This is a genomic window from Rothia nasimurium, assembly GCF_928391935.1.
Taxonomy (GTDB): Bacteria; Actinomycetota; Actinomycetes; order Actinomycetales; family Micrococcaceae; genus Rothia; species Rothia nasimurium_D.
In genome coordinates this window covers 173,014-230,684 of sequence record NZ_CAKMTD010000003.1, presented here as the reverse complement: position 1 = coordinate 230,684, position 57,671 = coordinate 173,014, and the positions used below count along the sequence as shown (strand labels likewise).

General features: G+C 62.7%; 48 protein-coding genes and 1 tRNA gene (2 of these 49 only partly in view). 22 read left to right on the top strand and 27 right to left on the bottom strand.

Annotated features, from left to right (window positions below):
* Positions 1–925: the 3' portion of a class II fructose-bisphosphatase gene (gene glpX, locus L7A15_RS05560; protein ID WP_237189785.1), read on the top strand. 71 nt of this gene lie to the left of the window's left edge; the window shows 925 of its 996 coding nt (coding positions 72–996); its start codon lies beyond the left edge, outside the window; it ends in the stop codon at positions 923–925.
* Positions 926–1,067: 142 nt separating this feature from the next.
* Here glpX and L7A15_RS05555 read toward each other — a convergent pair whose 3' ends face one another.
* From L7A15_RS05555 to L7A15_RS05540, 4 genes are all read right to left on the bottom strand, one after another.
* A complete protein-coding gene (locus L7A15_RS05555; protein WP_237208184.1) occupies positions 1,068–2,087 on the bottom strand; it encodes a lipid II:glycine glycyltransferase FemX in 1,020 nt (339 codons plus the stop codon).
* A gap of 82 nt (positions 2,088–2,169) precedes the next feature.
* Positions 2,170–3,765, bottom strand: a complete 1,596-nt coding sequence (locus tag L7A15_RS05550; protein ID WP_237212360.1) for an LCP family protein — start codon at positions 3,763–3,765, stop codon at positions 2,170–2,172.
* Positions 3,766–3,906: 141 nt separating this feature from the next.
* Positions 3,907–4,551, bottom strand: a complete 645-nt coding sequence (gene purE / locus L7A15_RS05545) for a 5-(carboxyamino)imidazole ribonucleotide mutase (RefSeq protein WP_237200520.1) — start codon at positions 4,549–4,551, stop codon at positions 3,907–3,909.
* A gap of 35 nt (positions 4,552–4,586) precedes the next feature.
* A complete protein-coding gene (locus tag L7A15_RS05540) occupies positions 4,587–5,768 on the bottom strand; it encodes a 5-(carboxyamino)imidazole ribonucleotide synthase (protein ID WP_237212359.1) in 1,182 nt (393 codons plus the stop codon).
* A gap of 223 nt (positions 5,769–5,991) precedes the next feature.
* On the opposite strand from L7A15_RS05540, the gene L7A15_RS05535 reads away from it, so the two are divergent.
* Complete coding sequence (locus tag L7A15_RS05535) at positions 5,992–6,567, top strand: GtrA family protein (RefSeq protein ID WP_237212358.1); 576 nt, start codon at positions 5,992–5,994, stop codon at positions 6,565–6,567.
* On the opposite strand, the gene L7A15_RS05530 is transcribed toward L7A15_RS05535, so the two are convergent.
* Positions 6,515–7,252, bottom strand: a complete 738-nt coding sequence (locus L7A15_RS05530; RefSeq protein ID WP_237212357.1) for a TIGR03089 family protein — start codon at positions 7,250–7,252, stop codon at positions 6,515–6,517. The two genes, L7A15_RS05535 and L7A15_RS05530, sit on opposite strands and share 53 nt — an antisense overlap.
* A gap of 305 nt (positions 7,253–7,557) precedes the next feature.
* On the opposite strand from L7A15_RS05530, the gene L7A15_RS10670 reads away from it, so the two are divergent.
* The 4 genes from L7A15_RS10670 (at position 7,558) to L7A15_RS05510 (ending at position 11,040) form a co-directional block, all read left to right on the top strand.
* Complete coding sequence (locus L7A15_RS10670) at positions 7,558–8,028, top strand: WhiB family transcriptional regulator (RefSeq protein WP_272878626.1); 471 nt, start codon at positions 7,558–7,560, stop codon at positions 8,026–8,028.
* Positions 8,029–8,047: 19 nt separating this feature from the next.
* Positions 8,048–8,326: a DUF3499 family protein gene (locus L7A15_RS05520; protein ID WP_272878625.1), complete on the top strand. Its 279-nt coding sequence runs from the start codon at positions 8,048–8,050 to the stop codon at positions 8,324–8,326.
* 233 nt (positions 8,327–8,559) lie between these two features.
* The gene (locus L7A15_RS05515; protein WP_237212356.1) at positions 8,560–9,807 is read left to right on the top strand and encodes a L,D-transpeptidase; all 1,248 of its coding nucleotides are present in this window, start codon (positions 8,560–8,562) and stop codon (positions 9,805–9,807) included.
* A gap of 135 nt (positions 9,808–9,942) precedes the next feature.
* Positions 9,943–11,040, top strand: coding sequence for a TIGR01906 family membrane protein (locus tag L7A15_RS05510; protein WP_237208186.1), 1,098 nt, complete (start codon positions 9,943–9,945; stop codon positions 11,038–11,040).
* A gap of 74 nt (positions 11,041–11,114) precedes the next feature.
* Here the strand turns inward: L7A15_RS05510 and L7A15_RS05505 are convergent, their stop codons facing one another.
* Positions 11,115–12,752, bottom strand: a complete 1,638-nt coding sequence (locus L7A15_RS05505) for a dolichyl-phosphate-mannose--protein mannosyltransferase (RefSeq protein ID WP_237208187.1) — start codon at positions 12,750–12,752, stop codon at positions 11,115–11,117.
* A 67-nt stretch (positions 12,753–12,819) separates the two neighbouring features.
* Between L7A15_RS05505 and rsmI the strand changes: the two genes are divergently transcribed.
* Both rsmI and L7A15_RS05495 read left to right on the top strand, forming a co-directional pair.
* Positions 12,820–13,731, top strand: coding sequence for a 16S rRNA (cytidine(1402)-2'-O)-methyltransferase (gene rsmI / locus L7A15_RS05500; RefSeq protein ID WP_237189096.1), 912 nt, complete (start codon positions 12,820–12,822; stop codon positions 13,729–13,731).
* A 4-nt stretch (positions 13,732–13,735) separates the two neighbouring features.
* The gene (locus L7A15_RS05495) at positions 13,736–14,812 is read left to right on the top strand and encodes a TatD family hydrolase (protein WP_237208188.1); all 1,077 of its coding nucleotides are present in this window, start codon (positions 13,736–13,738) and stop codon (positions 14,810–14,812) included.
* Here L7A15_RS05495 and L7A15_RS05490 read toward each other — a convergent pair.
* Positions 14,766–16,010, bottom strand: a complete 1,245-nt coding sequence (locus L7A15_RS05490) for a glycosyltransferase 87 family protein (protein ID WP_237208189.1) — start codon at positions 16,008–16,010, stop codon at positions 14,766–14,768. The two genes, L7A15_RS05495 and L7A15_RS05490, sit on opposite strands and share 47 nt — an antisense overlap.
* Before the next feature lie 104 nt (positions 16,011–16,114).
* Between L7A15_RS05490 and rsmA the strand changes: the two genes are divergently transcribed.
* Both rsmA and L7A15_RS05480 read left to right on the top strand, forming a co-directional pair.
* Entirely contained in the window at positions 16,115–17,011 is an 897-nt protein-coding gene (gene rsmA / locus L7A15_RS05485) for a 16S rRNA (adenine(1518)-N(6)/adenine(1519)-N(6))-dimethyltransferase RsmA (RefSeq protein WP_237208190.1), read from the top strand.
* A gap of 3 nt (positions 17,012–17,014) precedes the next feature.
* A complete protein-coding gene (locus tag L7A15_RS05480; RefSeq protein WP_237208191.1) occupies positions 17,015–17,923 on the top strand; it encodes a 4-diphosphocytidyl-2C-methyl-D-erythritol kinase in 909 nt (302 codons plus the stop codon).
* 162 nt (positions 17,924–18,085) lie between these two features.
* Here L7A15_RS05480 and L7A15_RS05475 read toward each other — a convergent pair whose 3' ends face one another.
* A complete protein-coding gene (locus L7A15_RS05475; protein WP_237212355.1) occupies positions 18,086–19,912 on the bottom strand; it encodes an ABC-F family ATP-binding cassette domain-containing protein in 1,827 nt (608 codons plus the stop codon).
* 201 nt (positions 19,913–20,113) lie between these two features.
* On the opposite strand from L7A15_RS05475, the gene L7A15_RS05470 reads away from it, so the two are divergent.
* From L7A15_RS05470 to L7A15_RS05430, 9 genes are all read left to right on the top strand, one after another.
* Positions 20,114–20,701: a hypothetical protein gene (locus L7A15_RS05470; RefSeq protein WP_237189102.1), complete on the top strand. Its 588-nt coding sequence runs from the start codon at positions 20,114–20,116 to the stop codon at positions 20,699–20,701.
* Between the two features lie 142 nt (positions 20,702–20,843).
* Positions 20,844–20,915 (top strand) — tRNA-Gln (locus L7A15_RS05465).
* A gap of 61 nt (positions 20,916–20,976) precedes the next feature.
* A complete protein-coding gene (glmU, locus tag L7A15_RS05460) occupies positions 20,977–22,422 on the top strand; it encodes a bifunctional UDP-N-acetylglucosamine diphosphorylase/glucosamine-1-phosphate N-acetyltransferase GlmU (RefSeq protein WP_272878623.1) in 1,446 nt (481 codons plus the stop codon).
* A 38-nt stretch (positions 22,423–22,460) separates the two neighbouring features.
* Positions 22,461–23,444: a ribose-phosphate diphosphokinase gene (locus L7A15_RS05455; protein ID WP_237208193.1), complete on the top strand. Its 984-nt coding sequence runs from the start codon at positions 22,461–22,463 to the stop codon at positions 23,442–23,444.
* 367 nt (positions 23,445–23,811) lie between these two features.
* Positions 23,812–24,405 carry a 50S ribosomal protein L25/general stress protein Ctc gene (locus tag L7A15_RS05450; RefSeq protein ID WP_237189104.1) on the top strand — a complete coding sequence of 198 codons (594 nt, stop codon included), beginning with the start codon at positions 23,812–23,814 and terminating at the stop codon, positions 24,403–24,405.
* A gap of 128 nt (positions 24,406–24,533) precedes the next feature.
* The gene (pth, locus tag L7A15_RS05445) at positions 24,534–25,118 is read left to right on the top strand and encodes an aminoacyl-tRNA hydrolase (protein ID WP_237208305.1); all 585 of its coding nucleotides are present in this window, start codon (positions 24,534–24,536) and stop codon (positions 25,116–25,118) included.
* A gap of 115 nt (positions 25,119–25,233) precedes the next feature.
* The gene (locus tag L7A15_RS05440) at positions 25,234–26,541 is read left to right on the top strand and encodes a SufS family cysteine desulfurase (RefSeq protein ID WP_237189105.1); all 1,308 of its coding nucleotides are present in this window, start codon (positions 25,234–25,236) and stop codon (positions 26,539–26,541) included.
* 21 nt (positions 26,542–26,562) lie between these two features.
* The gene (sufU, locus tag L7A15_RS05435) at positions 26,563–27,018 is read left to right on the top strand and encodes a Fe-S cluster assembly sulfur transfer protein SufU (protein ID WP_237212354.1); all 456 of its coding nucleotides are present in this window, start codon (positions 26,563–26,565) and stop codon (positions 27,016–27,018) included.
* A 207-nt stretch (positions 27,019–27,225) separates the two neighbouring features.
* Positions 27,226–27,651 carry an adenylyltransferase/cytidyltransferase family protein gene (locus L7A15_RS05430; protein ID WP_237208194.1) on the top strand — a complete coding sequence of 142 codons (426 nt, stop codon included), beginning with the start codon at positions 27,226–27,228 and terminating at the stop codon, positions 27,649–27,651.
* Between the two features lie 116 nt (positions 27,652–27,767).
* On the opposite strand, the gene L7A15_RS05425 is transcribed toward L7A15_RS05430, so the two are convergent.
* From L7A15_RS05425 to L7A15_RS05380, 10 genes are all read right to left on the bottom strand, one after another.
* Positions 27,768–28,274: a DUF2505 domain-containing protein gene (locus tag L7A15_RS05425; protein WP_237212353.1), complete on the bottom strand. Its 507-nt coding sequence runs from the start codon at positions 28,272–28,274 to the stop codon at positions 27,768–27,770.
* 111 nt (positions 28,275–28,385) lie between these two features.
* Positions 28,386–28,961 (bottom strand): glycosyltransferase, encoded by a 576-nt coding sequence (locus L7A15_RS05420; RefSeq protein WP_237212352.1) that lies wholly within the window; start codon positions 28,959–28,961, stop codon positions 28,386–28,388.
* A gap of 12 nt (positions 28,962–28,973) precedes the next feature.
* Positions 28,974–29,423 (bottom strand): PssD/Cps14F family polysaccharide biosynthesis glycosyltransferase, encoded by a 450-nt coding sequence (pssD, locus tag L7A15_RS05415; RefSeq protein WP_237189110.1) that lies wholly within the window; start codon positions 29,421–29,423, stop codon positions 28,974–28,976.
* 80 nt (positions 29,424–29,503) lie between these two features.
* The gene (locus L7A15_RS05410) at positions 29,504–30,760 is read right to left on the bottom strand and encodes a Wzz/FepE/Etk N-terminal domain-containing protein (RefSeq protein WP_237212351.1); all 1,257 of its coding nucleotides are present in this window, start codon (positions 30,758–30,760) and stop codon (positions 29,504–29,506) included.
* A 29-nt stretch (positions 30,761–30,789) separates the two neighbouring features.
* On the bottom strand, positions 30,790–32,304 hold the full coding sequence (locus tag L7A15_RS05405; protein WP_237212350.1) for a lipopolysaccharide biosynthesis protein: 1,515 nt from the start codon (positions 32,302–32,304) through the stop codon (positions 30,790–30,792).
* Positions 32,304–33,593 carry an O-antigen ligase domain-containing protein gene (locus L7A15_RS05400; protein ID WP_237212349.1) on the bottom strand — a complete coding sequence of 430 codons (1,290 nt, stop codon included), beginning with the start codon at positions 33,591–33,593 and terminating at the stop codon, positions 32,304–32,306. The genes L7A15_RS05405 and L7A15_RS05400 overlap by 1 nt, the downstream gene beginning before the upstream one ends.
* Positions 33,594–33,597: 4 nt before the next feature.
* On the bottom strand, positions 33,598–34,509 hold the full coding sequence (locus L7A15_RS05395) for a glycosyltransferase family 2 protein (protein WP_237212348.1): 912 nt from the start codon (positions 34,507–34,509) through the stop codon (positions 33,598–33,600).
* Complete coding sequence (locus L7A15_RS05390; RefSeq protein ID WP_237212347.1) at positions 34,509–35,249, bottom strand: CDP-alcohol phosphatidyltransferase family protein; 741 nt, start codon at positions 35,247–35,249, stop codon at positions 34,509–34,511. The genes L7A15_RS05395 and L7A15_RS05390 overlap by 1 nt, the downstream gene beginning before the upstream one ends.
* Positions 35,250–35,504: 255 nt before the next feature.
* Entirely contained in the window at positions 35,505–38,591 is a 3,087-nt protein-coding gene (locus L7A15_RS05385; RefSeq protein WP_237212346.1) for a fibrinogen-like YCDxxxxGGGW domain-containing protein, read from the bottom strand.
* 8 nt (positions 38,592–38,599) lie between these two features.
* Positions 38,600–39,454: a hypothetical protein gene (locus L7A15_RS05380; RefSeq protein WP_237208203.1), complete on the bottom strand. Its 855-nt coding sequence runs from the start codon at positions 39,452–39,454 to the stop codon at positions 38,600–38,602.
* Positions 39,455–39,803: 349 nt separating this feature from the next.
* On the opposite strand from L7A15_RS05380, the gene mfd reads away from it, so the two are divergent.
* Positions 39,804–43,451, top strand: coding sequence for a transcription-repair coupling factor (gene mfd / locus L7A15_RS05375; RefSeq protein ID WP_237208204.1), 3,648 nt, complete (start codon positions 39,804–39,806; stop codon positions 43,449–43,451).
* Positions 43,452–43,590: 139 nt separating this feature from the next.
* On the opposite strand, the gene L7A15_RS05370 is transcribed toward mfd, so the two are convergent.
* From L7A15_RS05370 to L7A15_RS05355, 4 genes are all read right to left on the bottom strand, one after another.
* On the bottom strand, positions 43,591–43,872 hold the full coding sequence (locus L7A15_RS05370; protein ID WP_237189213.1) for a hypothetical protein: 282 nt from the start codon (positions 43,870–43,872) through the stop codon (positions 43,591–43,593).
* A 98-nt stretch (positions 43,873–43,970) separates the two neighbouring features.
* Entirely contained in the window at positions 43,971–44,663 is a 693-nt protein-coding gene (gene deoC / locus L7A15_RS05365) for a deoxyribose-phosphate aldolase (RefSeq protein WP_237189214.1), read from the bottom strand.
* Positions 44,664–44,690: 27 nt separating this feature from the next.
* Positions 44,691–46,370, bottom strand: a complete 1,680-nt coding sequence (locus L7A15_RS05360; RefSeq protein ID WP_237208205.1) for a phospho-sugar mutase — start codon at positions 46,368–46,370, stop codon at positions 44,691–44,693.
* Positions 46,371–46,456: 86 nt separating this feature from the next.
* Complete coding sequence (locus L7A15_RS05355; protein WP_237189216.1) at positions 46,457–47,296, bottom strand: purine-nucleoside phosphorylase; 840 nt, start codon at positions 47,294–47,296, stop codon at positions 46,457–46,459.
* A 528-nt stretch (positions 47,297–47,824) separates the two neighbouring features.
* On the opposite strand from L7A15_RS05355, the gene L7A15_RS05350 reads away from it, so the two are divergent.
* A complete protein-coding gene (locus L7A15_RS05350; RefSeq protein WP_237208206.1) occupies positions 47,825–49,243 on the top strand; it encodes an NAD(P)H-quinone dehydrogenase in 1,419 nt (472 codons plus the stop codon).
* A gap of 226 nt (positions 49,244–49,469) precedes the next feature.
* Here L7A15_RS05350 and L7A15_RS05345 read toward each other — a convergent pair whose 3' ends face one another.
* The 4 genes from L7A15_RS05345 to exaC all read right to left on the bottom strand — a co-directional run bounded on the left by L7A15_RS05345 (position 49,470) and on the right by exaC (position 55,389).
* The gene (locus L7A15_RS05345) at positions 49,470–50,870 is read right to left on the bottom strand and encodes an MFS transporter (protein ID WP_237208207.1); all 1,401 of its coding nucleotides are present in this window, start codon (positions 50,868–50,870) and stop codon (positions 49,470–49,472) included.
* Between the two features lie 205 nt (positions 50,871–51,075).
* The gene (locus tag L7A15_RS05340) at positions 51,076–52,887 is read right to left on the bottom strand and encodes an acetyl/propionyl/methylcrotonyl-CoA carboxylase subunit alpha (RefSeq protein WP_237212345.1); all 1,812 of its coding nucleotides are present in this window, start codon (positions 52,885–52,887) and stop codon (positions 51,076–51,078) included.
* A gap of 93 nt (positions 52,888–52,980) precedes the next feature.
* Positions 52,981–53,676: a Maf family protein gene (locus tag L7A15_RS05335; RefSeq protein ID WP_237212344.1), complete on the bottom strand. Its 696-nt coding sequence runs from the start codon at positions 53,674–53,676 to the stop codon at positions 52,981–52,983.
* 189 nt (positions 53,677–53,865) lie between these two features.
* Positions 53,866–55,389 (bottom strand): acetaldehyde dehydrogenase ExaC, encoded by a 1,524-nt coding sequence (gene exaC, locus L7A15_RS05330; RefSeq protein WP_237208209.1) that lies wholly within the window; start codon positions 55,387–55,389, stop codon positions 53,866–53,868.
* A gap of 239 nt (positions 55,390–55,628) precedes the next feature.
* On the opposite strand from exaC, the gene L7A15_RS05325 reads away from it, so the two are divergent.
* Positions 55,629–57,050, top strand: a complete 1,422-nt coding sequence (locus L7A15_RS05325; RefSeq protein WP_237208210.1) for a dicarboxylate/amino acid:cation symporter — start codon at positions 55,629–55,631, stop codon at positions 57,048–57,050.
* An 89-nt stretch (positions 57,051–57,139) separates the two neighbouring features.
* On the opposite strand, the gene L7A15_RS05320 is transcribed toward L7A15_RS05325, so the two are convergent.
* On the bottom strand, positions 57,140–57,671 hold the end of the coding sequence (locus L7A15_RS05320) for a DUF885 domain-containing protein (protein ID WP_237212343.1). Its footprint extends 1,172 nt past the window's final position; 532 of the gene's 1,704 nt are visible here — the last part of the coding sequence; its start codon lies beyond the right edge, outside the window — the gene reads right to left on this strand; its stop codon occupies positions 57,140–57,142.

Here is a 57,671-nt window from a genome sequence, read left to right as displayed (position 1 = left end):
TGCGTCCGGCCCGCTGGTAGGCGCTGGCGATAAGAATATGGCGGACGGGGCTGCAGTTGATGCTATGCGGGCCCGCCTCAAGACCGTCCAGTTCAACGGTACTGTGGTCATCGGTGAGGGCGAGAAGGATGAGGCCCCCATGCTGTTCAACGGGGAACAGGTTGGCGACGGCACCGGTGCCCGATTCGATGTTGCAGTTGACCCCATCGACGGCACCCGCCTGACCGCCCTGGGCATGGACAACGCCCTGTCCGTCATTGCGGTGGCTGAAGGCGGCACCATGTTCGACCCCTCAGCTGTTTTCTACATGGAAAAGCTGGTGACTGGCCCCGAAGCAGCAGACCTGGTAGACCTGCGCCTGCCCGTCAAGCAGAACCTGCACCTGGTGGCCAAGGCCAAGGGAACTAACATCAACCAGCTGACTGTTTGCGTGCTTGACCGCCCCCGCCACGCCAAGCTGGTGGAGGAGATTCGCGCAACCGGTGCCCGCACCCGCATGATTCTTGACGGCGACGTCGCTGGCGCTATTGCCGCCTGCCGCGAGGGTACCGGCGTGGACCTGATGATGGGTACCGGAGGTACCCCCGAGGGTATCGTCGCTGCTTGTGCCATTAAGGCTACCGGCGGTGTGATCCAGGGGCGTTTGGCCCCCATTGATGACGCTGAGCGCCAGAAGGCCCTGGACGCCGGCCATGACCTGGATGCGGTGCTGACCACCGATGACCTGGTCACCACCGATAACTGCTTCTTCGCAGCCACCGGCATTACCGACGGTAAGCTCCTGCGCGGGGTGCGCTACGGCCGAGACACCGTCACCACCCAGTCCCTGGTCATGCGTTCTAAGTCAGGCACCGTGCGTCTGATTGAGGCAGAGCACAAGCTCTCCCGCTACTCAGCCCTGATTGCCGGAACCCTGAACCGCTAGAACTCTAGAGCAGATGTAGGGTCGGATACTAGAGATTGAGCAGGTCTTCCCGAAAGCCGACTGGCTGGGGCTGGCATGAATTGGGCGAGCGCCCAGCGCGAGCCCAAGAAGGTTAGTCGGCGGAGGGAAGACCTGCTCGATTTTATTTACCGATACGAGCGCGAACCTGGCCGACGGCGTCCTTAACCTTGGGGAGCAGGGTGCCGGTGGCGAACTTCTTGCCAGAGGCTAGGGCTTCACGGCCGGAGCGGATACCCTGGTAGGCCTTGTAACCGGCGGCAGAGACAGGTAGATCCCAGGTGCCGGGGTAGGTTACTGATTCGCCGCCGAAGGACTTCTTGAACTTGGTGAAGCCCGCCCACTCATGGTTGGGGTCGTCGTCGGGGGCGATGCCGAAGAGGTCCATGGTGGTCAGGCCCTTGGCCTTGGCGTCGAGGATGAGGGTGGACAGCAGGGGGTTGCCGACCTGCAGCTTGCGGTGCTCGAAGGAGGTGGCGGCGTGGGCGTAGACGCGGGTGTCGTCAGAGTCGTAGACGAGAGAGGCGCCGATGGGTTCTCCGTCAACGCGGGCGATGAAGAGGGTGGCGGCGTCCGCTGGCATGAGTACTTCAGCGACGCGGGTGAGGTAGGCGTCCTGTTGGCGGTTAAAACCTGCGCGGCCTGCGGTTTCATCCAGGTATTTGAGCAGGATCGAGATGTCTGCCGGGTTCTGGGACTTCTCGAAGGTGACGCCCTTCTTGTGGATGTTGCGGTGCAGGTTGCGGTTGGTGGACTTCATATCCGCCAGGATGTCTTCTTCGCTCTGGGTGAGGTCAATGATCTGGGTGTGGGAGGGCTGTACCTGGCGGGGGGAGAGGGTGAAGCCGCGGGCGGCCAGGAAGGCCTCGCCGGACTGGCTGCCCCAGATACGTGAGTCGGTGGGTTCTACCCGGATAAACCAGCACTTGTTTTCGGCGGCGACGCGCTTGAGGTCTGCGATGGCTGCGTCAAAAGCTGCTGCGGAGTCAGCTTCAGGCCCGTAGGGGGCGTAGAGGTAGCGGCCGGTTGCCCCGCCTTCGAGGGTGGCCATGTAGCGCCAGCCCTGGCCCTCACCGCGGAATACCTGGTGGCCGTTGGCCTCTTGGAACCGGGCCCAAATGTCTGATTGCAGGATGTTACTCATGCCTATCAGCTTACCGGTTCCCGACGCACCTGGGGCGGTTCTTGGCGTGAGAGGGGCACCTCAGGACGGGCTGGCGGGTGCTTTAGGGGACGGAGCAGGTGCCGTTTTCGCTCAGGCCGGTGGCAGGGTCAGTTTCGGCGGCGAGTAGGGTTTTCTGGCTGACGGTGACGATGATGACGCCACCGGCGGGTTGCTGCTGGCCGGTGGAGGAGGCGAGAGGGGTAGCTTCTGGCTGGATGCCCTGGGCTGAGTCAGCGATGACCTGCTGGACCCGCTGGTGGAGGAGGTCGAAATCCGGGTAGGTAGGGAACATATCTCCAAAGTAGGGGGGCCCTGCTGCGAACTGGATGAGGGCGTAGTTTTTGGATTTGAGGGCAACGTTGCCAAGGGAGGCTAGGCCACCTTGGGGGATATTGGTTTCGATAACCTGCTCGCCGGCGGCTGTGATGTCGGCGAACTTGGTGAGGACGTTGGCGGGGTCGAGTTGCTTGAGCATGGCGGCTTGGACGCACCGCTGGCGGGCTTGGCGGTCGTAGTCTGTGGCCCCTTCGCGGGAGCGGGCGTACCAGAGGGCGTGGAAGCCGTCGAGGTGCTGGCGGCCGGGCTCAATGTAGCCGTCGATGGGGTTGGGCAGGCCGGTGAATTCGTTGGTGCCGCCGCCGATGGGAACCCGTCCGCCGACGTCGATGGTGATGCCGCCGAGGGCGTCGATGAGCTGCTCGAAGCCGCTCATATCAATCAGGATGTAGTTTTCAACGGTGATGCCCAAGACGCCTGAGACTGCATCCATGGTTGCTTCTGCGCCGGGGTCGTCGGCCTCGGGGTAGAGGTCAGGGTAGTCGCGGGATACGGTGGGGTAGAGGGCGTTGAGGATGCATTCGTCCCCGCAGTTGAAGCCTTCTGGGTAGATGCTCCAGAGGGGGGATCCGGTCTCAAAGATGGCGTTTTGGAGGTTGCGGGGTACGGAGATGGTGATGGCCTGGCCGGTGGTGGCGTCGATGGAGACGACGGTCATGGAGTCGGGGCGTCGGCCGACGCGGTCTTCACCGGCGTCCCCGCCCATGAGCAGGATGTTGTAGCGACCGTCCTGTTCTTGCAGGGGGGTGCCGCCGGCAAAGATGGAGCTGAGGGCCCCGCGTCCGAGCCAGGTGATGTAGGCGGCGTAGCCGAGTCCGCCGCCGGTGATGAAGAGGGCGGCGATGAGGGCCAGGGAGACGAGGGGCTTGGAGCGCCCGGTGAGTAGGCCTGGCTTCATGAGCCGGTAGGTGTCAAGGAGGATGAAGACCCAGCCGAGGGCTAGGGCCGCAAAAGCTAGGGTTGCGATCCAGAGGGACCAGGAGTGGGTGGCTAGGGTTAGAACCCAGGAGCGGTTGAGGAACCACAGGGCCAGCAGGGTGAGGACGAGGGCCCATACCAGGCCTGTGACGGCTAGGGCCCGGCGGCCCAGGGTGCGGTTGCCTTGCACCAGTTGGGCTGACCCTGGAAGGAGCAGGCTGAGAGCTAGGAGGCTCCAGGCCCGGCGGGCCCGCAGACGTGGGGAGGCAGATTCGGGGTGGTTGAGGGGGTCCGTGAGGACGGGGGGATGAACCGTTTCACCCCTGGCCCGACGGCCGACGATGGGCTGTTCAGAGGCTGCGGGGGCGGACGTCCCCTGGGGGGAAGAAGAATCACGGTGCACTGGTGCCTCCTGCCATCGAAAAGATTGCTGCTCTCAACGCAATGTGGTTGAGCAGTTACCTACTCAACCACATTAGGCCATAAAACTGGGGACTTCCCGGGTGGTGGTGTTCGATACCCTGGGTAAGCCCACCCCGCTGCATTAGGGGGCGTAGGGGGTTTTCTGGTCGGTGTCCTGGTGGGCTGCAGCCTTTGCTGCGGCCGGGGCTTCGTTGAGGACCGTGTGGGTGTCTTCTTCACCGGCTGCTTCGGCCTTGAATTCTTCTACCTTGGTGCGGAGGGCGGCTCCCTTGTCCATGGCGGTCTGGCGCAGGGAGGTGGCGAAGTCAACGAGGTCGGAACGGACCTGGCGGGCGAAGCTGTCGTCACCGGAACCCAGGATGCGCAGGGCCAGGAGGCCGGCGTTGCGGGCCCCATTGATGGAGACAGTTGCGACGGGGACGCCTGCGGGCATCTGCACGATGGAGAGCAGGGAGTCCATGCCGTCGAGGGACTTGAGCTTGACCGGGACCCCAATGACGGGCAGGGGGGTAACGGAGGCCAGCATGCCGGGTAGGTGGGCGGCCCCGCCTGCACCGGCGATAATGACGCGGATGCCCCGCTCGGCTGCCGAACGGCCGTAGGCAATCATGTCTTCGGGCATACGGTGGGCTGAGACAACATCAACTTCGTAGGAGATGCCGAACTCCTGCAGGGCCTCAGCTGCGGCTTCCATGACCGGCCAGTCTGAGTCTGAGCCCATGACAATGCCGACGATAGGGTTGTTGGAATCGTAGGGGGAGGTCATTGATGCTCCTAGGGTAGGGGGTGGGTGTGGGGTGCTTATGCTGAGGCGGGGCCGTCGGTGAGCAAGGATGCGGCCCCGGTGGCCTGGGCCCGCAGCTGGTCGAGGTCGGCGGCAGAACCGGTCATATTGATATGCCCGATCTTACGGCCGGGTTTGACGGCTTTGCCGTAGTAGTGGACTTTGGCGGCCGGGTAGGTTTCCATGAGGGTGGGGTAGACCCCAAAAATGTCGTCGTTGGAGCCGCCCAGGAAGTTCTTCATGAGGGCGACCTCCCCCTTAAGGTCGGTTGTTCCAAGGGGGTAGTTGGCGACGGCCCGCAGGTGCTGTTCGAACTGGCTGGTGACGGAGCCGTCCTGGGTCCAGTGCCCTGAATTGTGGGGGCGCATGGCGAACTCGTTGATGAGGAAGCCTGCCTCAGAGCCGGGGACCTCAAAAAGCTCAGCAGCCATGACGCCGGTGACACCTAACTCGGTAGCTACCTTCACAGCAGCAGCCTGGGCAGCTTCAGCCACCTGGGGAGAAATACCGGGAGCTGGGGCAATAACCTCGTCACACACAGAATTTTTCTGAATGGATTCGGCGACGGGCCAGGCTTTTACCTCACCGGAATCGCGGCGGGCTACCAGGGCGGAGAGCTCCCGGCTGAAGGGGACCTTCTCTTCAGCGAGTAGGGCGGAAAAGTCGGTGCGGGAGGGGAGCTGGTCAAACCAGGCGGCAGACTCGACCCGGGCCTCGTCCGCAGAATCAAGGACCATGACGCCCTTGCCGTCGTATCCTCCTCGCGGGGTTTTCAGGACGAGGGGCCACCCGGCGTCGTCGCCAAAGGCCAGGAGCTCATCCAGGGTAGTAACTTCAGCCCAGCGGGGGTTGGGTAGGCCCAGTCGATCCACAGCCTTGCGCATTTCAATTTTGTCCTGGGCATAGACCAGGGCCTGGGGGCGGGGCTGGACGTTCACGCCCTCCTCCATGAGGCGGTGCAAGAAATCGGTGGGAACGTGCTCGTGGTCGAAGGTGAGTACATCAACCTCACGGGCGAAAGCTGCCAGGGTCTCATAGTTCTGATAATCACCGACCGGCGCATAGGGCACAGCACGACGGGCACACACCCCCTCGTCTTCCGCCAAGATACGCAGATCAAAGCCAAGTTCGGTTGCCGCCGGCGCCATCATACGCGCCAGCTGCCCACCACCAACAACACCAATTTTCGGACCAGTCATAGGGTAATTCACATTACATAAGGCTACCTGCGCCACCGGTGCTTGTAAAAGAGGTTCCAGCTAGCAGACACCGGGGGCGGAGAAGAACTCCCGGGAAGCTGTGAGCAAAGCCCAGCCTGTCCATGCCTGCCAGGGGAAGTGCCGGGCGGTATATTGGCAAGAGTCCATACCTCACACCCCGACAGCAGAGCAACGTATCGGGCTTGGCAGATAGAGGAACCACATGAGCTCACTCAAGGAACGAGTCGCCCTGCTGTATCAGAGCCACGGGCGGGAAGTCTTGCAGTTCCTGTCAGTTGGCGGAATGGCCTTCGCCATTAACTCTGCTGTGAGCTGGACCCTCATGCACTCCATCTTCGCTGATGGACACGCCAAGGCGAAGGTGGTCGCCGGTATTGTTGCCACCATCTTCTCCTGGATCGCCAACCGCCTGTGGACCTTCCGGGAGAAGCGCACCGGCAACAAGGTACGCGAAGCTGTTGAATTCGGTATCGTCAACGCCATCGGTATCGGGGTTGAAGCAGCCTGCGTGCTCTTTAGCCTCTACGTCCTGCACCTGACCAGCCCTACCGCCTCCTATATCTCAGGCACTATCATCGGCACCATCTTGGGCACCATCGTGCGCTACTTCCTCTACAAGTTCTGGGTCTTCTCACAGAGCAAGAGCCACAGCGACGATAAGACCACCGAGGAGAAGCGGGCCGAGCTCATCGAAGAAGCCACCAAGATTATGACCGGCTCCCTGCCTATTGTTGAGAAGGCAGAGACAGGGCCCGTTCGTCGGCCAAAACTCGACTAAGACGCTCCTGCTCCCAGGTAACTTCCGGGTCAAGAATCAAAGCCGCGCGGCCTGAGGCTATCACCGCTAGAGCTTGCTCTAGGGAAGTGGCGTCGAAGCGCTCGCCCGCTACCTGGAGGGCAGCTACCTCCCGGTCATACCCAGAAGACAGGACTGAAACCTGGTGGGCCAGCCGCTCCATCAGCTGGGTATTGCTGGTACCCTCCCAGGCCAGTCCTTCAGAGTCAGGTTCTGCCCACCCCATGTAAACATCGGGGTGGGACCTGACCTCAGCCGCGTAATCAATCATTCCCGCAGGTAGCTGCCCCATAAAGCGCGGAGCTAGCGGTTCAGAGGCCACAGCCAGCAGGTACTCTTCCGCTGCACCTTCTAGCTCTGCCGTATCAAAGGCGGCGCGGACGTCCGCCCCCGCCTGCTGCCCCCAAGCCAGGGTCGCCCCTACCCGCAGACCAGCTGCTGCCAGAACCAGCGAACGCCAGTGCAGGCGCTCGGGCAAAGCCAGCAGGGAGCCGGGTTCCAGCTCGCACTCGTCCACCAAAAAGTTAGCGGTCTTAGCAACCCAGTTATCAAAAACCCTGCCCGATAGTTCAATACGTTCGCCGGGAACCGAATACCACAGCAGGGCAGGGGACTGGCGGGCAGCTAACTGCTGCATGAAGACAGAAAAAGAAGCAGAAGAAGTCATATATTCACTCTAGCCCCTTCCGAGGTCAAGGGGATCGAGAGTCTTGGTATGCATATACCACACAGAAACGCAAATTTTTGTATAACAATCTGGTCACGACGCAAAAATTTTTATTCTCAGCTTGACGGGAGGGGCCTTACACACGTGTAATTAGGTCAGGTAAATTTTTTTCCACCGGCAGGTCAGGTGCCTTCACCGGCCCGACTTTCGCGCTGTCGGCAGAAAAATCTTCTGGCCGGCATGCACCCACCAGGGAGTATCCTGCCACGCAGATGTCCTCATCTCTAGGGATATGAAAGGGAACCATGGGCCACAATAGCTTCCCCCTGAGCGGATCCACTCCCCGCGGGGCGGCACGGGCCCCTCACCACACCATGCACTCTGCCCACTACTTAGAAGACCAGGCCACCGCTTTGATCAATGCCGCAACACCCCGCGCCCGGGGACGCGCCACCGCATCCAACGCTGCAAGCACCGAGAACCTCGCATCCGACGCTGAAACCCTCTCCCTGTGGCAGCAGGCAGCCGGCATTTACAGTACCGACGGCGACGATGGTGAACTCTCATGGCAGGCAGATGCCCTCTGTGCCCAGACCGACCCTGAAGCCTTCTTCCCTGAAAAGGGTGGTTCAACCCGCGACGCTAAGCGGGTCTGTAACGAGTGCCCCGTGCGTGAAGCCTGTCTCGAATATGCCATGGAAAATGACGAACGCTTCGGCATCTGGGGTGGACTCTCAGAACGCGAACGTCGTCGTCTCCGCAAGCAAACCATCTAAGAAAGTAAGGCTCAGCCCCATGGCAACCACCCGCCAGTGCTCCCGCCAGACCTGCCAGCGCGAAGCAATCTACACCCTGACCTACGCCTACGCAGACTCAACAGCGGTCATCGGCCCCCTCTCCACCCACCGAGAACCCCATGCCTATGACCTCTGCGAATTCCACGCAGACCGCCTCACCGCCCCCCAGGGGTGGGAGGTCGTCCGCGTCGGCACCGCATCCGCCCCCACCAGCCTCGCCCAGGCACCTACCGGAGCTGCTCCTACCGGCCGGCCGCACCTCCGTCCGCTCTCCTAAAGCCTGATAGAGAACCACCCACCCCATCCCTGCCCGGAGCTTCCTGACCTCACCTACTGCCCTACACTGGGCCAGTATCCTGTGGCCTAGCTACACCACCACTGTGTACTACACAGCACAAAAAAGACCCAAAATGGGAGCTGGACCATATCATCAGTACCCTGAATTCGATAAGATTTCTGAGACCCAATTTTTCGCTCGTTCCCGTCACTCACACCAAGGAAGAACTGCCCGTGGCTCTACCCCTCGATCCCGCCCACCGGGACGCCCTCACCCGCCGCTCCTTCGTCACCATAGGCGCCCTGGGAACCATGGCCCTTGCTGCTTGTTCAGCCAACAACACGGCCTCAGAAACCCAAGCAACAGAAACCACAGCATCCGCTTCTGCCAGCCCTAGCCCCACCCCCACCTTTGGCGGCACCATCAACGTTGTTCCTGCCCTCGATCAGGTTGAGATCAACCCCCTTGAAACCGTCACCGTTTCAACCGAGGACTCCAAGCTCACCAAGGTTACCGTCACCACCGAAAAGGGCGAAGAGCTCCCCGGCGAACTGGCAGCGGACGGCAAGAGCTGGGCCTCCACCGACCGCATGGTCTTCAACCGCACTTACACCGTCGCCTGGGAAGCTGACGACGCCGAGGGCATCAGCGGTAAGGGCAAGAGCACCTTCGCAACCGTCTCAGCCCCTTACGAAGCCGACGCCCGCATCAACATCGTCGACGGGGAAACCGTTGGTATCGGCCGCATCATCCAGCTCAACTTCTCCGAGCCCGTCATCAACAAGGCCGAGGTTGAAGAACGCATCAAAATCACCGGCGGCGGCGACCACCCCGGCAAGTTCCGCTGGTACAACGACCAGATGGTGCGGTACCGTCCTGAAAAGAAGTGGGACACCAACTCCACCATCACCATCGAACTCGACATCTTCGGCCTAGATATCGGCAACGGCATGATCGGCAACCACGAGCTCAAGCGCACCTTCCACACCTGGAACAAGCGCTACGCCCTGGCCGATAACAACACCAAGACCATCAAAATGTGGGTTGACGACAAGCTCATCCACGAAGCCCCCATTACCCTGGGTAACACCGACTGGCCCTCCGTTGTGGGTGAACTCGTCATTATCGAAAAGGCAGAAAGCTACTTCTTCAACCCCGGCTCCCTGGATCTAGCAGAAGGCGACCCCCACTACTATGAGCCCTTCTGGGCCTCCTGGACCTCCCGCCTGACCTCCAGCGGTGTCTTCGTCCACCAGGCCCTCCCCAGCGCCTGGCCCAGCGTAGGCTACGCCAACCTCTCCCACGGCTGCATCGGTATGCTGCCGGAGGACGTCAAGATTTTCTACAACAACTTTGGCGTGGGCGACGTCGTAGAGACCATCAACACCGGTTACCCCCAGGCGGACCCCGACGACGGCTACGGCGACTGGAACATCCCCTTCGAGAATTACAGCGACGCAAGCTGGAAGGGCAACTGGTAAAACCCAGCCCGGGTCCCATAACCCCTGAGAAGCTCCCGCACCACCGGACGGTGGGGCGGGAGTTTTCTATGCTCCGGGGAATGAACCGCGTAAGATACAAGGGCAAGAGAAACCAGACACAAGGACTTTCTACCCGTGGCCCAGAACCCGACCAACCCCGCAGATGCCCCCAACGGCAAGGAATGGGAGAAGCTCAGCCCAGCCATTAACCCTGCAGCAGATTCCTTGCTTTCTGCCCGACGCGCTGAGAAGGGCCTCGCTACCCCGGCTCCACTGGGCAGTCAGGAGGCGGCCCCCTGGACGTCCCCCGTCCCCCTGGTTGACGGGCCAGTTCCGTCTGATCCGGTAGATGAGGGTACCTACGTCCCTGGAACCCTCAGCAGCCCCCAGGACGATCAGGCCCCCGCCAGAGCGGCCTCCCTGACCGGTTCTGCCGGGACGGATTCAGCTGCCACCGACCCGGCAGCTACCCGGGCTGGTGCCCGAGAAGAAGCGGTAGCCGATCGCCCCAGGCTCCTGGGGCTACGCCGCACCCTGCTTGCCCTGAGCGTCCCCGTAGTCATCATCATGGTTGCCTTGCGGGCAATCGCCAGTAACGCCTTCCTGTGGCTGGAGTACCACCGCCCCGGCTTCCCCTCCGACAGCTACGGGTTTGATACCCAAGAAAGGCTCCGCCTGGGCTCCTACGGCTTGGACTACGTGCTGAACCTGGCCCCCCACACCTTCCTGTCTGAGATCACCACCGGCGGTAAGGCCGCCTTCCTCACCTCTGAGGTAGAGCACATGACCGACGTCAAACGCGTCATGCTGTGGGCTACCGTCTTTGCCCTGGTCATGCTGGTAGCCGCCCTGTTCGCTGGCCGTACCCTGCGCCTTCGCGCCCCCGGTGTGATCCGCTCCAGCCTTTTCGCAGGCGCCTGGGCAACCCTCATCCTCATCACCGGCCTTGCTGTGGCTGGCGTCCTGGGCTGGGAAGCCTTCTTCACCCGGTTCCACGAAGTATTCTTCCCCCAGGGCAACTGGCAGTTCGCCCTGGATGACACCCTGATCCGTCTCTACCCGCCCCAGTTCTGGGTGGACGCTGCCATCGCCGCCGGTTCCATCATCATCCTGATGACTATCCTCCTCCTTGCCGCAACCTGGCCCACCCGCTACCGTCGGGCCCTCGCCGCCAAACGTCAGGCAGAACGTCAGGAGCTACAGGCAAAACTGAGCGCCTCAAAACTTAACTAGCCCGAGAGACAAAAGGCATCAGGCCCCGGAACCAAACGGTTCCGGGGCCTGACCTGTATTACACGGCTGACTCGTTAGATCCAGGCATCAAACCAGATACGAGCCCGCCAGGCATCGTAGGGGATCACTTCGGCGGTCCAGATGGGCCAATAGTAGACACTCAGTAGCAAGGCAAAGACCGTAAAGGCCCCAACCACCACAAGACCAGCCCGGCGGCGGCGGACGCTATCGCCAGGACGTCCAAGCGCAAGACCCAAAACCCCGGCAAGCATCAGCACCAGGTAGGGTTCGAAGGAAAGCGCGTAGAAGAAGAACATGGTGCGTTCAGGGTAGGCAAACCAGGGGAAGTAGCCCACCGCAAAGACCGCAAAGAGGGCGCCGAAACGCCAGTCGCGTCGCAGGACCAGGAGTGCCAGGGACACCACCGCAACGATAATAAAAGACCACCAGATCAGCGGGTTGCCGATATTCAAAATCGCCTGGGAACACTTCTCAACCTCACACCCGTTAACTCCCAGGGTATGGGACTCGTAGAAGTAGCTGGTGGGACGGCCCAAAATCAGCCACTGCCAGGCCGGGGACTCATAGGTGTGGTCGGAATCCAGACCAGAATGGAAGGCATAGGCAGAGCGGTGGTACTCCCACAGTGAGCGTAGGGACTCCGGCAGCCAGAGAACCCCCTCGCCGGGGTGTTCTGCGGCCCAGTTGCGGTCGTAGGCGGAGTCAGACAGGAACCAGCCGGTCCAGGTGGCCAGGTAGGTGAGTAGGCCGGTGCCAATCAGGGCGAAGAAGGCGAAAATACCATCGCGCAGGAAGCCAGCCACATACCAGCGCTTAATGCCGGCGATCCGGCGGGCGTTCGCGTCCCAAAAAACCGTCATGAGGCCAAAGAGGGCAATGAAGAAGAGGGCGTTCCATTTGACGCCAACCGCAAGGCCAGCACACACACCGGCAATAATCCGCCAGTAGCGCACGCCCAGCCAGGGGCCGTACAGCATGAAGTCGTCTGACGGCAGCCCCCGCCTCGATCGGGCATGGTCGGCTATCAAAGTCGCCAAACGGCGACGGGCCTGGTACCGGTCTAGCAGGAGAGCCACGAAGGTAGCCAGCAGCCAGAACATCAGGAAAATATCGAGGAGGGCAAGGCGGGACTGAACATAGTGCAAGCCATCAATGCTGAGGAACAGACCAGCCAGGGACGCCACCGTCACCGACCGGAAAATCAGCCAGCCAGCCAGCATCACCAGCGCCACCGACAGGGTGCCGGTGAGGGCCGCCGCAGCCCGCCAGCCAAAGGGGTTATCGTCCCCAAACACAGCCATGCCCAAGGCAATCATCCACTTGCCCACAGGCGGGTGAACCACGTAAGCCGGGGAATCTTCGATACCTGCTGGGGCACCTGCAACAAAGCTTTCGTTGGCGGTATCCGACCAGCTGCGCTCGTACCCAAAGTGGAGGAGGGAGTAGCCGTCCTTGGCATAGTAGGTTTCATCGAACACAATTGCATTCGGGTAGGCCAGGTTCACAAAGCGCATTACCCCGGCCAGAACCAGCACCAGGAGGGGGGCTACCCAGCCCAGGCGGGGCAGAGGCATCGTGGTCACTGCGAGGCGGGCCTTGAGGGCAGCTTCAGAGAAGGCTGCGGTGAGGCTCAGGACGGGGCCGGGCTCACCCCGGTCGGGAACGGCGGCTAGGCTGGTATTAGATTTCACCTAAGTTATGCTAGTAGATTGCCGCGCCCCATTGTGGGGAACACTAAGAAGAGTAGGGTTAAAACTTATGGAATCCTCCCCACAAAACCCCGATACAGATCAGCCCCTGGACGCCGGGGGCGGGACGCTTGGTGACGGCGGTGCCCTGATCCTGGGCGGTACCCCCATCGGCAATCTCTCCGACGCCTCCCCGCGCCTGCGGCAGGCACTTGCGTCAGCCGACGTCCTGGCCGTGGAAGACTCCCGTACCCTGCGCAAACTGGCTGCCGGGCTGGGCGTAACCTACACCGGCCGGGTGCTGGTCAACCACGACCACAACGAGGCTGACCGGGCTGGCCAGATCGTTGAGGCGGTGGCAGCTGGGCAGACCGTGCTGCTCATGTCGGACGCCGGTATGCCTGCTGTCTCCGACCCCGGCTATGTGGCAGCCGCTGCCGTGGCTGAGGCTGGCCTGACCGTCACCGCCCTGCCGGGGCCCTCAGCCGTCGTCACCGCGATTGCCGTCTCCGGCCTGCCCTCGGGCCGCTTCACCTTTGAGGGCTTTCTTGCGCGGAAGGGCTCTGATCGTTCTCGACGCCTGGCTGCGCTCGCTCGTGAAGAGCGCACCATGGTCTTCTACGAGTCCCCCCACCGGCTGGCTGCGACCCTGCATGACTTTGTGGAGGTTTTTGGGGCTGGACGCCGGGCTGCTGTCTGCCGGGAGCTGACCAAGCTACACGAAGAGGTTGCCCGCGGCAGCCTAGAGGAGCTGGTCACCTGGGCCGAATCCAAGCAGATTAAGGGCGAAATCGCCATCGTGGTGGAGGGCGCCCCCGAACCCGAGGCGGAAGAGGCAGAGAACCTGACCGACCTCGTCCTGGAACTCGTGGACGGCGGCGTCCGCCTGAAAGCCGCCTGCGCCCAGGTCGCCGAAGCCCACGGGGTGTCGAAGCGTGACCTCTACCAGGCAACCCTGGCCGTCAAAGATTCAGAAAGCTAAACCTATGTGTACCGACCACACCCTAACCGACGCCGAGCTGCGCGAACTTGCCGAGCGATTTGCCTCCTACCTGCCCAGTGAGGCCGAGCAGACCGCCACCATTTTTGAGGCCCCTGAGCCGATTCTTGAGGGCGAGGTGCCCCCTGCCTACCAGGCTGAGCGCTATAACACTGCCGGGGAGCCCAGCGGGGAGGGTACCCGCCGCCGCGGCGAGAAGGGGGAGGACGGCCGCCGCCGCAACCTGGTCTTCCCACCCGCTCCTGCGCCCCTGCCCTATGCCATCGTCGATAATCACACCCACATGGACCTGCTCGACGGTGAGGTTGCCGTCACCGCCCGCGACGCCCTGGATACCGGTGAGGCCCTGGGTATCGGGGCGATTGTGCAGGTGGGCTGTGACGTTCCCAGTTCCCTCTACGCTGTGCGTTCAGCCCAGGCTGACCCCCGCGTCCTAGCTGCCGTGGCCCTGCACCCCAACGAGGCCCCCAAACTGGCTGAAGCAGGCCAGCTCAACGCCGCCCTGGCCGCTATTGACGCCCTGGCAGCTGACCCGCGCGTCCGTGCCCTGGGGGAGACCGGCCTGGACTACTTCCGCACCGGAGAGGACGGAAAGGACGCCCAGGAGGAATCCTTCCGCGCCCATATCCGCATGGCCAAGAAGCACGGGAAGGCCGTGCAGATTCACGATCGGGATGCCCACGAGGACGTCGTCCGCATTCTGCTCGATGAGGGCGCACCCGAGACCGTGATTTTCCACTGCTACTCCGGCGGGCCCGACCTGGCTGAGATCTGCAACGAGCAGGGCTGGTACATGAGCTTTGCTGGCACCGTGACCTTTAAGAACTCACACGGCATTCAGGAGTCCCTGAGGCTAGCCCGCCGGGAATTGATTCTGGCTGAGACCGACGCGCCCTTTTTGACCCCCCACCCCTTCCGGGGGCGTCCGAACGCCAGCTACATGACCAACTACACGGTCCGGTTTATGGCTGACCACCTGGGGGCTGACCTGGAAGAGCTCTGCCGGGATATTCGCGCTAACTCCCTGGCAGCTTATGGGAGCTGGGGGATTGAGGGCTTCTAGCCCCTAGAGCCAGGTAGGCGACCGCCCAGGCTACCGGCAGGGCATGGAGGAGGGCCAGGTGCTCGGGCCACTCGTTGCCGCCCCAGTTGTGCCCGCCAAACCAGACTGCAAAGGGCATGGCAAAGATGAGCACACCGGTGGCGGCCAGGTAGAGGTAGCCGGTGTGGGCGCTGCGCCAGCCGTAGAGGGCCGCAAAGATAAGGAAGGTGACAAACCAGACCCAGTGATGGGTCCAGGAGATGGGGGAGAGCAACAGCCCCAGCACCGCCACGCAGGAGGCCGCCCCCAGGTAGGCGCCGGGGACGTCCTTCCCGGCTAGCCTGCGCACGGCCAGGTAGGTGAGCACCACCGACCCCAGGGCGGTGACGGCAAAGAGGACGCCGGTGAGCCAGGCGGGGAAGAGCATAGCCCAGGTGCCGAGCAGGTTATAGTTCAGCGCCCCGGTAATCGAGCCCACGCGGGAGGACTCAAAGATTTTCTCGGTGAAATATTCGCGGGCCACCTCGAAGTCCACGGCAAAGCTCAGCAGGATAGACGCGAGGCCGGTACCCACGAACCGGGCCAGGGACTTCCAGTCGCGGGTGGCGATAAAGAGCAGCCCGAAGATAGCCGGGGTGAGCTTAATGCAGGCCGTGAGGGCAATCAGTACCCCGTGCCAGCGGGTGTTCTTGAGGTAGATGACGTCGGTGAGAATCAGCAGTACCAAAAAGAGGTTAATCTGCCCCAGTTCCATGTTGAAGCTGATAGGGAAGAACTTGAGTAGCAGGGGAGTCAGCCAGAGCCCGGCTGCCAGGGCCGGACGCTTACCCACCCCCATACCCCGGCAGGAGAGGTAGACCAGGGTTACCAGGGCCGCAATATTAAGGAGCAGAAATAGGGGGCCAGCAGTATCTGCACTGGTGAGCAACACAAAAGGTGTGAAGACCAGGGCTGCAAAGGGTGGGTAGGTAAAGCCGTAGATTTCTTCGGGTGGTAGGGCCCAGTTGTAGAGCTGGCCGGTGTCGAGCCAGTGGGCCACCCCGCCGTAGTAGACCTGTAAGTCGAAGAACTCCCGAGCCACCATTTTCTCATCCCAGAGGAAGGGGTAGGCGCTGATGAGGGTCAGCGCCAGGGCCGTGGCCAGGGCCGGGGTGCTGCTGAGGGCCCGGGCAAGGGCAGACAGGGACGGACGCTGGTGGGCGGTAGGAGCTTCAGGCATGGGGTTCCCGGGGTTGGGTGGCTGGTACGACCAGTAATTCTACCGGGGGTGTTCTGGGAGTGAGGAAACCTCTGCCTATATTCAGACCCGGTAGACTAGAGAGCGTGACTGAACAGCTTTCTCCTGCGCCCGACGCCCTATTGGGCCCCCAAGAAATCCGTGACCTGGCAGCCCAGCTCGGTATCCGCCCCACGAAGACCCTGGGGCAGAACTTCGTGATTGACCCCAACACGATTCGTCGTATCATCGCCGCTGCCAATATCAGCCCGGACGAGACGGTGGTGGAGGTCGGCCCCGGCCTGGGCTCCCTGACCCTGGGTATTTTGGACGCGGCCCGCGACATGGTTGCTGTTGAGATCGATCCGCCCCTGGCCGAGCAGTTGCCCGCCACGATTGCCCGATTCCGCCCCGGCTCAGAAGACCGTATCGACGTGGTACTTTCGGACGCCATGAAGGTCACCGAGCTGCCGCGTACCCCGTCCGCTCTGGTAGCCAACCTGCCCTACAACGTAGCGGTGCCGGTGCTCCTACACATGTTCGCGACCTTCCCCTCCATTGAGCACGCCCTGGTCATGGTTCAGGACGAGGTTGCCGACCGCCTCTCAGCCAAGCCCGGTTCAAAGATCTATGGGGTGCCCTCGGTCAAGGCCAACTGGTTTGCTGAAGTCTCTAAGGCCGGGGTGATTGGTACCAACGTTTTCTGGCCTGCCCCCAAGATTAAGTCGGGTCTGGTGGCCTTTAAACGCCGCCCCGAGCTACTGTCAGACCTGCCCCGGGAGGAGGTCTTTGCGATTATTGACGCTGCCTTTGCCCAGCGCCGCAAGACCCTGCGGGCTGCCCTCGCTGGATGGGCCGGCTCTGCTACCCGCGCCGGTGAGATTCTTGAGGCTGCCGGTATTGACCCGCAGCTGCGCGGGGAGAAGCTCGACATTTTTGACTTCATCAAGATTGCCGAAGCCGCCCGGCAAGTACCTGCCCAGACCCCGGCTGAGGGGGAGTAGCCCGTGGTGTCGGTATCAGCGACTGCAGCCGGTAAAACCAACCTCTACTTTGCCGTGGGCCCGGTGCGCCCCGATGGCTACCACGAGGTAGCCTCCCTCTACGCCGCCGTTGATCTAGAGGAGAAAGTAACGGTAACCGCAGGTCGGGTGCCCGGTATCAGCCAGTCCCTGAGCGTGGTGCCCGCCTCCCCGGTCGCCGCCCAGGTTGAGGCGGGGGCCTTTGACCCTGCCGTCGTGCCCCTGGATGAGAGCAACCTGGCCTACCGGGGCGCCGCCGCCGTGCTCACCGCCCAGGGGTTGGACGTCCACCAGGTCAGCCTGCACCTGCACATTGATAAGGCCGTCCCCGTGGCCGGAGGGATGGGCGGTGGGTCTGCTGACGCCGCCGCTGCCATGAAGGCCACCAACACCTACCTGGCCCAGGTTGGCCTGGTGGAGGCTGAGCTGCCCCTGCCCCGCCTGCTAGAGCTGGCAGCCCCCCTGGGGGCGGACGTCCCCTTCGCCCTGCTCGGCGGCCTGGCCGTGGGTACCGGGGTAGGGGAGAAACTCGAACCGGTAGAGGTCCCTGCAGGGGTTGAGCCCCTGCGCTACAGCTTTCTAGCCTCCGAGGCCGGGGGGCTCTCCACCCCGGCCGTCTACGGGGAACTGGATGCCGGGCGGGCCACCGGCACCTACCCGGCCCCTGACCAGGTGCTGGCCGTGCCCCAGGCCTTGATCCAAGCCCTGACCAGCCCGGCCCCCCTGGCCGAGCGCCTGCCCGTCATCACCGCCAACCTGCGCAATGACCTGGCCGCCCCGGCTATCACCCTGCAACCGGAACTCGCTACCACCCTGGCCACAGCCCAGGCCACCCAGGGTATTGCGGCAGCCTTCGTCTCCGGGTCAGGGCCAACAGTCGTGGCTATTTATTAGTTAATCTTTTCCTGGCCACTTTTGTCATATATGCCCGGAGCGACGCGCCCGTAGCCGACTGGCTGGGTCTGGCATGAATCGAGCGAGCCCCCCCGGGGCGAGCTCGAGAAGGTTAGTCGGCAAGGGCGCGTCCGTAGGGCTGGGCAACGAACCTAGCACCAGTTAATCAAGGATTTCAGATAACTCCATCCAACGGAGCTCTAACTCGTCGATCTCGTCCTGGAGGGCCTGGGATTCTGCCGAGAGGGCGGCGAGGCCCTCGTAGTCGGCCGGGTCGTGGGCGGCCATTTTGTCGTCCAGTTTGGCTTTCTGGTCGGCGAGTTTACCCAGCTTGCGGTCAATCTGGTTGATTTCCTTCTGGGCGGCCCTGACCTCTGCCCCGCTGGCCTTGGGCTGGGAGGAGGACACGGCGTCCTGCTTGCCCAGGGGGGAAGAATCGCGGGCGGTGGAGGACGGGCTGGCGGCAGCTGCCGCCGAGAGGGCCAGGTACTGGTCGACCCCGCCGGGTAGGTGCTGGAAGCGGCCGTTGATGAGGGCGTACTGCTGGTCGGTGACGCGCTCCATGAGGTAGCGGTCGTGGGAGACAACCAGGAGGGTGCCGGGCCAGGTGTCGAGCAGGTCCTCCATAGCGGCGAGCATGTCGGTGTCCAGGTCGTTGGAGGGCTCATCGAGAATCAGGACGTTAGGCTCATCCAGCAGGATCAGGAGCAGCTGCAGGCGGCGTTTCTGGCCGCCGGAGAGGTCCTTGACCGGGGTGGAAAGCTGGGCTGAGGTGAAGCCCAGACGCTCCAGTAGCTGGCCCGGGGTCATTTCCTTACCGCCAGCCACATAGGAGGTGCGCTTACGGCCAATGACGTCAGAGACGCGGTCGTTCTCCACCTCTTTCAGCTCGTCGAGCTGCTGGGTGAGGGTGGCAACCTTGACGGTTTTTCCGTGCTTGACCCGGCCGCTGGTGGGAGCCACAGCCCCGGTGACCAGCCCCAGCAGGGTGGATTTACCGGCCCCGTTGACGCCCAGAATACCGGTGCGCTCGCCGGGGGCGATCCGCCAGGTCACCTTCTTGAGGACGTCCTTGGTGCCGCCGGGGTTCTGGGCATCGGGGTAGCTGACGGAGACGTCCTCGATATCGACGACGTCCTTGCCCAGGCGGGATACTGCCATTTGGGCAAGTTCTACCGTGTTGCGGACGGGCGGGACGTCGGCGATGAGGGCGTTGGCGGCGTCGATACGGAACTTGGGCTTGGAGGTGCGGGCCGGGGCGCCTCGGCGCAGCCAGGCCAGTTCCTTCCGCATGAGGTTTTGGCGTTTGGCTTCGGCGGCGGCTGCCTGCCGGTCGCGTTCGACTCGTTGCAGGATGTAGGCGGCGTAGCCTCCTTCAAAGGGTTCGACGATTCCGTCGTGGACCTCCCAGGTGCCGGTGCAGATTTCGTCGAGGAACCAGCGGTCGTGGGTGACGGTGAGTAGGCCACCGGCGTTCTTGGACCAGCGGTTTTTCAGGTGGGCAGCGAGCCAGGTGATGGCTTCAACGTCGAGGTGGTTGGTGGGTTCGTCCAGCATGAGGACGTCCCAGTCGCCTGCAAGCAGGGCGGCGAGGGCGACGCGACGGCGCTGGCCGCCGGAGAGGGCCGAGACAGGGGCCTGCCAGTTGAGGTCAGCAACCAGCCCGGCGATGACGTCGCGGATTTTGGGGTCTGAGGCCCACTCGTATTCGGGGGTGTCCCCCACGATGGCCTGGCCGACGGTGAGGGAGTCATCGAGGACGTCCGCCTGGTCGAGGAAGCCAATGCGGGTGCCCGACCGGACGGTCACCTGGCCAGAATCGGGGGTCAGACGGCCCCCCAGCAGGGAGAGCAGGGTGGATTTGCCGTCGCCGTTTCGGCCGACAATGCCGATCCGGTCGCCCTCGTTCAAGCCGACGGTAATACCCTCAAAAATAGTGCGGGTAGGGAACTCGATGTGCAGCTCTTCGCCGCCTAGTAAATGTGCCACCCCTCTAGGCTACCGGGCAGTTTCGGTGCTGTCAGCTCGGCTGGATCAGGCAGAGTAGGACGCCGGGGAGCCGGTGGGCGGGTCACGTCCACCTCTCAGGGGACAAGACCGGGTAGAATAGCTAGGCGGTGCCTTGATACAGGGCACCCAGGCACACTTACTCACAGACAGTTTTTTCTTGACACGAAGGGCGAGGTCACGGTGGTACAACTCGGTTTTGGTTCCTTCTTTGAGCGTATTCTCGGCAAGGGCCGACACGACCAGGACATTGCACCGAAGAAGCAGGTGCTTTTTGTGGGCACCAGCAATACGACCTCTAGCGCGGCTGCCCAGTACCTGGCCCAGGAGCTTTCCCAGCCCTCGTCCGGCTGGTCCTTTGCCAGTGCCGGTATTAAGGCCCAGGCCGGGGCAGGTATTAACCCGGACGTAGCCCAGGCCCTCTTCCGCCTGGAAATTGAGACCTCTGCCCACCAGGCCAGCCAGGTGGAGCGGGCCCGCGTCGTCGAATCAGCCCTGATTCTGACCATGACTGAGCAGGAGCGGGCCTGGCTGCACCGGGAGTTCCCCCGCTACCGGGATAAGATTCACCTGCTGGGGCAGATGGCCCGCCTTCAGCACCGGGCAGGTAAGCGGGTTGACCCCGTTGCTTTTATGAAGCAGCTAGAGGACGCCCCCGTGCCCGACGATTCCCTCAAGCCCCTCACCGGCAAGGGCCTGGGGCCAGCTGAAGACCTGGTGCGGGACCTGGAGGACGCCCTGGCAACCGTCGTCCCCTGGCTCGGCCGCTAGGCCTGGCGCCTTCTACCCCTCTAACCGCTATCTTGGCCTAGAGCCCGGGTGGCGGTTATTTCGTTCTGGGCAGATTCCTTGGTAGTATTCTTTTGTCCTTAGGTCAGCGTGCCCTCATCCGTGAGGGGCTAACCGGGACTAATCCGCCATGGTGTAATTGGCAACACAGCGGCCTTTGGAGCCGTTATTCTAGGTTCGAGTCCTAGTGGCGGAGCTATACCCCAACTCGATTTTTTACACGTCCCCGGGGTGACACTCGCGCAAGGAGCCTCTCTGTGACCGCAGCTTCAGGTCTTTCAGCAGTTATCGTTCTCGCCGCAGGCGCTGGCACCCGCATGAAATCCTCCACCCCCAAGGTCATGCACCCCATCGGCGGCCGCTCCATGGTAGAACACGCTGTAGCCGTTGCCCGCGAGCTGGATCCCAAGAACCTGGCTGTTGTGGTGCGCCACCAGCGTGATAAGGTCGCCGCCCACGTCACGGCCTTCGACCCCCAGGTCACCATCGTTGACCAGGACGAAATCCCCGGCACCGGCCGCGCCGTTGAGGTTGGCCTGCTGGGTCTGGACGCTGAAGCCGGCCAGGTAGAAGGCACCGTAGTCGTCACCTACGGCGACGTCCCCCTGCTTAAGACCGAAACCCTGCAGAAGCTCGTCGCCTTCCACGAAGAGGGCAAGAACGCCGTCACCGTCCTAACCACCCACCTGGATGAACCGGGTGCCTACGGCCGTATCGTCCGTAACGAAGCCGGTGAAGTCACCGCCATCGTCGAAGCCAAGGACGCCACCGAAGAACAGCTGGCCATTACTGAAATTAACTCAGGTATCTACGCCTTTGACGCCACCGTCCTGCGGAACTCCCTGACCCGCGTCACCACCGACAACGCCCAGGGTGAAAAGTACATCACCGATGTTTTGGCTATCGCCCGTGAAGACGGCTACCGCACCAGTGCCCTCGACATCGACGACCGCTGGGAAGTTGAAGGCGCCAATGACCGCGTCCAGCTGGCCCAGCTGGGCCGCAAGCTCAATGACCGGATCACCCACGCCCACATGGTTAACGGCGTTACCATCGTCGATCCCGAATCCACCTGGATTGACGTCACCGTCACCATCGAGAACGACGTTACCATCCTGCCCGGCACCATCCTGCGCGGCACCACCCACATTGCCACCGGCTCAAGCATCGGCCCCGATACCACCCTCACCAACGTCAAGGTAGGGGAGGACGTCACCATCTCCCGCACCGAAGGCTCCGACTCCGTCATTGAAGCAGGCGCCACCGTCGGCCCCTTCGCCTACCTGCGCCCCGGCACCAAGCTGGGCCCCAAGGGCAAGATCGGCACCTTCGTCGAAACCAAGAACGCCGAAATCGGTGCCGGTTCTAAGCTTCCCCACCTCTCCTACGCCGGCGACGTCACCATCGGCGAAAACTCCAACATCGGGGCTGCCTCCATCTTCGTGAACTACGACGGCGTCAACAAGCACCGCTCCACCGTAGGAAACAACGTCCGCATGGGCTCCGACAACATGTACGTCGCCCCCGTGACCATCGGCGACGGCGCCTACTCCGGGGCCGGAACCGTCATCCGCAAGGACGTCCCCGCAGGCGCCCTCGCGATCAACGAAGCTCCCCAACGCAACATCGAGCGCTGGGTTATTGAAAAGCGAGCCGGAACCGACGCCGCAGAAGCTGCCCAGGCAGCCCTCGACGCCGAATAAACCAGCCTCGCGAGTTTTAGGAAAGCGAACAGCGAAATATGACTGAGATTACGAATCCGGGCGAGAAGAAGATGGCGCTGGTCTCAGGCCGCGCCCACCCCGAACTTGCTGAACAAATTGCAGCAGAACTGGGGAACGAAGTTCTTCCCTCCTCCGCCTACACCTTCGCCAACGGGGAAACCTACGTTCGATTTGAAGAATCAGTGCGAGGGAAGGACGCTTTCGTCATCCAGTCCCACCCGGCACCTATCAACGATGCCGTCATGGAACAGCTGATCATGATTGACTCCCTCAAGCGAGCATCAGCCCGATCCATCACCGTCGTCTCCCCCTTCTACCCCTACGCCCGTCAGGACAAGAAGCACAAGGGCCGCGAACCCATCTCCGCCCGCCTGATCTCAGACCTCTACAAGACCGCAGGCGCTGATCGTCTCATGAGTGTAGACCTGCACACCGCCCAGATCCAGGGCTTCTTCGACGGCCCCGTCGACCACCTCATGGCCATCCCCCTCCTGGCCGAATACGTTGCCAGCAAGGTCGATACCTCCAACGTCACCGTCGTCTCCCCCGACACCGGCCGCGTCCGCGTCGCAGAGCAGTGGGCTGAACTGCTCGACGGCGCCCCCCTGGCCTTCGTCCACAAGACCCGCGACGTCAACGTCCCCAACCAGGCCGTCTCCAAGACCGTCGTGGGCGACATCAAGGGCCGCACCTGCGTGCTGATCGACGACATGATCGACACCGGTGGCACTATCGCCGGCGCTGTGCGCGTTCTCAAGGAACACGGCGCCAAGGACGTCATTATCGCCGCCACCCACGCCGTCTTCTCAGACCCGGCCGCCGAGCGTCTGTCCTCCTGCGGGGCCAGTGAGGTTGTTGTCACCAACACCCTGCCCCTGCGCCCCGAGCAGACCTTCGAGAACCTGACCGTCCTGTCGATCGCCCCCCTGCTGGCCCGCGCCATCAAGGAAGTCTTCGACGAAGGCTCCGTCACCAGCCTCTTCGACGGCCGATCCAACTAGGCTTTGCCCCTTAGCCAGTAAAGGCTGAATCTAGCTCTCCCGCCACAGGCCCGTGTGGCGGGAGAGCTTGTTTAATTCCTGGAGTTCGGCGATAATAGAGAGGTTGTCTTTCGGCAACATTTATGTAAGCCAAGGTGGTGGATGGAGCGGGATTTTCCGAGCGAGCGAGGAATCAAAAATCTCGCGGAATCGGCGAAGCCGCCAAACACTTACCAAGGCAACAATTAATAAGCCAAGGCAGTGGAATATTGGGAGCCCCTCCCTGTAGGTCCGAACCTGACGGTGGCTGGTTAGAAAGAGATTTCTGGCGCCAGTTCACTTCTTTTTCTTGGCGTATCTGTTTCTAACGATTGAAAGGATGGACCTCATGTCAGAGACCATCAAGATTTCCGCAACTGTCCGCAGCGACTTCGGTAAGGGTTACGCCCGTCGTATCCGCATGGCAGGCGACATCCCCGCCGTCATCTACGGCCACGGCGAAGAGCCCAAGCACGTTGTTCTGCCCGGTCACGCAACCACCCTGGCAGCCCGCGTCCCCAACGCTATCCTGGACCTGGACATCGAAGGTACCTCCCACCTGGCCATGATCAAGGACATCCAGCGTCACCCCATCCGCCCCGAACTGCAGCACATCGACCTGCTGACCGTCAAGCGCGGCGAGCGTGTTGAGATCGAGGTTCCCGTACACGTTGAGGGTGAGCCCGCCGCCGGTGCTGTTGCTAACCAGGAAGAAACCACCCTGCTGGTTGAGGCTGACGCCCTGCAGGCTCCCGAAGCTCTCGTAGTTAACATTGCAGGCCGCGAAGCTGGCGCCCACGTCCACGCTTCTGACGTTGAACTGCCCGCCGGTGTAACCCTGGTTGCTGACGCTGAACTTCTCGTCGTCAACATCTCAGAGCCCGAGGAACTGGACGTTCCCGAGGCTGGCGAAGAAGCTGAAGCTGCCGCTGAAGAAGCCTAAAGAATCTAGTTTTCTAGTTCTAGCTAATTCTTGAGAGTAGGCCCGTACCGGTGAGCCGGTGCGGGCCTATTCTGTCTAAACTGGTAACCGTGTTTGAACGAATTTTCCGCCGCAGAAAGGGCGAATCCATGTCTGACGCTTGGCTGATTGTTGGCCTGGGCAACCCAGGCCCTGAATACGCAGCTACCCGCCACAATATTGGGCAGATGGTGCTCGATGAACTGGCCGGTACCGTTGGTGGTAGTTTCAAGAAGCACGGTAAGGCCCGTGCCGTGGTCTGCGAGGGACGCCTGGGCATGGGGGGCCCGAAGGTTATCCTGGCCAAGCCCCTCACCTATATGAATGTCTCAGGTGGGCCGGTGGCTGCCCTGGCTAACTTCTACGGTCTAGACCCTGACCAGGTGATTGTTGTCCACGACGAACTGGATATTCCCTTTGACACCGTCAAACTGAAAATTGGTGGGGGAGAGGGTGGCCATAACGGCCTGCGCGATATCAGCAAGGCCCTGGGCACCAAGGACTACTACCGGGTCCGTACCGGCATTGGCCGCCCGCCCGGGCAGATGCAGACCGCCGACTTCGTGCTCAAGCCCTTTACCACCGCTGAGAAAAAGGACCTCCCCTTCCTGATCTCCACCGCAGCTGACGCCACCGAAATGCTCATCAAGGACGGCCTGCTGGCCGCCCAGCAGCGCTACCACGGGGCGTCCTAACCGCTGCCAACCTGGCAGGGGGCAAGGGTAACTTAACTACCCAAAGTCCCTGCGAGGGAATAGGCTAGAAAAACATGCCGTTATAGTGGCTAGACCCCTCCTGAAAGGCAAAACCGTGGCCAGCACCTACCGCACCGAAGCCGGTGCCGAACTCACCAACGAACTCGTCGCCAAGATCCGCCAGGATTTTCCCATCCTCGACCGCGAGGTCAACGGACACCGCCTAGCCTACCTGGATTCCGGTGCCACCAGCCAAAATCCCCTGCAGGTGCTTGACGCAGAACGCAACTACTACCTGGGCGCCAACTCAGCCGTCCACCGTGGGGCCCATACTCTTGCCGTCGACGCCACTGACGCCTTCGAGGAGGCCCGCCGCACCGTCGCCACCTTCATTGGGGCCGCAGAGAACGAACTGGTGTGGACCTCCAACGCCACCGAAGCCCTCAACCTGCTCACCTACTCCTTCGCCAATGCGTCTGCAGGGATCGGCGGGGAGGCCGCCGCCCGCTTCGCCCTGGGCGAGGGCGACGAAATCGTCACCACCGAGCAGGAACACCACGCCAACATCATCCCCTGGCAGATCCTGGCAGCCCGCACTGGGGCTACCCTGCGCTACATCCCGGTCACCGACCAGGGCCTTATCGACTACGAGGCCGCCGAAAAAATCGTCACCGACCGCACCCGCGTCCTGGCCTTTACCCACGTCTCCAACGTAGCCGGGTCTATCACCGACGTGAACTTCATGGTTTCCCTGGCCAAGAAGGTCGGGGCCCTGACCGTCCTGGATGCCTGCCAGTCCGTGCCCCACATGCCCGTCGACGTCAAAGCTCTCGACGTGGACTTTGCCTCCATGAGCGGCCACAAGATGCTGGCCCCCACGGGGATTGGGGCCCTCTACGGGCGGGCTGAACTCCTTGAAGCCATGCCCCCCTTCCTTACCGGTGGCTCCATGATCACCAAGGTCACTATGACCGAGGCCGACTGGATGCCCGCCCCCATCAAATTCGAGGCAGGCACCCAGCGGGTCTCCCAGGCCGTCGCCTGGGCTGAGGCCGTGCGCTACCTGCAGCACCTGGGCATGGACCGCGTCCACGCCTGGGAAGCCAAGCTGGGCCAGCTGCTGGCTGAGGGCGTTAGCTCTCTCCCCGGCGTCCGCCTCATCGGGCCCGCCGCAGGCACCCCCCGGGCCGGGCTGACCTCCGTCCACCTGGACGGGGTCCACCCCCACGACGTCGGCCAGCTCCTCGACGAAAAGGGAATCGCCGTGCGCGTCGGCCACCACTGCGCCCAGCCCCTCCACCGGGCCCTCGGCGTCACCGCCTCCACCCGCGCCAGCGCCTACATCTACAACACCACCGACGAGATCGAACGCTTTATCGAAGAACTCGCCAAGGTACGCCCCTACTTCGGCTACACCGACTAAACGACGAAAGAAGAGAACACCATGAGCGGACTCGAACAGCTCTACCAGCAGATTATTCTCGAACACTCCAAGCAGCGCTCCGGCGAGGGCCTCATCGACCCAGCCGACGGCGCCCGGGCGGCCACCAACCACCAGTTCAACCCCACCTGCGGTGACGAAATCAACCTGCGCGTTGCCCTCAAGGCCGACGCAGACGTCATCGACTCGATCTCCTGGGAGGGCGACGGCTGCTCCATCTCCATGGCAGCTGCCTCCGTCCTCTCCGAAATGGCCCCCGGCATGACCGTTGACGAGTTCCAGAAACTCGTTGACGACTTCCGCGAAATGCTCCGCTCCCGGGGCCAGATTGAGCCCGACGAGGAGGTGATGGGCGACGCCGCCGCCTTCGCCGGAGTCTCCAAGTTCGTAGCCCGCGTCAAGTGCGCCATGCTGGGCTGGGTTGCCGCAGAGGAAGCCACCAAGGAAGCTACCCGCTAAACATCTCACCCCACCACCTGGGGCCCTACCCTTGACGGACCGTGAAGGGTGAGGGCCCTGTCTGTTGCTCCCAGAAGGGAGGGGAGCGAACATCACGTTCTGGCCTCCCTGCCCACTGCCCACCCATCGCATAAGGTTAAAAGCTGAATCTCACCCGTCACTCGCACTCAACGGGTGCCTATGCACTACTTTCTAGGGGAAAACACCATGAATATTGGCTACGCGGCCGGGGCTTTCGACCTTTTTCACGTCGGCCACCTCAACATTCTGCGCGAAGCAAAGAAGAACTGCGACTACCTGATCGCCGGCGTCGTCTCTGACGAAATGCTCGAACTCACCAAGGGCCGTAAGCCCATCGTGCCCCTGGCCGAGCGCATGGAGATCGTCTCCCACATTGACTTTGTGGATGAGGTTCGCGCTGAAACCGTGGTCGATAAGCTCGAAACCTGGGAACAGGTCAAGTTCAACACCTTCTTCAAGGGCGACGACTGGAAGGGCACCCCCCGCGGCCTCGACCTCGAAAAGCGTTTTGCCGAGGTCGGGGTTCAGGTCGTCTACTTCCCCTACACCGCCCACACCTCCTCCACCAAGCTGCGGGCTGCCCTCGAAGCCCTCAACACCCCGGCCAGCTAAAAGCTAGCGCCCTAGGCGGGACTACCCCGTCCAGCCCCTTTCTTAAACACGAAGGCGTCCCCTCCCACACGGGAGGGGACGCCTTCTACGCAATCACGGGGAAGGGGAGATAACCCTTAGTAGTTGTTCTGAATGTACTCTTCAGCACCGGCACCCAGGGCTGAGAAGACCCGGCCAATCTGGGGTTCAGCAGCTGCGGCAATCTTCTTACCGATCAGGGGAATAGAGCACTTGACCTCACCATCGACCTTGACCTCGGTGGTGTCACCGGCGGCAGTCAGGGTCTGGACGGCCTTGCCGGTCACGGGGATACCCTTGACGGAGACCTCAGAGGTGATGGTGCGGGAGCCATCAGCGGCGGGCGCAGAGACCTGATCAACCTGGTTGAGGGTGATACCACCGGATACACCGGGGACCTTCTTGGCGATATCGGGGATACGGTCAGCCGGGACGCTACGCACTGAGGTGGCGGTGTAGGCACCAGCAGGATCACCGGTGACCTGGAAGGACTCGAGGGCCACCCGGATCTTGTCGCTGGCGAAGCGGGCGAAGTTTTCGTCGGCGAAGGCGCGGGCGACGTTCTCAACGCTGGCCTTGATGGTGGTGGTGCTCTGAACAGCCATGGGTGTTCTCACTTTCAGTGGGGTTGAAGTTTCTTTTCATTCTACGGTTTACTCCCTCGCGGGCGGGCCTGTGACGCCCCGGCTCTTCTGAGGGCTAAACCGGGGTGGGATTTATCGTAGGCCCCGCAGGATCTGCCCCAGACGGCGCACAGGGCGGGTGCGGTCCTGCCCGGCTGGCTGGGCAAGGACGGGGGCCAGGGCAGCAGCCAGGTTGGCTGCGGCAGCATCTGAGGCCGGGACACGTTCGGTTCCCCGGACGGACGTCGGGTCAGCCAGGGCGGCGTCCAGCTTGGTTGCCAGGTCTTCAGCGCTGGTGACGACGATGGCCTCCCCGTGCTCCTGCATGACCCGGGAGAACTCAACCTGGTGGTCGTCCACTACCTCGCCCAGGGAGGCGACGCGGGGCACAGCCAGGGGGATCAGGCCGACTTCGCGGGCGTCCAGAATGGAGCCGGGACCACCCTGCACCAGCACTACCTCAGCGGCGCGGTAAATCTCCAAGAGTTCAGCACGGGGCATACGGTTGACACCCTCAGCATGCTGCGGGGCGGTGGTGAAACCGTGCTGGACCAGGGCCTTCACCTCCGGCCGGGTAGCCAGGTACTGGTCCACCCAGCCGATGAGGCGGTCAAAGGGGTGGTGGTCGGTGCCCAAAGAAACAACGAGGTCGTACTTTTCTGCTGTCATGGTGTGTCCGTCCTAGAGGATATGGCCGATATTGACGGCCTCGGGGAAGGCCTTCTTCTGCTCGTCCCACTGCACGATGAAGAGGTCGCTCAGGGGGTAGCACATACGGCCGCTCATGGTGGGCATGGTGACCCGGTCGTAGGGCTCAATAAAGACCGTCTTGATTTTGAGGAGTTTAGCGATGATGAAGAAAGGCACGGCCACGGCGGCCCCGGAGGACACGACGACGTCCGGCTTCTCAGTTCGCAGGACCCTCCAGGCAACACCCACATTCTTAATGGCATTAGGAATGTTGCGGGTGGTGGGGAAGTGGACCCAGTGGGTGCGTTCCCCGGCCAGGGCCGCCTTGACTTCGGGCAGTTCGAAGGTAGCCCAGGCGCGGTCGTGGTCCTTCCAGAAGGATTCGAGGGCGGTGAGCTGGGCCAGGTGGCCGCCTGCGCTCGCGGTGAGAACGAGTTTCATGGTCTCTTGCTCCTTGGGGTGTGGTGGCTTCCGGGTGGGTGAAGCCGTCCCGTTGGTGCCCGGCGGGCCGGGCTGGGTCTTTACTTCTTGGTCGCGTTAGCCTTGGCCTTGGGGGCGGGCTTGTCCTTCTGGACGGTGGAGGTTGCGGGGCCTTCGAAGAAGACGGGAATGACCTTGGTTGAGGAGCTGGGGGTGAGTTCAGCGAAGACTCGCTTGGTGCTCTTGACGGTGCTCTTGGCGGTGAAGGGCAGCAGCAGGTACTTGGTGTTGTCTGCTGCGACCTGGGTCTTAGCCAGGGACGCGGAGGCGGGGGTATCAAAGATTACCGGGGCGTTGGCCTTGGTGTAGTCCTTGATGGCTGCGACAGGCATGGAGTTGAAGCTTGCCGGGTCTAGGACGGTCAGCTTGGAGTTGACCAGGGCGCCTTGGAGCAGGGTGGTGAGGGAGGCTGCTGCCCGGGGGGTGGGGGAGTAGACGGTGAGGCCTCGGATACCGGCGGCAGTGAGGTTGCCGTCGGCGGCGCCGATGCGGCGGATGAGCTGGTCTGCTGATTCTTCTTCGTTGCCGCGGGCGATGACGGCTACTTCGGCGTTGGAGATTTCAGAGAGGCGGGCTGCGTAGCCGAGATTGTGGGTGGTGCGGTCGACGACGTAGGCGGCAAAGATACCGATGAGGAGGCCAGCTGCTGCCCCGATGAAGAGGGTCTGGAAGATGCTGAAGGACGTGGCAGACTTCGGTGCTGAGGCTTCGGTGATGACGGTTCCGACATCGGTGTTGCTGGAGAAGAGGTTGAGGATTGCTTCGTTGACCAGGGCCTGTTCCATGCCTGCTGAGGCGGTGGAGATGTTGGAGCGGGTTTCTTCGCGGGCTGCGAGGATGGTCTGCTTGCGGTGGTCGAGGTAGGCGGTGGCGATTGCGTTGGCGGCCTCGGCGGAACGTTCAGCGTTGGTGGTGGTGACGGTGACGTCCAGGATGGTGGAGTTGGAGTGACCGGCTACCTTGGTGCTTGCCTTGAGGTCAGCGTAGTCGACGCCGAGGCTGTCGGCTGCTGCCTGAATGACGACGCGGGATCCGGCGATGGCTTCTTCGGTGTCCATGTCGATGACGTTGGTTGCAGCGCGGAGGTTGGCGCCGGAGGCGGGCATGGCGACGTTGACGACGGCCTTGGCCTCGTAGGAGTTGGGTGAGATGAGGCCAAAGACGGCGCCAATGACGGCGAAGATGAGAACAGAGACGAGGACGACGAACTTCTGTCGGAGGACTCGGCGGGCTGCTGTGCCGAGGGTGACCGGGGTGGTCTGTTGGTCGTTGTTGCGTGCGCGGGTTGTGCGCTCCATGGTGTTCCTTCCCTAAGGGGGTTTGGGTGCTAGCGTTTGGCTAGCCGAGTGATTGCGGTAAAGAGGGGGGCGAACCCGGTGGGGGTTCTAAATCTGTAGAGCAGGGCTAGGTAGAGGGGCAGGGCAATGCCGGCGTAGAGGGCTAGGCCTGCTAGGTTTTGGCCGAGGCTGGTGAGGGCGATGAGGCCGGCTGCCGCTGGGGTGGTGGCCGCGATGATGAGGACGGGGGCTAGTTCAGCGGCTGTGGGTTTGATGCCTAGTTTGGCGTAGACCTGGTAGCTGGCGAGGAGGCAGTCGGTGAGGACGGCGGCTGCCCAGGCAGTTGCTGCTCCGGCTAGGCCCCAGAGGGGGATGAGGGTGAGGTTGAGGACTACTGCCACGGCCAGGGCTGAGAGCTTGTTGTAGAGCTGCCAGCGGGCCCGTCCGCTCATCAGCAAGATGCTTTGCACACCTCCTGCGGCCATCTGCACCAGCATGGCGGTGCAGATGATCCAGAAGAGGGGGGCTCCGGCGGTGAAGGCCGGGCCGAAGAAGCTGAGGAGGGTGGGTCCGAAGATGGCCAGGGTGATGAAGAAGGGCCAGCCGATACCGATGAGGAGGCGGGTGGCGCCGACGAAGATGGTGCGGGCCCGGGCGGTGTCGCCGGTGGCAATTGCCGCTGAGATATCGGGGCCGGTGACGATACGGGCAGTGTGCTCCACCATGACGCCCACGCGGACGCAGCGGTTAACCGCCCCGTAGACACCGGAGGCTGCCGGGCCCAAGAAGAGCCCAATCAGGAGCACATCAATCCATTCCAGGACGGCCTCAACCATGGCTGAGACACCCCGGGCCGAGGAGAAGGACCAGAAGGAGCGGGCCGTCTCGGGGGCCGCTACAGCCGGGGCGGGAGCAGGGTCTAGGTGCTTGGCCGGGTAGCTGGGCACATCGACGGGTTCGGGCAGGTACTTACGCACCCACAGGAGAGCCACCAGAAAGACCAGTACCAGCGGCAGGGACCATGCCAGGGCCAGGTAGAGCACCGCCCCTGAATAGGCAACAGCCACCAGCACAGCCACAATACGGGCAGTGGGGAGCAGGGCACTTTGCAGGAAGGTGAACTCCACCGTATGCCCCAGACCCCGCAGGGCCCCGAAGGCTAAAGTCATCCAGGTCGATACCAGCAGGAAGGGGGCTGCAACGTACAGGGTGGTTCGCACCTCGGCGCTCAGACCGCTGGCCGTCCCAGCAACGATAAGAACCGCCGCAATCAGCAGAACCGACAAGACGGACGCTGGCACAACAGCAAAACGCAGCAGCCGGGGCAGCACAGAGTTACGACCAACAGCCTTCTGGGCGCTCATCGTCCGCACCAGACCGGTATCAGCCCCAAAGACACTCAGGGAAGTACCAATAGCGAACAAGGCCATAATCTGGAAAAAGGTACCAGCGCCCCTTTCCCCCACCCCGTTAGACACAATCAAGGTAGCGGCAAAGGCAGCAGCGGCCCCATACATCACATACAGGGACGAAAAAGCTCCACTCTTGAGCAGGGAACGGGCCACTAGAGGCCCTCCCCGTACATGCGCGAACGCATCATCAAGGCTACACAGAGCATCAGGACGGTCAACTGGATCACGTCAAAGGAATAGAAAATCAGCATCGACATGGCCGCAACAATGATGGAATGGACCCACATACCCGTCACGGACGCTACATTCCAGGTGTTAACAAGCACCGAAATCACGTAAATCAGGAAGAGGGCCAGGCCCACAAAACCGAAACAGAACATCAGCGCCCAAACCTGCCCCTGGGTACCCAGGGAAACACCGATACTGTCGGCCATCTTGGAGGTACCGTAACCAACCAGGGGCGAATCCAGGGTGTACTTGAAAGTCAACTCGTAGAGGGAGGCACGGCCACCGGTGGAGTCCGAGTACTCCTGACGGCCCAAAATCGCCGCCACAGCACCCGAGGAAATCATGTAGGTCACAGCAACGGTAAAGGTGCCCAGACCAATGAAGAGGGCCTTCCAATTGCCCTTGAGCAGAAGACGGAACAGCACATAGGCAAAGGAAGCACCCAGACCGATAAACATGCCACGGTTGGAGGTCGCAATGGCAGGGTAGAGGGAAACAACAACTGCCAGACTCAGCGCAATCTGAATCTTCTTGGAGTGGACACCGGTGATAACGGAGAACACCACGGGCGTCAGCAGAGAGTAGGCCAGACCCCAGGAGTTAGCGTAGGGGAAGGGCGCAGAGGGGCGGACGTAGGGCTCTTCAACACCCCACGGGGCCTGAACCTCAGCCATGGGGGGAAGGACATAGTCCTTGACCAGTTCGTTGCCGGTGAGGGAACCCGGCAGAATAAAGGCCATCGGGGTTGGTAGCCTAAAATCTGGAATCGCCAGGGCAACATAGCCCAGGATTACGACGGTAAACCAGATGGTGAGCAGGCCGCCGAGCATGATGTGGTTGGGGACGCGCTCGCGGGCGTTGAAGAAGTAGAGGGTGTAGATACCGACGTTGAAGATGTTCATGTAGCGCTGGAACCAGCCCATGAATTCGCCGAAGTTTGAGATGGATACCAGGCAGATGATGCCCCAGAACATGAGGGCGAACCAGACCCACATGGTGGAGTGGACTAGCACGCGGCGGCGCATGACCATGAGAACGATCATGGCGAAGGCCAGGAGGGTGGGGGCGAACTGCATGAGGCCGAGGGCCCAGACGACCGGGAAGCCGTAGAGCAGGATGAGGATTGGCCAGGCAGGGAGGGGGGCTCCGACGGTGGGGGCCACAGCAACGCTGAATCGGTTGCCCTTCTGGGTGGGGGTCAGTGTTTCTGCCATGGTCTTAGAGGCCCCGGCCGGTCTTGTTGACGGCAGCGAGCAGGGCTGAGGGGCTGACGATTCCCAGGGCCACGGGCAGGGCAGCCCAGGCGCGGAGCTGGGCCGGGTCCCGACGCAGGGTGGAGCGGACGTAGGCTAGGGCGAGTTTCTTGTTGCCCAGGGCTGCGTGGATGAAGGCAATTTGGCCTGAGATTCGGGCTAGGCCCTTGGGGTCGGTTTCAAATTCGGGGAACTTGCGGAGCAGGTAGGTGAGCCCGGCGGCCATGTTTTCCCATTTTCCGGCGAAGAAGGAGGGACGGTCCCAGAGGATGAGGACGAGGGGTTTGGGCACGGAGCGGACGTCGCCGAACTTGGTGGCCCGAAGGAGCAGGTCGTAGTCTTCCCCGTAGGCTGCGGGCAGGTCTTCGTCGACGAGTCCGACACGGCCGGTGAGGTCGCTCTTTCGGTAGAGCATAGCCGAGGGGTGGATTTCGGTGATGCGGGAGCGTAAAAAGTCGGTGAAGGTTGCCGTTTCGGGGGCCAGGCGGTCGATGTCCTTGCCACCGGAGCGGACCCGGATGCCGGAGGAGATAGCAATGGCGTCGGGGTGGGCTGCCCAGAGGGTCAGCTGGTCCTCGAGCTTGGTGGGTAGCCAGTAGTCGTCGTCGTCGCAGAAGCCTAGGATGTCGCCGCTGGCTGCTTCGATGCCGGTGTTGCGGCCCCCTGCCAGGCCCTGGGGGCGCTGGTTGGGGATGGTGCGGAGGCTACGTCCGGCGGGCACCTCAAGATCAGTGAGGGGGTCAATCTCAACGTGGTCAAAGACCACTAGGACTTCAACGTCACCGGGGTAGGTCTGGTCGAAGATGGAGGTGACGGCGGTACGCAAAAGTTCGGGGCGTTTACCGTTGGTTGCGATGATGACGGAGACTGACTGCATTAGGCACCTGCCGGGGTGGAGAGGGTAAGGAACTTACGACGCATGGAGAGCAGGACGGTTGCCGCGTTGGAGGCAAAAAGCAGGCCGTAGACGACGATGAAGCCGAGCCCGGTGCCCCAGAAGATGAAGATCCAGCAGAAGGTACCGGCGTCCATGTGGAGGTTGATGAAGGAGCGGAGGGTGCCGCCGGAGGAGGGGGCTGCTGTGCCCCGGTTCTTGCGGAGCTGCTCGGCCAGGATCTGGCTCATGAAGTGGCCGGTGATGAGGACGGTGAAGGCCAGGGGCAGCCACCAGAGGGCCCAGCCGGTGACGGGGAAGGCCTCGGGGGCCTTGATGAAGCCGATGAGGATTACCAGGTGCTGGGCGGGGGTGCGCATAGCGTCGACGACGTGGTCGAGCCATTCACCGGCGGGGGAGGAGGCTCCCGTGACGCGGGCGACCTGGCCGTCCGCCGAGTCGAGGGCGTAGCCCAGGGCAAAGAGGAAGGCGACGCCTAGGCCCAGGCCCAGGGAGGGCGGGAAGGCCACCAGGAGCACCATGCCGATGACGGAGACGGTCGCGGAGAGGGCCGTAACCCCGTTGGGGCCGATGCCGAACTTAACGGCGGCGGCCGCAAAGACGCGGGCTACCCGGCGGTTGACCCAGCGGGTGTAGGCGGGGACGCCGTCACCGGGTTTTTGGGCTGCGTTGAGCTGGGCAAGTGTCTGGCGGAAGCCAGGGCGAGTAGTGCGTGTAGTCAAAACTACGAATCCCCTAATGTTTCATGCGAATGGGTGCCTGGGCGCGTTTGAGCGCTTCAAGAGCGGGTTTTTGTGCGATGGGCCGTCAAAGGGCTAGAGACCATTTTATGCGAAAGCGTTGTGGCCGAACAGGTGTACTCTTCAGGTTCTGACTATGACCTTGACTAAGTGTTCCAGTTCGGTTGGGGGTTTAAAGCCGGTGGCCCCGACCAAGTTTGGTCGGGGCCACCGGTTGTTTCGCTGTGTTAGGGGTGCCTAGCGGGTCTTGAGGGTTGCCTCTAGGTCGAAGGTGGTTGCCTCACCGCGGGCTGCTGAGTGGACCTCAACGGCGATGGTGTTCTTACCCTGGTTAAGCTCGGCTGCCGGGATCGTGATGGTGATCGGGGTTGCACGGGCGAGGGTGAAGTCTACCTTGGCCTGGGCCGGGGTGTTGGGGTAGGCGTCTGCGGCCAGGTTGGAGCGGTGGACTTCCTTACCGTTGACGTAGATGGCCAGGCCGTCGTCAGCGTAGGTGGTCAGGACGAGCTCCTGGTTGGCTGCGGGGGTCAGTTCAAGTTCCTTGCGGAAGAAGACTGACATGGGCTGGGTGCTGATGGGGAACTGGACGCGGGTGTTCACGCCGGCTTCACCCCAACCCAGGGAGGTCTTGGCGTCGAACCAGCGGGCGGTGTCGTAGTTGTAGTCGGTACCGCGCCAGGTGGTGTCGAACTGGTTGGTGAGGGTGAAGGCGGTGCGCCAGGTGTCGCCGGAGGTGATGACCTGCTGGTCGGTTGCTGCGGCGGCTTCGACCTCTTCAACGGGGGCTACGGGAGCTTCGTTGTCCTGGACGGCGGGGGCACCAGCTTCGTTGGCAGCCTCTTCGATGGGCTTGATGGCAGCTTCGCCGGTTGCGGCTGCGGTGGTGGCAGCGGCGGTGGGGGTAGCTTCAGGTGCCGGGGCTACGGGGGTGGTAGCGGGAGCCTCAGTGGTGGGGGCTGCGGTAGTGGGTGCTGCGGTGGCAACGGGGGTGGCAACCGGGGTGGTTGCTGAGATGTTGCCGTTGGTGTCAGCGACGCGCACGAAGTAGCGGGCGTTCTCGCTGGCAGGCAGGGTGATATTAGTGGAGGCGGTGGAGGCAATCACGCGGTTGTTCCGCAGGATCTGGTAGGTGACACCGCGTTCGGTGACGCCGGTCCAGGTCAGCTTGTCCTCGGTGCCGTCGGTGGTGACTGCCAGGTTGGAGGCAACAGCCGGGGCTGCTGAGTCGCGGGGGGCGAATCGGGCGAAGCCGACGGTTGACTGGACGCCGTTGTAGCCCAGGGACTTAGTGATGTCGCCGCCAGCCCAGAAGGTGCCGGTGGAGTCTACGAACATGCCCCAGACGCCGTGGCCACGGGCCCCGCGCAGGTTGGGGGAGAATTCGGAGATGGTTTCGCCGGTGTTGGCGTCAATTGCGAAGGCCAGGCGGATGGTATCGACGCTGTAGTAGCCTGCGTCGTTCCAGGGGCTACCTGAGTTTTCTGAGCCGTTGAGGACGTAGTCGCCACAATGGCAAGAGGCGTAGAGGACGTCACCGTCGAGGTGCAGGTCCTGGAAGTCGCCACCTTCACGGGTGATGGAGGAGGACAGGCGGGAAGAGACGTTGCTCTTGCTGTACTGGGCTACCATGTGCTCGGCGCCGCCAGCCCAGAGGGTGCCGTTGCCGGCGTCGATGACGTCGAACTGGAAGCCGTCAGAGACACGGCGGTTGGTGTCGCGGTAGGCTAGGCGCCACTTCCAGTCCTGGGCCAGTTTTCCGTTGGTGGTGTTGACGTAGGCCAGCTTCCAGGCGTCCTTGTTGTCGGTGGCGGTGGTGAAGTAGCCAGCCAGGGCGACGCCGTCGGCGCTGGGGGCGATACCGTTGACGGTGCCGTTGGTGATGGGGCGCCAGGTCCAGTCGACGGAGCCGTTTGCGATACGGAAACGGGCTGCGTTCTTGGAGTAGGCGTAGACGTTGGAGGTCTTGCCCTTGACGTGGGTGAAGGAGCCGCCGATGTAGACGTAGTTGCCGTCTACGATGATGGTCTTGACGAAGGGGACGCCACCTGCGTTGCGGTTGACGATATCCCAGCCCAGGGAGGTGTCGGTTTCACCGGTGACGGGGTTGAGGACGACGAAACCGTTGGCGGGCTGGCCATTGACTTCGGTGAACTCGCCGCCGACGCCCAGCAGACCGCCGGGCAGCTCAGCCAGGGCCTTGATCTGGCCGTTAATCTTGGGCATGAAGGAGCGGACCAGTTCGCCGGTGTTGACATCGTAGCCAGCCAGGAACTTCTGCTGGACGCGCTCACCGGTCACAGCGTTTTCAACGTAGGCGAAGTCGCCGCCGGTGAAGACAGTGTTACCGACCTGGGCAAAGGCCTGGACGAAGGTGTTGAGCTCGCCGGTCTTGCCGGTGGCGGTGACGTCTGAGGTGCGCCAGAGGACCTTGGAGGAGTAGTTGGCAGGCAGGGCCCGCTGGGTGCGTCCTTCCAGGCCGGAGTCGGCGATGTCGGTCAGGTTCAGGTCAGCCTGGGTGATCTGGGGGCGCATGAAGACCTGGGTGAAGGGGATAGCGTTGCCCAGGCCGTTGGTGTTGGACCAGATGTAGGAGTCAGGGGAGTTCTGGCCGGTGACGGCAGCACCGTAGGAGAAGCCCAGCTTCCAGGCCTGGTCCTTACGGCCGGCAAAAATCATGGTGTTGGTGCCGTTGTTGAAGTTGGCAATGCGGTGAACAGCTGAGGCGTAGGTGGCGTCAGCACCCTGGGAGGGGGCATTGTCAAAGGTGAAGTTAGTCCAGGGGTGGTAGACGGCCAGGGCCCAGGACCAGTCTTCGAGCTTGGAGCGGGTGGCGTAGACATTCTGCCACTCGGTGCCAGCGGTGTTAGCGGCACGACGGAAGAGCAGGCCGCCGGGCAGGTCCTTGACCTGGGTGTCACCCATGAGGGCGTCAATGGTCTTGGAGGGCAGCTGGACGGGGTTGAAAGCGTCCGTGCCGTCGGGGTTGGAGGCCAGCTCGGCTGCGTTACCGCGTCCGGTGTAGTCTTCGCTCCAGCCCTCACGGCCGCGGCCGATCATGACCCAGCCGCCACCATTGGTTTCCTGGTCGCAGTAGAACTGGGCGGGGGCGTCCATTTCGGGGGTCCAGAGCCAGTAGGAGCCGGACTTGGATTCGGGGTCGTTCTGCTTGATCTCCCAGCAGGAGGCGGCAGCGGTGGACTCGGTCAGGCCGTTGGCGACGTAGTCGTCGTTGGCGATAGCGCCGGGGATCACGGAGACGCCGACGCCCAGGGCAACGGCACCAACCACGAGCTTAGTGAGGAGGGAGGGTTTCTTGAAATTCATGGAAGTCTTTAGCAATCTGCGTTGTTGGGGAAGTCATGGGAGGCAATTTTCCATGATCCGCCGTCTTGTACCAGGGTGAAAATGTTGAGGGAGCGGGCATGCTGGTTATTCGTCAGTACGTTTCCTGCGCCGTCCTCAACCTTGACGTCTGAGGCATCCAGGCAGACCTCCAGGAACTTGGCATCCTGGCCGTTGTACTTACCTTCACTCATCTTGGGGGTTCCAACAACCTTGGGCTTGCCGCTGGTCTTCCAGCCATTGAGGCTATACTCCAGGGCCGCGTTGACGTACTGGTCAAAGGCTGAACCGGTAGTGGATTCCTTGAGCTTGGCCTCAACCTCATCGGAGAGGTAGTCGCTGGGGTTGGTCACGCTCTGCTCACCTTCGAGGGTGTCAGCGTTGCCGTCGAGCAGGGGAGCCTCAGGCTGGGCCTGAACGGAAGACAGGACGTCCTGGACATTGCCGAGCAGGTTCTCGGTGGTCTTGACTTCCTCTGCATCCAGCTTGATTTCTTCAGCATTCGCTAGGGCTTCAGCAGCCTGGCCGTTTTCGGTGAGGTCAGCAGGTGCCTCATCGGTGGCCTGCCCACCTTCTGACTCGGCGTTGGAGCTTTCCTGGGCCTCAGCGGACTGAGACTGGTCTGAGGTACCTGACTCCTGGCCTTCAGCAGAAGCACTTGCAGCAGCTTCAGAGGAAGCTGAAGCAGAAGAAGCAGAGGAGCTGCTGGACGCAGAAGCTGAAGCGTCTGCTGTTGAGGCGGAGAGGTCGCTGGGGCCTCCACAGGCTGAAAGTGCCAGAACAGAGAGGAGGCCGAGGGCCAGCCAGCGCGATGGACGCGCAGGGCCACCTGATACGGGCGTCATAATCCCACGAATATTCATAAGTCCCTAATACAAATTTGTGCGAAACAGTAACCTGCCGAGGCAGGCGAAAACAGGTATGTGCCTTATCCCAGGCAGCCGGTGCGAAGAGCTGGATCTGGGAACCGCATACAACCCCTAGTGTTCTATGCAAACATACCTTGCCAATATTTTACGGTACAAGGAACTAAAACACCTAGAGATCAGAGAAAAAGGTCCCTCCCTCTTAGTCACACTTTCGGGCGTGTTGCCGCCCCTGCCCACCAGAAGACCCTCCCCCGGGCGACAGCTGGTGCTGTGAGATACTGGAACCTGGCTTAGACCGACCCTTTTTCACGGCAGAAAGAAACCCATGGCACTGACCGGACTTACCCAGGCACTCACCGGCGAAACTACCTACGCCAACATTATGCGTCAGGCTCAGGTACAACCGGCAGCCCGCACCGACGAGCTTGTCATCGGCACCCCCGACGGGGCCCGCCCCTTCGTCCTTGCCGGTCTAGCCCGGCACCTCCCTGCCGGGGAACACGATCAGCCGGGCCCGCTCGTCCTGGCCATCACCGCCACCGACCGCGAAGCTGAAGACACCGTCACCGCCCTCACCTCCCTGCTCGAACCCGGTGAGGTTGCCCTCTTCCCCGCCTGGGAAACCCTGCCCCATGAGCGGCTATCCCCGCGCAGCGACACCGTCGGGGCCCGCCTCTCTGTGCTCCGCTCCCTCACCGGCCAGGACGGCGCCGCCCCCCGCGTCCTGGTCGCCCCCGTCCGCGCGGTGCTGCAACCACTCGTCGCCGGCCTAGAAGCCATGCAACCGGTCACCTTTACCGTCGGGGCCGACCTCGACTTCGACCAGACCGTTAAAGACTTGGCCGCAGCTGCCTACAACCGCGTCGACCTCGTCTCCAAACGCGGAGAATTCGCCGTGCGCGGCGGAATCCTCGATGTCTTTTCCCCCACCGCCAACCACCCGGCCCGCATCGAATTCTTCGGCGACGAGGTAGAGTCCATCCGCTGGTTCTCCGTCGCCGACCAGCGCACCCTCACCAGCACCCAGGCACCCACCACCCTCACCGCCCTGCCCTGCCGCGAACTGCTCATCACCCCCACCGTCATGAGCAAGGCAGCCCGCCTCAAAAAGGACTACCCCGGGGCAGCCGCCATGCTAGAGAAAATCGCAGGCGGAATCTACGTCGAGGGCATGGAATCCCTGATCCCCCTCCTCGTCGATGACATGGTCACCCTCTTCGACCACCTACCGGCAGGCTCCCTACCCCTGGTCTTCGAACCAGAAAAAGTACGCTCCCGCGCCACCGACCTGGTGGCCACCAACCAGGAGTTCCTCCTCGCCGCCTGGGACTCCGTCACCGACACCACCGACACCCCCATCGACCTCGGATCAGCCGGGGCCGACGGGCTAGCCGCAGGGTCCTTCCGCACCCTCTCCGCCACCCGCCAGGACGCCCTCGCTCGGGGCTTCGGCTGGTGGGCCACCACAGCCCTGGGTGTCGACGACACCATCGACGACGGGGTCGACTCGGTCCAGCTGGCTGCCCGCGCCCCCCACACCTACGCCGGGAACGTCCCCGAACTCGTCGAAGAAGTCGGCAAAAAAATCAAGGACGGCTGGCGGATCACCGTCGTCACCGACGGCCCCGGCCCGCTCACCCGCCTGCTCGACCTCTTCCAGGAAGCCGAGATCCCCGCCGCCCGCGTCGACACCCTCACCGACCTGCCCGAAGCCGGAATCCTAGAACTCACCACCGCCTCCATGGGCCGCGGCTTCATGATGGACGAGGAAAAACTGGGCCTGCTCACCGAGGCCGATATTCTGGGCCGCACCAGCCCCTACGCCACCCGCGACCTCCGCAGCGGCAAAATGCCGGTACGCCGCCGCAAGAACGCCGTCGACCCCATGAGCCTTTCAGCCGGGGACTACGTGGTCCACGAACAGCACGGCATCGGCCAGTTCGTTGAGCTCATCCAACGCCCCATCGCCGGGGCAACCGTCATGCCCGGCCAGCCCAAACCCATGAAGGAATACCTGGTGCTGGAATACGCCCCCTCCAAGCGGGGCGGACCCAAGGACCGCCTCTTCGTGCCCTCCGACCAGCTCGACCTCGTCTCCAACTATGTGGGCGGGGACGCCCCGGTGCTGTCCAAGATGGGTGGCTCCGATTGGGCCAAGACTAAGTCCAAGGCCCGCAAGGCCGTCAAGGAAATCGCTGCTGACCTCATCAAACTCTACTCAGCCCGCCAGGCTTCCCGCGGCCACGCCTTCGGCCCCGACACCCCCTGGCAGCGGGAACTGGAAGAGGCCTTCCCCTACAACGAAACCCCCGACCAGCTGGTGGCCATCAACGAGGTCAAGGCCGACATGGAACGCGAAATCCCCATGGACCGCCTGATCTCAGGCGACGTGGGCTACGGCAAGACCGAAATCGCCGTCCGTGCCGCCTTCAAGGCCGTTCAGGACGGCAAACAGGTGGCCGTCCTCGTCCCCACCACCCTGCTAGCCCAGCAGCACTACGAAACCTTCACCGAGCGTTTCTCGGGCTTTCCCGTTTCCATCAAGGTGCTCTCCCGCTTCCAAAAAGCCAAGGAATCAGCAGAAATCGCCGAAGGTATTAAGAACGGGTCGGTCGACGTGGTCGTCGGCACCCACCGTATTCTCTCCGAATCGGTGGACTGGAAGGACCTGGGCCTGGTCATTATCGACGAAGAACAGCGCTTCGGCGTGGAACACAAGGAAAAGCTCAAGACCATGCGCACCAACGTGGACGTGCTGGCCATGAGCGCCACCCCCATTCCGCGCACCCTGGAGATGTCCCTAACAGGTATCCGCGAGACCTCCACCCTGGCTACCCCGCCCGAGGAACGCCACCCCGTCCTCACCTTCGTCGGGCCCCGCACCGACAAGCAGATTACCGCTGCCATCCGCCGTGAACTTATGCGCGAGGGCCAGGTCTTTGTGGTGCACAACCGGGTGTCCAGTATTGACGAAGCCGCCAATGAGATCCAGAAGCTGGTGCCCGAGGCCCGCATCGCCGTGGCCCACGGGCGTATGAGCGAGTCCCGCCTGGAAAAAATTATTGTGGACTTCTGGGAACGCAAGTTCGACGTGCTGGTGTCCACCACCATCGTCGAAACTGGCCTGGATATCTCAAACGCCAACACCCTGATTGTGGACCAGGCCCAGAATTACGGCCTGTCCCAGCTCCATCAGCTGCGCGGACGTGTGGGTCGTGGCCGGGAACGCGCCTACGCCTACTTCCTCTACCCGGCTGAGAAGGTGCTCACCGAGGTCGCCCACGAGCGCCTGAAAGCGGTGGCCACCCACAACGAACTGGGGGCCGGTATGCGCCTGGCCATGAAGGACCTGGAAATTCGCGGCGCCGGTAACCTGCTGGGCGGGGAACAGTCGGGTCACATAGCTGGTGTGGGCTTTGACCTTTACCTGCGCCTGGTGGGGGAGGCCGTGGCCAACTTTGCCCGGGGGGAGCAGGAGGAGGCCCCTGCCGAGATTAAGGTGGACCTGCCGGTCAACGCCCACATGCCGCATGACTATGTGGCGTCGGAGCGCCTGCGTCTATCGGCCTACCGTCAGATTGCCCAGGCCCAGACGGCTGAGGATTTAGCGGAGGCCCACGAGGAGCTGGTGGACCGTTACGGCACCCCGCCTGAGCCGGTGGAGAACCTCTTTAAGGTGGCGGCCCTGCGTCAGCGGGCTCGGGCCGTGGGGCTGACTGAGATTGTTGCGATGGGGCCCAAGGTGCGGTTCTTCCCGGTCAATGACCTGCCTGATTCCCGCCAAATGAGGTTGGAGCGTATGTACCCGGGGGCCCAGTACCGGCAGATTCCGGGGACGGAGAACTGGCAGATCCTGGTTCCCCGCCCCAAGACGTCCGCCGTGGGGGGTAAGGACCTGGTGGATGGGGCTATGGTGGAGTGGACGGAGCAGTTCATCCATTCCATCTTTGAGGCCGGTATCGCTGCCTCTTAATCAGTAGGTACCATCTAAATCGGAAAAACCCACTAGCCAGGTGGGTTTTTCGGCTTTAAGTGGTACCTACCGGTAGGAGGGTACAAAAAAGGGGGTGGCCCACCCGCTACAGGTGAGCCACCCCCTCAGCCAGAAAGGCCTACTTGAGGAAGAGATCCTCGCCGCCGGTGTGAACCTTCTCGTTGGTCTTCGAAGGCAGGAACCAGAGGGGAATAATAAAGGTAACGCCGTAGAGCAGAACCGCGACGGTCCACCACATCCAGCCACCCTCCGGGTACATACCCAGGGTGTAGAGGCAGGCCAGCAGCAGGGCGAAACAGAAGACGGTCAGGGCGATGTTTGACCCCAGCTCCTTGGTGCCTGAGTACTGGGGGGTGCCGTTGCGCTCGGGGGCGCCATTGGCTGATGAATGTGAAGACATGGTGAAGTCCTTCTTCGTGTGTGTACTTTACTTCCCAGTATAAGCTGACAGGCTGGTGAGAACCCAGCATGTCAGCAAAATGACCGGTAGTTTCAGACTTAGTAGCCGCCCTCAGCGGCCTGACCGGCCCCAATGATTTCAATGCCCTTAGAGGCACCAATGCGGGTAGCGCCTGCGGCAATCATGGCCAGGGCATCTTCGCGGGTACGAACGCCGCCAGAGGCCTTAACCCCCAGATCGGGGCCGACGGTGGCCCGCATGAGGGCAATGTCCTCGACGGTCGCGCCGGAAGAAGAGTAGCCGGTGGAGGTCTTGACGAAGTCAGCCCCGGCCTCAACGGAGGCCTGGCATGCCAGGACCTTCTGCTCGTCGGTCAGTTCGGAGGTCTCAATAATGACCTTGAGGATCGCCCCGCCGGCGTGGCAGGCGTCGGCGACGGCCTTGATGTCGGCTACGAGGGCGTCCTTCTTGCCTGCGCGGGCGTCGGCAATGTTGATCACCATATCGACCTCGCGGGCCCCGGCCTCAACGGCGGTCTTGGCCTCAAAAGCCTTGACTTCGGTGGCGGACGCGCCGAAGGGGAAGCCTACAACCACGCAGGGCAGGGCTGAGGAGCCAGCCAGTTCTTCAGCCAGGACGGGGGCCCAGACGGGGTTGGCGCAGACGGAGGCGAAGCCGTACTGCTTGGCTTCGGCGCAGAGGCGGCGCACATCGGCCTCAGAGGCGGAGGGGGCCAGGATGGTGTGGTCAATCATGGCCGCGAGTTCGGCCTGGGTCAGTTCGGTAGTCATAGTTAAATCCTTTGTGTGTGGTGGGGCTTAGAGGCCTAGGGCTGCTGTCATGTCTGCCTTGAGCAGGGCCAGTTTGGTGCTAGCGACCTGGCGGGCATCGGCGACGGACCCGCTGACCGGTACGACCACTTCGAGGTAGCACTTGAGCTTAGGCTCGGTGCCTGAGGGGCGGACGATGACTCGGGTGGAGTCCTCGGTGTAGTAGCGCATGCCGTCGGTGGGAGGCAGGGTTTCGGTGCCCTCGGTGAGGTCTTCGACGGCGACGACGGGCGATTCGGCCAGCTCAGCCGGGGGAGTGGCGCGTAGGCGCTTCATCATGGCCGGGATCTGGGCGAGGTCGTCGACGCGCACGGAGAGCTGGTCGGTGGCGTAGAGGCCGTGCTCGGTGGCAATCTCATCGAGGAGGGCAGGGAAGGATGAGCCTGCGTCCTTGAGTTCCTGGGCATAATCGGCCATGACCAGGGCGGCTGAGATGCCGTCCTTGTCGCGCACCTGGGCGTGGTCGACGCAGTAGCCCAGGGCTTCTTCGTAGCCGAAGGTCAGGTTATCGACGCGGGCAATCCACTTGAAGCCGGTCAGGGTTTCGTAGTGGGCTACTCCTGCAGCCTTGGCGATGGCCCCTGCCAGGCGGGAGGAGACAATCGAGTTGGCGAAGGTTGCTTCTGCCGGGTTGGTGACGGACGCCAGCACCCGGGTAGCTAGGATCGCACCGGTTTCGTCGCCGCGCAGCATAGCCCAGGTGCCGTCTCGCTTGACGGCAAAGGCGGCGCGGTCGGCGTCGGGGTCGTTGGCGATAATCAGGTCGGCGTCAATCTTTTCGGCCAGGGCCATGGCAAGGTCGAGGGCTCCGGGCTCTTCGGGGTTGGGGAAGGCTACGGTGGAGAAGTTCGGGTCGGGATCTGCCTGCTCGGGCACCAGGGTGACGTTGGTGAAACCGGCCTGATGCAGCACAGCCTCAGCGGTCTTACCGCCTACCCCGTGCATGGGGGTCAGTACGATCTTGAGGTCGCGTTCCTTCTGCTCGACCAGGGGGGTGACGCGGGCGATGTAGTCGGCAGCTACGCTCTCGGGCAGGACCTCCCAGCCGTCCTCTGCCAGTACCGGGGTATCAACGGCGGCAATGGCGGCGGCGATGTCGCCGTCGTAGGGGGGAATGATCTGGGCGCCGCGGGCCCCGGGCTCAACAGCTGCCCCGCCCAGGTAGACCTTGTAGCCGTTGTCGTTAGGCGGGTTGTGGGAGGCGGTCACCATGACACCGATTTCAGCCCCGTATTCGCGGGTTGCCCAGGCGGTGACGGGGGTGGGCAGGGCAGAGGGCATGAGCTGGACGGCAATACCGGCGGCCGTGAAAATAGCGGCAGTGTCAAGGGCGAAAATATCGGAGTTCTTGCGGGCGTCGAAGCCAACGACGGCAGAAATCTTCTCCCAGCCCTCGGCCTGGGCGCGGGCGGTGGCATAGTTAGCCAGGCCCTGGGCGGCCCGCTGGACGACGACGCGGTTCATCCGCATGGGGCCAGCCCCCAGTTCTGCCCGCAGGCCAGCGGTACCGAACTGCAGGGTGCCTGAGAAACGGTCAGCCAGATCAGCGGTTGCGGCCTCGTCGCCGGCTTCTACCTGGGCAATGAGGCCCTCAAGCTGGGCCTTGGTTTCAGGGTCAGGGTCGAGAGCGGCCCAGGCGCGGGCCTGCTTCAATAGGTCAGTTGTCATGGTGTTTTCCTTGAAGAAGAGGGTGGGGTCAGGACGTCCCGCCCCGGCTTACCTGAACCGGGGCGGGGGCGTCCAGCTAGGCCATCTTAGAGGGCTGCGATAATGTCAGCGAGCAGGCGGGAGATCCGGGGCCCAGCTGCCTGGCCAGCCTCAATGACCTCGGCATGGGAGAGCGGGGTTTCCTGAATGCCGGCGGCCAGGTTGGTGACCAGGGAGATGCCGAAGACCTCCAGGCCAGCGGCGCGGGCTGCGATTGCCTCAAGGGCAGTGGACATACCCACCAGGTCAGCGCCCAAGATACCGGCCATCTTGACTTCGGCAGGAGTCTCGTAATGGGGGCCGGGGAACTGGGCGTACACGCCTTCCTGCAGGGTCGGGTCAATACCCCGGGCGATTTCACGAATGCGGGGGGAGTAGACGTCGGTCAAATCAACAAAGTGGGCCCCAGCCAGGGGTGAGGTGGCCGTCAGATTGATGTGGTCGGAGATGAGGACGGGCTCACCGGCTGAGTAGGCGGGGTTGAGGCCGCCACAGCCGTTGGTCAGGATCATGGTCTGGGCACCGGCTGCAGCTGCGGTGCGGACTCCGTGAACCACAGCGTCCACGCCCCGGCGCTCGTAGTAGTGGGTACGGGACCCAATAACCAGGGCCCGCTTGCCGCCCTCGGTCAGAATGGAGGTCAGGGTGCCGGGGTGGCCTGCTACCGCAGCCTTGTGGAAGCCGGGTATTTCGTCAGCAGAGAGGACGTGCGTCGTCTCACCGATCAGGGAGGCAGCTTCGCCCCACCCGGAGCCAAGGGTCAGGGCAATGTCGTGCTTTTCAACGCCGGTCTTCTCAGCAATGAACTCCGCCGCCTGGCGGGCTAGGGCCAGGGCAGGGTAGGCGGGATCAGCGGTTGAGACAGCGGTAATGTTTGAGTCAGTCATAGTACCTCTACCGTACCAAACTGGTTGTTGGGAGCCTAGCCGCTGGGTGCTGGAGAGCAGGAGGGGGTAGGCAGGGCGCCAGGAGTGCTCCATCAGCCCGCAACCGCTCTCACTCCTCGCGCAGGGCGCTCGCCCGGTCTGCTCAAAGACCAGAACCTTGATTTTAGGCTCTCGCACCTCGCGCAGGGTGCTTGCTACCAAACTGGACTTTGACTAGATAGCGCAGGTTGGCACGGCGCCAGGAGTGCTCCATCAGCCCGCAACCGCTCTCACTCCTCGCGCAGGGCGCTCGTCGTGATTCACCGCCAGGCCCGATCCACGCGGGCTTGATGGAGCACCCCCTAGCGCCGGTGCTTGTGGGGCTTCACCTTGTGCGGGGCTGGGCAAGAGGTACCCCGCTACCCCCTACACCACTACCCCTCTCCGTTCCCACCCGCCCCTCTCCGTCCCCGGCCTACCTCCACACAGGGTGCCGAGGGTGCAAGGTCATAAGTTGAGCACAAGTAGGATGTACGCCACAATAAAAGGGTGACTCTAAAAACTGATTACACCGCACACAAGATCATCATTCTCGGCGGCGGCCCTGGCGGCTACGAAGCAGCTTTGGTTGCAGCTAGCCATGGCGCCGATGTCACTATCATCGAAGATAAGGGCATGGGCGGTTCAGCCGTCCTCACCGACGTCGTCCCCTCCAAAACCCTGATTGCTAGTGCCGACGCCCGTAACCGTTTTGGTAAGGCCCAGGAGCTTGCTATTTCTGTGGGCGAGGACGACGCCCCACCCCCGATTTCCGTCGATTTGGCGAAGGTGAATGCCCGCCTGCTCGACTTGGCCCGCCAGCAGTCCCACGACATTAAGCGCACCCTGGAGAGGAACGGGGTTAAGGTCATTGAGGGGCGTGGCAAGCTGGTAGACCGGCACACGGTGCAGGTCACTGACTCCACCGGCCTGACCTACGATTTGACGACCGAGTTCATTATTCTGGCGGTGGGCACCCACCCGCGTGAACTGCCGACTGCCCAGCCTGACGGCAAGCGGATTCTCAACTGGACCCAGCTCTACCAGCTCGACAAGCTGCCCGAGGAGCTGATCGTGGTGGGTTCCGGTGTGACCGGTGCCGAATTCGCCTCGGCTTACAACGGGCTGGGCTCCCAGGTCACCCTGATTTCCTCCCGCGACCGGGTGCTGCCGGGCGAGGACGAGGACGCCGCCACCGTCCTGGAGAATGTTTTTGAACGCAAGGGTGTGCGCGTTATGCCCCGCTCCCGCGCAGAGGCAGCCTGCTACAACGAGGCTGGCGACGGCGTCATTGTCACCCTGGGCGACGGCCGTAAGGTGGCTGGCTCCCACGTTTTGATCGCTGTTGGGTCCATTCCCAATACCGCAGACCTGGGGCTTGAGGCTGCCGGGGTTGAGGTCAGCGAAAGCGGCCACATCAATGTTGACCGCGTCTCCCGCACTAACATCCCCAATATCTATGCTGCCGGTGACTGCACCGGCGTCTACCCGCTGGCCTCCGTGGCCGCTATGCAGGGCCGTGTTGCTGTTTCGCACATGCTGGGCGATATCGTCAAGCCCCTGCGTACCCACCAGGTTGCCGCCAACATTTTCACGGCCCCTGAAATCGCGACCGTTGGCGTCAGCCAGAGCGAAATCGAGTCGGGTAAGTACCAGGCTGACATGGTGATGCTGCCGCTGGCAACCAACCCCCGCGCCAAGATGATGGCGGTGGAGGACGGCTTCATCAAGATTTTTGCCCGCAAGCATTCTGGCACCGTCATCGGCGGGGTGGTGGTGGGCCCCCGAGCCTCTGAGCTGATTTTCCCGCTCTCGCTAGCAGTCGATAAGAAACTACACGTGGACGATATTGCCGAAACCTTTACCGTCTACCCCTCGCTGACCGGCTCGATCTCAGAAGCCGCCCGCCAGCTGCACACTATGCAGTAAGTGCGTCACCCATAATAAAACCGCCCGTCCCTCGTGAAGGAACGGGCGGTTTTTGGTGGTGCCTTAGCCCTAAATGTATATGGAGGCTACAGGCACGGGTGGGGCGGGCTCGCAGCGAAGCTGCTGGCACGGGGCTGGCGTGAATCGCCTTGTGAGCGCTAGCGAACCGGCGAGAGGGTCGGCAGCGAGCGCGAGCCCGGCCTACCTTTGGTCTAAATCCTTAAACCTACTTAGTGCGGGCCATGGTGGTCAGGTCCACATCACGGGTTTCGTGGGTAATGGCCATGAAGATGAAGGTCAGGACGGCCGCGCCAGCTAGGTAGAGGCCAACAGCGCCCACACCGCCGTTGGCGTTGAGCCAGACCGCCGCGTAGGGGGTCAGGGCTGCGCCCAGGATTGAGGAGACGTTGTAGCTGATACCGGAGGCGGTGTAGCGGACGTTGGTGGGGAAGAGCTCGGGCAGGTAGGCGCTCATGGAGCCGAAGGTTAGGCCCATGAGGGTCATGCCGATGGCCATGAAGAGGACGATGCGGCCGGTGTTGGCGTCCTCGCCGGTGCCGACGACAGCCGGGTCCATGAGGATACCGAAGGACAGGCCGAAGGCGATAATACCGGCGGTGATGACCAGCTGGGAGGAGCGGCGGCCGAAGCGGTCTGCCAGCCAGCCGGAGACCGGGACCATGGCGGCGAAGAAGAGGATGGTGATGATCTGGATGATGAGGAACTCACGGTAGGCGATGCCCAGGCCGCCCTTTTCGACCTTGCCGATGCCGAAGGAGAGGATCCAGGCGGTCATGAGGTAGAAGAGCACGTAGGTGGCGAGCATGATGAAGGTGCCCTGGATCATGGGCCACCAGGCGACCTTGAAGGCCTCGGCGAGGGGGGTCTTGACCTTTTCGTCCTTTTCGAGGGCCTGCTTGAAGACGGGGGTTTCTTCGAGCTTGAAGCGGACGTAGAGGCCTACGGCGACCATGACGATGGAGGCGATGAAGGGGATACGCCAGCCCCAGACGAGGAAGTTGTGGTCGATGGTGTCACCGGCGGCCAGGGAGGTAAAGCCCATGGAGAGGGTCAAGAGGAGCATGAAGCCGTTGGCGAGGATGAAGCCGAACGGGGCGCCGAGCTGGGGCCACATGGCGGCGCGGGCTCGCTTGCCTTCTTCGGCGTATTCGGTGGCGAGCAGGGCGGCACCTGACCATTCGCCGCCGAGGCCTAGGCCCTGGCAGAAGCGCAGGATGGTGAGCATGGCGGGGGCCCAGAGGCCAATCTGGTAGTAGGTGGGCAGCAGGCCGATGAGGAAGGTGGCTAGGCCCATGGTCAGCAGGGCGCCGACCAGGGTGGCCTTGCGGCCGACCTTATCGCCGAAGTGGCCGAAGACGATGGAGCCGATGGGGCGGGCGATGAAGGCTGCGCCGAAAGTTGCCATGGAGGCAAGAAGTTTGGCGGTTTCGTCCTCGCCGGTGAAGAAGAGGGCGGGGAAGACTGCAACGGCCGCGGTGGCATAGATGTAGAAGTCGTAGAACTCGATGGTGGTGCCGATCAGGGACGCCATGATGACGCGGCTGCGGGGCACGGTGGTATCTGCAGGCTGGTTAGGTGAAACCTGCTCGGTAACTGGTGCGCTCACAAGGAACTCCGTGGTTAGTGATAGTGTTTGTGCGTTTATCACTGTAAACCTGGGGTTCTCTATGTGAAACTCAAATCCCAATATGTGGGCAAGTGTTAGGGGTGGGTAGCTTTCCCTCAGGCGACCTCCTGCCGGTGACCTCTCTGCCCCCGGCTCCTGCCGTCTGGAGTGCTACCCACCCCTGTGTCGTCCTGGAACCCAGGACCTACTTGATGGTGGCGATAATTGCCCCAGCAGAGACAGTGTCGCCCGCCTTGAGCTTGAGGCCGGTGACCTTACCTGCCTTGTGGGCGGTGATGGGCTGCTCCATCTTCATGGCTTCAAGGACCACAATCAGGTCGCCTTCGGCTACCTTGGCTCCGTCCTTGGTGGCAACCTTCACGATGGTGCCCTGCATGGGGCTGGTCAGCTCATTGCTGTGGGCAGCGCCGGACGCCCCACCCCGGGCTGACCTGGACTTGCGGCTCTTGGCTGCTGCAGCAGCCTTGGGGGCACCTGTTCCAAGGTTGGGCAGGACGACCTCCATGCGCTTGCCGTTGACTTCAACCGTGATCTTCTGGCGTTCTTCGTCGGCCTCAGCCAGGGAAAGAGCGCCGTCATAGGCGGGCAGGGTGTTTTGGAACTCGGTTTCGATCCAGCGGGTGTGAACCGTGAACTTGCCCTCGGGTCCGGGGGCAAAGGCCGGGTCGTCAATGACCAGGCGGTGGAAGTTAGCGACGGTGGGCATACCCTCAATGACGAGCTCGCCCAGGGCGCGACGGGCCCGCTGCAGGGCCTGCTCGCGGGTAGCACCGGTGACAATGAGCTTGGCGATCATGGAGTCGAAGTTGCCGCTGACGGTATCGCCAGCAATCACGCCAGCGTCCCAGCGCACGCCGGGGCCAGTCGGAACAACCAGCTTGTCAATGGTGCCGGGGGAGGGCATGAAGTTGCGGCCGGCGTCCTCACCGTTGATGCGGAACTCAAAGGAGTGGCCGCGTACCTCCGGGTCTACCGGGCTGATGGCCTCGCCACGGGCAATACGGAACTGCTCACGGACCAGGTCAATGCCGGTGACCTCTTCTGACACCGGGTGCTCTACCTGCAGACGGGTATTGACTTCAAGGAAGGAGATGGTGCCGTCGGTGCCAACCAAAAACTCACAGGTTCCGGCACCCTGGTAGCCAGCCTCCTGCAGAATCGCCTTGGAGGCCTCGTAAAGGCGCTCGTTCTGCTCTTCGGTTAGGTAGGGGGCAGGGGCCTCTTCCACCAGCTTCTGGTTGCGGCGCTGCAGGGAGCAGTCACGGGTTGATACAACGACGACGTTGCCGTGGGCATCAGCCAGACACTGGGTTTCCACATGGCGGGGGGAATCGAGGAAGCGCTCGATAAAGCACTCACCGCGACCGAAAGCAGCAATAGCCTCACGGACGGCAGACTCGTAGAGCTCCCCAATGCCCTCACGTTCACGGGCGACCTTAATGCCTCGGCCGCCACCACCGAAAGCCGCCTTGATCGCCAAGGGGAGGCCGTGCTCGTCCGCAAAAGCCTCAACCTCAGCTGCGCTCTTGACGGGGTCCTTGGTGCCCGGCACCAGGGGAGCGCCCACCTTCTCGGCAATATGGCGGGCAGCTACCTTATCGCCCAGGCGGGTAATCGACTCAGGTGAGGGGCCAATCCAGGTGAGGCCAGCGTCGATGACCTGCTGGGCGAACTGGGCGTTCTCAGACAAAAAGCCATAGCCGGGGTGGACGGCGTCAGCGCCGGATCGGCGGGCAACCTCCAGGAGCTTATCCATGACCAGGTAGGACTCAGCCGCCGTTGACCCGCCCAGGGCGTAGGACTCGTCAGCCAAAAGGACGTGCTGGGCCTCGCGGTCGGGGTCGGCGTAGACGGCAACAGTTGCCAGGCCTTCATCCTGGGCAGCACGGATCACACGCACGGCGATTTCGCCACGGTTGGCAATGAGTACCTTGGTGACGGGGCCGGTGTGGCGGCCCTGTACCTGGGTGAAGCTCTGGGTCTTGGATTCAGTCACGGACGCTCCTCAGTTGGGGAACCAGGCCCGGGGTGGGGCTCCGGTCTTGGCTCTACCTGCTTGGGGCTAGTAGAAAAACCTGCATCTTGAAATTTATCGCGATTTTTTCCAAATGTCGGTGATTGAAACACCGAAGGAGCCCAGCATTGTACGAAGTGCATGAACAGAGAGCCCCACAATTGTGTGGTATTCGCCTTCAACACCCCGAATGAAGGCCGCCCCGAACCCGTCGATGGTGAAGGAACCTGCCACCCAGATGGGTTCACCCGTGGCGACATACCGCTGAGCTTCTTCCGGGCTAAAGGTATCAAAGTGGACGGTTGCGGTGCGAAGCTCACCGACCTCTGCCGCTTTCTCAAAGCCTGCGCGGGTATCAACCAGCCAGTGGCCGGTGTGGAGCTGGCCGCTGCGGCCGCTCATGGAGGTGATCCGCTCCAGGGCCACTTCGGCGCTCCCGGGCTTGCCGTAGGCCACCCCGTCGAGCTCAAAGACAGAATCGCAGCCCAGGACCAGGGCACCGGCTGCCTCGGGCAGGGCCGCAACAGCCCGGGCCTTAGCCTTGGCTAGGAGCTGGGCTGTTTGGGCTGGGCTGATGGGACCTAGACCCGCTGCCTGGGCCTCTTGCTGGGCTTCGAGGAGGGCAGCGTCCTCGTCCACGTCACTTACAATGACGGTGAAGCGGACGCCGGCGTCCTCCAAGAGCTTCTTGCGGGCAGGGGAGGAGGAGGCCAGAATCAGCCGCACCGGCTGCTCGCCTGTGGTGGCTGTAGGTTCAGTAGAGTTCTGCATGGCTACCAGTCTAGTGGGGTTCACGCCCCTGAAATTTTCAAGAGCTCAATACCTCCCTAGACACGGGAAGGGCCCGGCTCACAGCGAAGCTACTGGCTGGGTCTGGTATGAATCGTCATGTGAGTGATAGCGAACCAGACGAGAGAGTCAGTAGCGAGCGTGAGCCGGGCCTACCGCGAAAGTTACCTCTTAGAAGAGGCCCATGGGCTTCTCTGAGTAGCTGACCAGCATGTTCTTGGTCTGCTGGTAGTGGGCCAGCATCATCAGGTGGGTCTCACGGCCAATACCGGACTTCTTGTAACCACCGAAGGCTGCGTGGGCCGGGTAGTTATGGTAGTTGTTGACCCAGACGCGGCCAGCCTGGATGGCGCGTCCTGCCCGGTAAGCGGTGTTCTGGTCACGGGACCAGACGCCGGCGCCCAGGCCGTAGTCGGTGTTGTTGGCAATACGCATGGCCTCATCAAAATCGGTGAAGGAGGTGGTTGCCAGGACCGGGCCGAAGATTTCCTCCTGGAAAATCCGCATGTCGTTGTTACCGGCAAAGACGGTGGGCTGGATGTACCAGCCGTCGGAAAGGTCGCCGCCCAGGTCGCAGGCTTCGCCACCCACCAGGACGTCGGCGCCCTCGTCCTTACCGACCTTGAGGTAGCCGGTAATCTTGTCCCACTGCTCCTTGGACGCCTGGGCACCCACCATGGTTTCGGTGTCGAGGGGGTTGCCCTGCTTCATGGCCTTGACGCGCTCAATACCGGCCTCCAGGAAGGAGTCGTGGATGGGCTTCTGGATCAGGGCGCGGGAGGGGCAGGTGCAGACCTCGCCCTGGTTGAGGCCGAAGGAGGCAAAACCTTCAAGAGCCTTGTCGTAGAAGGAATCCTTTTCGGCGGCGACGTCGGCAAAGAAGATGTTGGGGGACTTGCCGCCCAGTTCCAGGGTGACGGGGATGATGTTCTCGGCGGCTGCCTTCATGATGATGGAGCCGGTAGTGGTTTCGCCGGTGAAAGCGATCTTGCGGATCCGCTTGTTGCCGGAAAGGGCAGCACCGGCCTCGGGGCCGAAGCCGTTGACGATGTTGAGGACACCGGCGGGGAGGAGGTCCTGCCAGAGCTCAACCAGGTAGAGCACGGAGACAGGGGTCTGCTCGGCGGGCTTGAGGACGACGGTGTTACCTGCGGCCAGGGCGGGGGCAATCTTCCAGATGGCCATCAGGATGGGGAAGTTCCAGGGGATGATCTGGCCTACAACGCCCAGGGGTTCGTGGAAGTGGTAGGCGACGGTGTCCTCGTCGATTTGGGACAGGCGGCCCTCCTGGGTGCGAATAGCGGACGCGTAGTAGCGCAGGTGGTCGACGCCCAGGGGGATATCGGCGGCCAGGGTCTCGCGGACGGGCTTACCGTTTTCCCATGTCTCTACGACAGCGAGCTTTTCGAGGTTGTCCTCCATGATCTGGGCCATCTTGAGCAGGATGGACGCCCGCTGGGCCGGTGAGGTCTTGCCCCAGGTTTCAAAGGCCTTTTCTGCGGCGTCAATAGCCTTTTCGATATCGGCTGCGGTGCCTCGGGCTACTTCTGCGAAGGGCTTGCCGTTGACGGGGGAAACGTCTTCAAAATACTGGCCTTCTGCGGGGGCTACCCATTCGCCGCCGATGAAGTGTTCGTAGCGGGACTTGAAGGTGACCAGGGAGTCGGCGGTGCCGGGGGCTGCGTAGACGGTCATGTCTCTCTCCTTTGAGGTGGGTACCGGGTGTGGGGGTGGGCGAACCCAACCCCCTCATAAAGTATCGTAAGTCACAGTCTAGTGATGAAGGTAACTCTTGGGAACCCTTTTTTGAAGAAAAATATAGACAGGACGCCCCTGCCCCCACCGGCACCCTACCTGTAACGCCCCGTAACCGCCTGTAACCTGGCGAAACACTAGCTACCCCCGGCCCGCCCTCTGGGCCTACAGTGGTCCCTATGTCTACCACCGCAAGAGCTCACCAGTCCCGTACACTCCCGGCCTGGGCTACGTCCTTTGGCAATCAAATCCTGGCCTCCCTCGTCCTGGGTGTCGTCCTTGGCCTCCTGGCTACCCGCCTCGGCGGCGACGCCACCGACAGTCCCAACTGGCTCATGACCACCCTGGCCACTATCGGCACCTCCTACGTCACCCTGCTGAAGGCTGCGGTTGTCCCGCTGATCTTCACCGCTGTTGTGTCCTCCATCGCCAACCTGGCCCAGGTGTCGAACGCGGCCCGCCTGGCTACCAAAACCCTGCTCTGGTTCGCCTACACCGCCCTGATCGCCGTCATCATCGGCCTGGTGCTCGGCCTGGTCACCCAGCCTGGCGCCAACACCGGCCTGGACGCCCCCGAAGCCTACGAGGGACGCACCGGCTCCTGGCTGGGCTTCCTGACCGGCCTGATCCCCGCCAACTTCCTGGGCCTGGGTGTCAGCATTTCAACCTCCGGCGAAACCGTCACCGGGGCGGCCAGCTTCAACATCCTCCAGGTGCTCGTCATCTCAGCTGCTGTTGGTATCGCTGCCCTCAAAACCGGCGAAGCAGCCAAGCCCTTCCTGGCCTTTAACCAGAGCGCCCTGGCCATCATTCAGACCATTCTTTGGTGGATCATCCGCCTGGCCCCGCTGGGCACCATCGGCCTCATTGGCCGCGCCGTCTACGCCTACGGCTGGACCTCCATGGGGGCCCTCGCCAAGTTCGTCATCGTGCTCTACATCGGCCTAGCCCTGGTGCTCTTCGTGGTCTACCCCGCCATCGTCCGCGCCAACGGCCTGTCCGTCAAACAGTACTTCTCCGGCGTCTGGCCTGCCGTCCAGATGGGCTTCGTCTCCCGCTCCTCCATGGGCACCCTGCCCATCACCCAGTCAGTTGCCGAACGCAACTTCGGTGTGCCCCGTGCCTACGCCTCCTTCGCCGTGCCCCTGGGCTCCACCACCAAGATGGACGGTTGCGCCGCCGTCTACCCGGCCCTGGCCGCCCTCTTCGTCGCCCAGTTCTACGGCATTGACCTCAACATCACCCACTACCTGCTGATCATCCTGGTGTCCGTCCTCGGTTCCACCGCCACCGCAGGTACCACCGGCGCGACCGTCATGCTGACCCTCACCCTCTCCACCCTGGGCCTGCCCCTGGACGGCGTCGGCCTGCTCCTGGCTATCGACCCCATCATTGACATGGGCCGCACCGCCGTCAACGTCGCAGGACAGGCCCTGGTCCCGGCCATCGTCGCCAAGCGGGAGGGCCTGCTCAATGAAGACCTCTACGAGGCGCCCCGCACCGAGGGCGGTTTCGTCCCCGAAGAACTCTACAACCGTCTGGCCCAGGAGCCTCATGCCCCCACCGGCTCCCAGCCCCTGGTAACCTCCTCCACCCGCTAGCTGAGAAGCAAACAGACAAGGACGGGCCCGCCCCACCTGCCAGACAAGGCAGGGAGGGCGGGCCCGTCCTGAATCTAAAAGGAAAAAGCCTAGGCGGCCAGGGCCCGACGCAGGGTGTCCAGCCCTACCGAGCCCAACATGAGGGCCTTGGTGTGGAAGTCACGGTCGTCAACACCGGCGGCCCGGGAGGCCTCGCGCAGCTGGAGCCAGATCCGCTCACCCACCTTGTAGGAGGGGGCCTGACCCGGCCAACCCAGGTAGCGTAGGAACTCAAAGCGGCGCTGCCCCTCAGACATATCCAGGTTGGCCTCCAGGAACTGATAGCCGCGCTCAGCGTCCCAGACCCCAGGCTCTACACCCAGCTCAGTCACCCAGCGTTCGGGAATCTCAAAACCGCAGTGCAGGCCAATATCAAAGACCACGCGGGCCGCCCGCAGGCGCTGGGCGTCCAGCATACCCATGCGGTCGCCCGGATCAGCCAGGTAGCCCAGCTCGTCCATCAGCCGCTCAGCGTACAGGGCCCAGCCCTCACCGTGGCCTGATACCCAGACGGCATTCGCCCGCCACTGGTTCAGGGCATCGGCCATAGCGGTAGCGTAAGCCACCTGCAGGTGGTGGCCC

What these genes read in the sequence shown, in the direction of transcription:
- L7A15_RS05555 (WP_237208184.1), bottom strand. Translation starts at nt 2,087, where the DNA reads ATGAGTAACATCCTGCAATCAGACATTTGGGCCCGGTTCCAAGAGGCC.
- purE (WP_237200520.1), bottom strand. Translation starts at nt 4,551, where the DNA reads ATGACCTCCCCCTACGATTCCAACAACCCTATCGTCGGCATTGTCATG.
- L7A15_RS05540 (WP_237212359.1), bottom strand. Translation starts at nt 5,768, where the DNA reads ATGACTGGTCCGAAAATTGGTGTTGTTGGTGGTGGGCAGCTGGCGCGT.
- L7A15_RS05535 (WP_237212358.1), top strand. Translation starts at nt 5,992, where the DNA reads ATGAGCTCACTCAAGGAACGAGTCGCCCTGCTGTATCAGAGCCACGGG.
- L7A15_RS05530 (WP_237212357.1), bottom strand. Translation starts at nt 7,252, where the DNA reads ATGACTTCTTCTGCTTCTTTTTCTGTCTTCATGCAGCAGTTAGCTGCC.
- L7A15_RS10670 (WP_272878626.1), top strand. Translation starts at nt 7,558, where the DNA reads ATGGGCCACAATAGCTTCCCCCTGAGCGGATCCACTCCCCGCGGGGCG.
- L7A15_RS05520 (WP_272878625.1), top strand. Translation starts at nt 8,048, where the DNA reads ATGGCAACCACCCGCCAGTGCTCCCGCCAGACCTGCCAGCGCGAAGCA.
- rsmI (WP_237189096.1), top strand. Translation starts at nt 12,820, where the DNA reads ATGGAATCCTCCCCACAAAACCCCGATACAGATCAGCCCCTGGACGCC.
- L7A15_RS05495 (WP_237208188.1), top strand. Translation starts at nt 13,736, where the DNA reads ATGTGTACCGACCACACCCTAACCGACGCCGAGCTGCGCGAACTTGCC.
- L7A15_RS05490 (WP_237208189.1), bottom strand. Translation starts at nt 16,010, where the DNA reads ATGCCTGAAGCTCCTACCGCCCACCAGCGTCCGTCCCTGTCTGCCCTT.
- L7A15_RS05455 (WP_237208193.1), top strand. Translation starts at nt 22,461, where the DNA reads ATGACTGAGATTACGAATCCGGGCGAGAAGAAGATGGCGCTGGTCTCA.
- L7A15_RS05450 (WP_237189104.1), top strand. Translation starts at nt 23,812, where the DNA reads ATGTCAGAGACCATCAAGATTTCCGCAACTGTCCGCAGCGACTTCGGT.
- pth (WP_237208305.1), top strand. Translation starts at nt 24,534, where the DNA reads ATGTCTGACGCTTGGCTGATTGTTGGCCTGGGCAACCCAGGCCCTGAA.
- sufU (WP_237212354.1), top strand. Translation starts at nt 26,563, where the DNA reads ATGAGCGGACTCGAACAGCTCTACCAGCAGATTATTCTCGAACACTCC.
- L7A15_RS05430 (WP_237208194.1), top strand. Translation starts at nt 27,226, where the DNA reads ATGAATATTGGCTACGCGGCCGGGGCTTTCGACCTTTTTCACGTCGGC.
- L7A15_RS05425 (WP_237212353.1), bottom strand. Translation starts at nt 28,274, where the DNA reads ATGGCTGTTCAGAGCACCACCACCATCAAGGCCAGCGTTGAGAACGTC.
- L7A15_RS05420 (WP_237212352.1), bottom strand. Translation starts at nt 28,961, where the DNA reads ATGACAGCAGAAAAGTACGACCTCGTTGTTTCTTTGGGCACCGACCAC.
- pssD (WP_237189110.1), bottom strand. Translation starts at nt 29,423, where the DNA reads ATGAAACTCGTTCTCACCGCGAGCGCAGGCGGCCACCTGGCCCAGCTC.
- L7A15_RS05410 (WP_237212351.1), bottom strand. Translation starts at nt 30,760, where the DNA reads ATGGAGCGCACAACCCGCGCACGCAACAACGACCAACAGACCACCCCG.
- L7A15_RS05400 (WP_237212349.1), bottom strand. Translation starts at nt 33,593, where the DNA reads ATGGCAGAAACACTGACCCCCACCCAGAAGGGCAACCGATTCAGCGTT.
- L7A15_RS05395 (WP_237212348.1), bottom strand. Translation starts at nt 34,509, where the DNA reads ATGCAGTCAGTCTCCGTCATCATCGCAACCAACGGTAAACGCCCCGAA.
- L7A15_RS05385 (WP_237212346.1), bottom strand. Translation starts at nt 38,591, where the DNA reads ATGAATTTCAAGAAACCCTCCCTCCTCACTAAGCTCGTGGTTGGTGCC.
- L7A15_RS05380 (WP_237208203.1), bottom strand. Translation starts at nt 39,454, where the DNA reads ATGACGCCCGTATCAGGTGGCCCTGCGCGTCCATCGCGCTGGCTGGCC.
- mfd (WP_237208204.1), top strand. Translation starts at nt 39,804, where the DNA reads ATGGCACTGACCGGACTTACCCAGGCACTCACCGGCGAAACTACCTAC.
- L7A15_RS05370 (WP_237189213.1), bottom strand. Translation starts at nt 43,872, where the DNA reads ATGTCTTCACATTCATCAGCCAATGGCGCCCCCGAGCGCAACGGCACC.
- deoC (WP_237189214.1), bottom strand. Translation starts at nt 44,663, where the DNA reads ATGACTACCGAACTGACCCAGGCCGAACTCGCGGCCATGATTGACCAC.
- L7A15_RS05360 (WP_237208205.1), bottom strand. Translation starts at nt 46,370, where the DNA reads ATGACAACTGACCTATTGAAGCAGGCCCGCGCCTGGGCCGCTCTCGAC.
- L7A15_RS05355 (WP_237189216.1), bottom strand. Translation starts at nt 47,296, where the DNA reads ATGACTGACTCAAACATTACCGCTGTCTCAACCGCTGATCCCGCCTAC.
- L7A15_RS05335 (WP_237212344.1), bottom strand. Translation starts at nt 53,676, where the DNA reads ATGCAGAACTCTACTGAACCTACAGCCACCACAGGCGAGCAGCCGGTG.
- exaC (WP_237208209.1), bottom strand. Translation starts at nt 55,389, where the DNA reads ATGACCGTCTACGCAGCCCCCGGCACCGCCGACTCCCTGGTCACCTTC.
- L7A15_RS05325 (WP_237208210.1), top strand. Translation starts at nt 55,629, where the DNA reads ATGTCTACCACCGCAAGAGCTCACCAGTCCCGTACACTCCCGGCCTGG.